General features: G+C 71.1%; 59 protein-coding genes (2 of these 59 running past the window's edge). 27 read left to right on the top strand and 32 right to left on the bottom strand.

Annotated features, from left to right (window positions below; translation table 11 throughout):
• The 4 genes from DX116_RS06635 to metX form a co-directional block, all read left to right on the top strand.
• Positions 1-500, top strand: partial view of a PaaI family thioesterase gene (locus tag DX116_RS06635; RefSeq protein WP_119703348.1) — the 3' portion only. It extends 1 nt beyond the left edge of the window; the window shows 500 of its 501 coding nt (coding positions 2-501); its start codon straddles the left edge of the window (only 2 of its three bases are visible, at positions 1-2); its stop codon occupies positions 498-500.
• 50 nt (positions 501-550) lie between these two features.
• Positions 551-1,870 carry an ATP-dependent 6-phosphofructokinase gene (locus tag DX116_RS06630; RefSeq protein WP_119703347.1) on the top strand — a complete coding sequence of 440 codons (1,320 nt, stop codon included), beginning with the start codon at positions 551-553 and terminating at the stop codon, positions 1,868-1,870.
• A 399-nt stretch (positions 1,871-2,269) separates the two neighbouring features.
• A complete protein-coding gene (locus tag DX116_RS06625) occupies positions 2,270-3,559 on the top strand; it encodes a bifunctional o-acetylhomoserine/o-acetylserine sulfhydrylase (RefSeq protein ID WP_119703346.1) in 1,290 nt (429 codons plus the stop codon).
• A 24-nt stretch (positions 3,560-3,583) separates the two neighbouring features.
• Positions 3,584-4,741, top strand: coding sequence for a homoserine O-acetyltransferase MetX (gene metX, locus DX116_RS06620; RefSeq protein WP_233556586.1), 1,158 nt, complete (start codon positions 3,584-3,586; stop codon positions 4,739-4,741).
• On the opposite strand, the gene DX116_RS06615 is transcribed toward metX, so the two are convergent.
• From DX116_RS06615 to DX116_RS06605, 3 genes are read right to left on the bottom strand one after another with little or no spacing between them, the layout of a single operon-like run.
• Positions 4,705-5,313, bottom strand: coding sequence for a proline-rich domain-containing protein (locus DX116_RS06615; RefSeq protein ID WP_119703345.1), 609 nt, complete (start codon positions 5,311-5,313; stop codon positions 4,705-4,707). The genes metX and DX116_RS06615 overlap by 37 nt on opposite strands.
• Before the next feature lie 56 nt (positions 5,314-5,369).
• Positions 5,370-6,128 (bottom strand): SDR family oxidoreductase, encoded by a 759-nt coding sequence (locus DX116_RS06610; RefSeq protein ID WP_119703344.1) that lies wholly within the window; start codon positions 6,126-6,128, stop codon positions 5,370-5,372.
• A gap of 3 nt (positions 6,129-6,131) precedes the next feature.
• Positions 6,132-6,932, bottom strand: coding sequence for an SDR family NAD(P)-dependent oxidoreductase (locus DX116_RS06605; protein ID WP_119703343.1), 801 nt, complete (start codon positions 6,930-6,932; stop codon positions 6,132-6,134).
• 119 nt (positions 6,933-7,051) lie between these two features.
• Here DX116_RS06605 and DX116_RS06600 point away from each other — a divergent pair, with 119 nt between their 5' ends.
• Entirely contained in the window at positions 7,052-7,885 is an 834-nt protein-coding gene (locus tag DX116_RS06600) for a variant leucine-rich repeat-containing protein (RefSeq protein WP_119703342.1), read from the top strand.
• A gap of 42 nt (positions 7,886-7,927) precedes the next feature.
• Here DX116_RS06600 and DX116_RS06595 read toward each other — a convergent pair whose 3' ends face one another.
• The 3 genes from DX116_RS06595 to DX116_RS06585 form a co-directional block, all read right to left on the bottom strand.
• Positions 7,928-8,569: a histidine phosphatase family protein gene (locus DX116_RS06595; RefSeq protein ID WP_119703341.1), complete on the bottom strand. Its 642-nt coding sequence runs from the start codon at positions 8,567-8,569 to the stop codon at positions 7,928-7,930.
• A 119-nt stretch (positions 8,570-8,688) separates the two neighbouring features.
• Complete coding sequence (locus DX116_RS06590; protein WP_119703340.1) at positions 8,689-9,357, bottom strand: fasciclin domain-containing protein; 669 nt, start codon at positions 9,355-9,357, stop codon at positions 8,689-8,691.
• 52 nt (positions 9,358-9,409) lie between these two features.
• Positions 9,410-10,969, bottom strand: coding sequence for a molybdopterin-dependent oxidoreductase (locus DX116_RS06585; RefSeq protein ID WP_119703339.1), 1,560 nt, complete (start codon positions 10,967-10,969; stop codon positions 9,410-9,412).
• 101 nt (positions 10,970-11,070) lie between these two features.
• Here DX116_RS06585 and DX116_RS06580 point away from each other — a divergent pair, with 101 nt between their 5' ends.
• The gene (locus DX116_RS06580) at positions 11,071-12,489 is read left to right on the top strand and encodes a hypothetical protein (RefSeq protein ID WP_119703338.1); all 1,419 of its coding nucleotides are present in this window, start codon (positions 11,071-11,073) and stop codon (positions 12,487-12,489) included.
• A gap of 105 nt (positions 12,490-12,594) precedes the next feature.
• On the opposite strand, the gene DX116_RS06575 is transcribed toward DX116_RS06580, so the two are convergent.
• Both DX116_RS06575 and DX116_RS06570 read right to left on the bottom strand, forming a co-directional pair.
• The gene (locus tag DX116_RS06575; protein WP_233556585.1) at positions 12,595-13,305 is read right to left on the bottom strand and encodes a nitroreductase; all 711 of its coding nucleotides are present in this window, start codon (positions 13,303-13,305) and stop codon (positions 12,595-12,597) included.
• Positions 13,306-13,307: 2 nt separating this feature from the next.
• Positions 13,308-14,063, bottom strand: a complete 756-nt coding sequence (locus tag DX116_RS06570; RefSeq protein ID WP_119703337.1) for an enoyl-CoA hydratase — start codon at positions 14,061-14,063, stop codon at positions 13,308-13,310.
• Positions 14,064-14,121: 58 nt separating this feature from the next.
• Between DX116_RS06570 and DX116_RS06565 the strand changes: the two genes are divergently transcribed.
• The 3 genes from DX116_RS06565 to DX116_RS06555 all read left to right on the top strand — a co-directional run bounded on the left by DX116_RS06565 (position 14,122) and on the right by DX116_RS06555 (position 15,925).
• Complete coding sequence (locus DX116_RS06565) at positions 14,122-14,979, top strand: SDR family oxidoreductase (RefSeq protein WP_119704164.1); 858 nt, start codon at positions 14,122-14,124, stop codon at positions 14,977-14,979.
• A gap of 54 nt (positions 14,980-15,033) precedes the next feature.
• Entirely contained in the window at positions 15,034-15,507 is a 474-nt protein-coding gene (locus DX116_RS06560; protein WP_119703336.1) for a VOC family protein, read from the top strand.
• A 97-nt stretch (positions 15,508-15,604) separates the two neighbouring features.
• Positions 15,605-15,925 carry a hypothetical protein gene (locus tag DX116_RS06555; RefSeq protein ID WP_119703335.1) on the top strand — a complete coding sequence of 107 codons (321 nt, stop codon included), beginning with the start codon at positions 15,605-15,607 and terminating at the stop codon, positions 15,923-15,925.
• A 9-nt stretch (positions 15,926-15,934) separates the two neighbouring features.
• Here DX116_RS06555 and DX116_RS06550 read toward each other — a convergent pair whose 3' ends face one another.
• Both DX116_RS06550 and DX116_RS06545 read right to left on the bottom strand, forming a co-directional pair.
• Positions 15,935-16,363: an OsmC family protein gene (locus tag DX116_RS06550; RefSeq protein WP_119703334.1), complete on the bottom strand. Its 429-nt coding sequence runs from the start codon at positions 16,361-16,363 to the stop codon at positions 15,935-15,937.
• Positions 16,363-16,662, bottom strand: coding sequence for a DUF2470 domain-containing protein (locus tag DX116_RS06545; protein WP_119703333.1), 300 nt, complete (start codon positions 16,660-16,662; stop codon positions 16,363-16,365). Before DX116_RS06545 ends, DX116_RS06550 begins: the two co-directional genes overlap by 1 nt.
• Before the next feature lie 116 nt (positions 16,663-16,778).
• Between DX116_RS06545 and DX116_RS06540 the strand changes: the two genes are divergently transcribed.
• The 3 genes from DX116_RS06540 (at position 16,779) to DX116_RS06530 (ending at position 20,674) form a co-directional block, all read left to right on the top strand.
• The gene (locus DX116_RS06540) at positions 16,779-18,266 is read left to right on the top strand and encodes an SDR family oxidoreductase (RefSeq protein ID WP_119703332.1); all 1,488 of its coding nucleotides are present in this window, start codon (positions 16,779-16,781) and stop codon (positions 18,264-18,266) included.
• Positions 18,263-19,075 carry a DUF1206 domain-containing protein gene (locus tag DX116_RS06535; RefSeq protein ID WP_119703331.1) on the top strand — a complete coding sequence of 271 codons (813 nt, stop codon included), beginning with the start codon at positions 18,263-18,265 and terminating at the stop codon, positions 19,073-19,075. The genes DX116_RS06540 and DX116_RS06535 overlap by 4 nt, the downstream gene beginning before the upstream one ends.
• Positions 19,076-19,180: 105 nt before the next feature.
• Positions 19,181-20,674 (top strand): amino acid permease, encoded by a 1,494-nt coding sequence (locus tag DX116_RS06530; protein ID WP_119703330.1) that lies wholly within the window; start codon positions 19,181-19,183, stop codon positions 20,672-20,674.
• Here the strand turns inward: DX116_RS06530 and DX116_RS06525 are convergent.
• Positions 20,652-21,269 (bottom strand): TetR/AcrR family transcriptional regulator, encoded by a 618-nt coding sequence (locus DX116_RS06525; protein WP_119704163.1) that lies wholly within the window; start codon positions 21,267-21,269, stop codon positions 20,652-20,654. The genes DX116_RS06530 and DX116_RS06525 overlap by 23 nt on opposite strands.
• 45 nt (positions 21,270-21,314) lie before the next feature.
• Between DX116_RS06525 and DX116_RS06520 the strand changes: the two genes are divergently transcribed.
• Both DX116_RS06520 and DX116_RS06515 read left to right on the top strand, forming a co-directional pair.
• Positions 21,315-22,637: a cytochrome P450 gene (locus DX116_RS06520; protein WP_233556584.1), complete on the top strand. Its 1,323-nt coding sequence runs from the start codon at positions 21,315-21,317 to the stop codon at positions 22,635-22,637.
• A 57-nt stretch (positions 22,638-22,694) separates the two neighbouring features.
• Complete coding sequence (locus tag DX116_RS06515; RefSeq protein WP_119703328.1) at positions 22,695-23,516, top strand: SDR family oxidoreductase; 822 nt, start codon at positions 22,695-22,697, stop codon at positions 23,514-23,516.
• Here the strand turns inward: DX116_RS06515 and DX116_RS06510 are convergent.
• Positions 23,513-23,977 (bottom strand): Lrp/AsnC family transcriptional regulator, encoded by a 465-nt coding sequence (locus DX116_RS06510; protein WP_119703327.1) that lies wholly within the window; start codon positions 23,975-23,977, stop codon positions 23,513-23,515. The two genes, DX116_RS06515 and DX116_RS06510, sit on opposite strands and share 4 nt — an antisense overlap.
• Before the next feature lie 140 nt (positions 23,978-24,117).
• On the opposite strand from DX116_RS06510, the gene DX116_RS06505 reads away from it, so the two are divergent.
• Entirely contained in the window at positions 24,118-27,021 is a 2,904-nt protein-coding gene (locus tag DX116_RS06505; protein WP_119703326.1) for an aminotransferase, read from the top strand.
• 12 nt (positions 27,022-27,033) lie between these two features.
• Here DX116_RS06505 and DX116_RS06500 read toward each other — a convergent pair whose 3' ends face one another.
• The 9 genes from DX116_RS06500 to DX116_RS06460 form a co-directional block, all read right to left on the bottom strand.
• Entirely contained in the window at positions 27,034-28,113 is a 1,080-nt protein-coding gene (locus DX116_RS06500) for a hypothetical protein (protein WP_147393605.1), read from the bottom strand.
• A 31-nt stretch (positions 28,114-28,144) separates the two neighbouring features.
• The gene (locus tag DX116_RS06495) at positions 28,145-29,035 is read right to left on the bottom strand and encodes an aldose 1-epimerase family protein (RefSeq protein ID WP_119703324.1); all 891 of its coding nucleotides are present in this window, start codon (positions 29,033-29,035) and stop codon (positions 28,145-28,147) included.
• 1 nt (position 29,036) lies between these two features.
• Complete coding sequence (locus DX116_RS06490) at positions 29,037-29,651, bottom strand: LON peptidase substrate-binding domain-containing protein (RefSeq protein WP_199715944.1); 615 nt, start codon at positions 29,649-29,651, stop codon at positions 29,037-29,039.
• Between the two features lie 63 nt (positions 29,652-29,714).
• Positions 29,715-30,536, bottom strand: a complete 822-nt coding sequence (locus tag DX116_RS06485; RefSeq protein WP_119703323.1) for an ABC transporter ATP-binding protein — start codon at positions 30,534-30,536, stop codon at positions 29,715-29,717.
• Positions 30,533-31,570: a FecCD family ABC transporter permease gene (locus DX116_RS06480; RefSeq protein WP_119703322.1), complete on the bottom strand. Its 1,038-nt coding sequence runs from the start codon at positions 31,568-31,570 to the stop codon at positions 30,533-30,535. Before DX116_RS06480 ends, DX116_RS06485 begins: the two co-directional genes overlap by 4 nt.
• A gap of 5 nt (positions 31,571-31,575) precedes the next feature.
• Positions 31,576-32,628, bottom strand: a complete 1,053-nt coding sequence (locus tag DX116_RS06475; RefSeq protein ID WP_119703321.1) for a FecCD family ABC transporter permease — start codon at positions 32,626-32,628, stop codon at positions 31,576-31,578.
• 213 nt (positions 32,629-32,841) lie between these two features.
• Positions 32,842-35,028 carry a 3-hydroxyacyl-CoA dehydrogenase NAD-binding domain-containing protein gene (locus tag DX116_RS06470; RefSeq protein ID WP_119703320.1) on the bottom strand — a complete coding sequence of 729 codons (2,187 nt, stop codon included), beginning with the start codon at positions 35,026-35,028 and terminating at the stop codon, positions 32,842-32,844.
• Between the two features lie 40 nt (positions 35,029-35,068).
• Complete coding sequence (locus DX116_RS06465) at positions 35,069-36,286, bottom strand: acetyl-CoA C-acetyltransferase (RefSeq protein WP_119703319.1); 1,218 nt, start codon at positions 36,284-36,286, stop codon at positions 35,069-35,071.
• Positions 36,287-36,409: 123 nt separating this feature from the next.
• Positions 36,410-38,389, bottom strand: coding sequence for an MSCRAMM family protein (locus DX116_RS06460; RefSeq protein WP_158591919.1), 1,980 nt, complete (start codon positions 38,387-38,389; stop codon positions 36,410-36,412).
• Between the two features lie 70 nt (positions 38,390-38,459).
• Here DX116_RS06460 and DX116_RS06455 point away from each other — a divergent pair, with 70 nt between their 5' ends.
• Entirely contained in the window at positions 38,460-39,176 is a 717-nt protein-coding gene (locus DX116_RS06455) for a MerR family transcriptional regulator (RefSeq protein ID WP_119703317.1), read from the top strand.
• Between the two features lie 12 nt (positions 39,177-39,188).
• On the opposite strand, the gene DX116_RS06450 is transcribed toward DX116_RS06455, so the two are convergent.
• The 4 genes from DX116_RS06450 to DX116_RS19870 all read right to left on the bottom strand — a co-directional run bounded on the left by DX116_RS06450 (position 39,189) and on the right by DX116_RS19870 (position 42,314).
• Entirely contained in the window at positions 39,189-39,500 is a 312-nt protein-coding gene (locus DX116_RS06450; RefSeq protein ID WP_119703316.1) for a hypothetical protein, read from the bottom strand.
• A gap of 65 nt (positions 39,501-39,565) precedes the next feature.
• Positions 39,566-40,708, bottom strand: a complete 1,143-nt coding sequence (locus tag DX116_RS06445) for an acyl-CoA dehydrogenase family protein (protein ID WP_119703315.1) — start codon at positions 40,706-40,708, stop codon at positions 39,566-39,568.
• Positions 40,705-41,880, bottom strand: a complete 1,176-nt coding sequence (locus tag DX116_RS06440; RefSeq protein WP_199715943.1) for a CaiB/BaiF CoA transferase family protein — start codon at positions 41,878-41,880, stop codon at positions 40,705-40,707. Before DX116_RS06440 ends, DX116_RS06445 begins: the two co-directional genes overlap by 4 nt.
• 281 nt (positions 41,881-42,161) lie before the next feature.
• Positions 42,162-42,314, bottom strand: coding sequence for a hypothetical protein (locus DX116_RS19870; protein WP_158591918.1), 153 nt, complete (start codon positions 42,312-42,314; stop codon positions 42,162-42,164).
• Between the two features lie 72 nt (positions 42,315-42,386).
• Here DX116_RS19870 and DX116_RS06430 point away from each other — a divergent pair, with 72 nt between their 5' ends.
• Genes DX116_RS06430 through DX116_RS06420 form a run of 3 tightly spaced genes read left to right on the top strand, consistent with a single transcriptional unit; the run spans position 42,387 to position 45,177 of the window.
• Entirely contained in the window at positions 42,387-43,190 is an 804-nt protein-coding gene (locus tag DX116_RS06430) for an alpha/beta fold hydrolase (RefSeq protein WP_119703313.1), read from the top strand.
• Between the two features lie 9 nt (positions 43,191-43,199).
• Entirely contained in the window at positions 43,200-44,084 is an 885-nt protein-coding gene (locus DX116_RS06425) for a hypothetical protein (RefSeq protein WP_119703312.1), read from the top strand.
• 28 nt (positions 44,085-44,112) lie between these two features.
• A complete protein-coding gene (locus tag DX116_RS06420) occupies positions 44,113-45,177 on the top strand; it encodes an FAD-dependent oxidoreductase (protein ID WP_119703311.1) in 1,065 nt (354 codons plus the stop codon).
• On the opposite strand, the gene DX116_RS06415 is transcribed toward DX116_RS06420, so the two are convergent.
• The 5 genes from DX116_RS06415 to DX116_RS06395 are packed head-to-tail and all read right to left on the bottom strand — an operon-like array spanning position 45,161 to position 49,744.
• On the bottom strand, positions 45,161-46,195 hold the full coding sequence (locus tag DX116_RS06415) for an alpha-hydroxy acid oxidase (RefSeq protein WP_119703310.1): 1,035 nt from the start codon (positions 46,193-46,195) through the stop codon (positions 45,161-45,163). The two genes, DX116_RS06420 and DX116_RS06415, sit on opposite strands and share 17 nt — an antisense overlap.
• Positions 46,192-46,938, bottom strand: a complete 747-nt coding sequence (locus DX116_RS06410; protein WP_119703309.1) for an amino acid ABC transporter ATP-binding protein — start codon at positions 46,936-46,938, stop codon at positions 46,192-46,194. The genes DX116_RS06415 and DX116_RS06410 overlap by 4 nt, the downstream gene beginning before the upstream one ends.
• On the bottom strand, positions 46,938-47,789 hold the full coding sequence (locus tag DX116_RS06405; protein ID WP_119703308.1) for an amino acid ABC transporter permease: 852 nt from the start codon (positions 47,787-47,789) through the stop codon (positions 46,938-46,940). Before DX116_RS06405 ends, DX116_RS06410 begins: the two co-directional genes overlap by 1 nt.
• Positions 47,786-48,679 (bottom strand): ABC transporter substrate-binding protein, encoded by an 894-nt coding sequence (locus DX116_RS06400; protein WP_119703307.1) that lies wholly within the window; start codon positions 48,677-48,679, stop codon positions 47,786-47,788. The genes DX116_RS06405 and DX116_RS06400 overlap by 4 nt, the downstream gene beginning before the upstream one ends.
• Before the next feature lie 54 nt (positions 48,680-48,733).
• A complete protein-coding gene (locus DX116_RS06395) occupies positions 48,734-49,744 on the bottom strand; it encodes an adenylate/guanylate cyclase domain-containing protein (RefSeq protein ID WP_119703306.1) in 1,011 nt (336 codons plus the stop codon).
• A gap of 39 nt (positions 49,745-49,783) precedes the next feature.
• Between DX116_RS06395 and DX116_RS06390 the strand changes: the two genes are divergently transcribed.
• The gene (locus DX116_RS06390; RefSeq protein WP_119703305.1) at positions 49,784-50,302 is read left to right on the top strand and encodes a hypothetical protein; all 519 of its coding nucleotides are present in this window, start codon (positions 49,784-49,786) and stop codon (positions 50,300-50,302) included.
• A 9-nt stretch (positions 50,303-50,311) separates the two neighbouring features.
• Here the strand turns inward: DX116_RS06390 and DX116_RS06385 are convergent, their stop codons facing one another.
• The gene (locus tag DX116_RS06385) at positions 50,312-50,701 is read right to left on the bottom strand and encodes a hypothetical protein (protein WP_119703304.1); all 390 of its coding nucleotides are present in this window, start codon (positions 50,699-50,701) and stop codon (positions 50,312-50,314) included.
• Between the two features lie 88 nt (positions 50,702-50,789).
• Here DX116_RS06385 and DX116_RS06380 point away from each other — a divergent pair, with 88 nt between their 5' ends.
• Positions 50,790-51,344: a PadR family transcriptional regulator gene (locus DX116_RS06380; RefSeq protein ID WP_119704160.1), complete on the top strand. Its 555-nt coding sequence runs from the start codon at positions 50,790-50,792 to the stop codon at positions 51,342-51,344.
• On the opposite strand, the gene DX116_RS06375 is transcribed toward DX116_RS06380, so the two are convergent.
• Positions 51,305-51,559 (bottom strand): SCO4848 family membrane protein, encoded by a 255-nt coding sequence (locus tag DX116_RS06375; protein ID WP_119703303.1) that lies wholly within the window; start codon positions 51,557-51,559, stop codon positions 51,305-51,307. The two genes, DX116_RS06380 and DX116_RS06375, sit on opposite strands and share 40 nt — an antisense overlap.
• 75 nt (positions 51,560-51,634) lie before the next feature.
• Between DX116_RS06375 and DX116_RS06370 the strand changes: the two genes are divergently transcribed.
• The 6 genes in view from DX116_RS06370 to DX116_RS06345 are tightly spaced (at most 47 nt apart) and all read left to right on the top strand, a layout consistent with a single transcriptional unit that may run on beyond the window.
• Entirely contained in the window at positions 51,635-52,018 is a 384-nt protein-coding gene (locus tag DX116_RS06370) for a hypothetical protein (RefSeq protein ID WP_119703302.1), read from the top strand.
• Between the two features lie 40 nt (positions 52,019-52,058).
• Complete coding sequence (locus DX116_RS06365) at positions 52,059-52,400, top strand: hypothetical protein (RefSeq protein WP_119703301.1); 342 nt, start codon at positions 52,059-52,061, stop codon at positions 52,398-52,400.
• 47 nt (positions 52,401-52,447) lie between these two features.
• Complete coding sequence (locus DX116_RS06360) at positions 52,448-52,789, top strand: hypothetical protein (protein ID WP_147393603.1); 342 nt, start codon at positions 52,448-52,450, stop codon at positions 52,787-52,789.
• Positions 52,790-52,805: 16 nt separating this feature from the next.
• Entirely contained in the window at positions 52,806-53,333 is a 528-nt protein-coding gene (locus DX116_RS06355) for a DUF1697 domain-containing protein (RefSeq protein WP_119703299.1), read from the top strand.
• A 20-nt stretch (positions 53,334-53,353) separates the two neighbouring features.
• Positions 53,354-54,166: an NAD-dependent protein deacetylase gene (locus DX116_RS06350; protein WP_199715942.1), complete on the top strand. Its 813-nt coding sequence runs from the start codon at positions 53,354-53,356 to the stop codon at positions 54,164-54,166.
• Positions 54,167-54,197: 31 nt separating this feature from the next.
• Positions 54,198-54,656, top strand: partial view of a DUF4389 domain-containing protein gene (locus DX116_RS06345; protein ID WP_119703298.1) — the 5' portion only. 297 nt of this gene lie beyond the right edge of the window; 459 of the gene's 756 nt are visible here — the first part of the coding sequence; the start codon lies at positions 54,198-54,200; the stop codon falls past the right edge of the window.

Here is a 54,656-nt window from a genome sequence, read left to right as displayed (position 1 = left end):
TGACCGAGCCGTCCGAGCACTCCAAGACCATCACCTGGGTCGATCCGCGCCCGCAGGCCGCCCTCGCGCTGACGATGTCGGGGCTGGACTACCTCCGGGCGATCCTCGCCGGCGAGATCCCCGGTGCCCCCATCGCGAGCCACATCAACATGGACTTCGTCAGCGTCGAGACCGGCGTGGTCGTGATGGGCGCGACCCCCGACGAGTCGCACTACAACCCGATCGGCGCGGTGCACGGGGGATTCTTCGCGACGCTGCTCGACTCGGTGTGCGGGTGCGCGGTGCAGACGACGCTGCCGGCCGGCACCGCGTACACCTCGCTCGACCTCAACGTCAGCTTCCTGCGGGGCATCACGGTCGACACCGGCCGCGTCGTCGCGACCGGCCGCGTCACCAAGCCGGGATCGCGGGCGGCGTTCGTCGAGGCGGACATCAAGGACGCGGACGGGCGGCTGCTCGCCACGGCGACGTCGACCTGCCTCGTGTTCCCCGCGGGGTGAACGCCTCGGATCCCGCAGAACATGAGGGTCTCCTCGGATAGGATCGATCCGTGGTCACCCTCGCCGATCTCCAGGTCCGCACGCTCGGTGCGTGCACGGTCAAGAGTCCCCTCGCGATGTACGTGGGTGACCGCGAGACCAACGAGTACTACGTCGGCGAGACCGACCGCATCCTCTACGACGACACCATCGAGCTGATCACGGCCCGAGGCGTCCCCCTCGACGAGCTGCCCACGTTCGAGGCCGGTGGACCGCGGCAGTCGATCTTCTTCGATCCCGCCACCACCAAGGTCGGCGTCGTCACGTGCGGCGGTCTGTGCCCCGGCCTCAACGACGTCATCCGGGCCATCGTGCTCGAGCTGCACACCCACTACGGCGTGCGCGACGTCGTGGGCTTCCAGCACGGGTACGCCGGCATCGTCGAGGCCAACGGGCACGACGTCGTCCAGCTGACCCCGTCGTACGTCGCCCGCATCAACGAGCGGGGCGGGACGATCCTCGGCTCGTCGCGGGGTGCACAAGACCCCAGCGCGATCGTCGACCGGCTCGTCGAGCTCGACATCGACATCCTGCTGGTGATCGGCGGCGACGGCTCGATGCGCGGCGCTCACAACATCGGTCGCGAGATCGCGTCGCGCGGCCTGTCGATCGGCATCGTCGGAGTCCCCAAGACGATCGACAACGACATCCCCCACATCGGCCAGAGCTTCGGCTTCTCGACCGCGTTCGCCAAGGCGGCCGAGTCGATCAAGGCCGCGCGGGTCGAGGTCGAGGCGGCGGTCGGCGGTGTCGGCATCGTCAAGGTCATGGGCCGGCACGCCGGCTTCATCGCCTGCTACGCCGCGCTGGCCAACCACGACGCCGACTTCGTGCTGATCCCCGAGGTCGAGTTCGCGCTCGACGGCGAGAACGGCCTGCTGAGCCTGCTCGCCCGGCGCGTGGCCGAGCGCGGCAGCGCCGTCATCGTGCTGGCCGAGGGTGCCGGCCAGGACCTCATCCCCGCCGACGACCGCACCGACGCCAGCGGCAACGCGGTGCTCGGCGACATCGCCGGCTTCCTGCGCGACGAGATCGGCAAGGACTTCGCCAACCGCTCTCAGCCCCTCACGATGCGCTACTTCAACCCGGGCTACGCGATCCGCTCGGTGCCCGCCGACGCGTCCGACTCGGTCTACTGCACCCGGCTGGCCCAGACCGCCGTGCACGCGGCCATGTCCGGCCGCACCGACATGGTCGTCGGACGACGGCGCCACCGCTTCGTCAACGTGCCGATCCCGTTCGTCACGGCCGGGTCGCACAGCGTCTCGGCCGACGGCGACCTGTGGCTCTCGGTGCTCGAGTCGACGGCCCAGCCCTTCAGCATGCGCTGAGACCGAGGGCGCCCCGCGCCCGAGCGTCGAAGCGGGCCAGCGCAGCGTGCGCGGCGAAGCCGCCCGACAGCGAGGCCTGGTGAGCGATCGGACCCACCCGAGTCCCCCTCGCTGCGCTCACGGTCGGCCGCAGACGGCCTCCCTGGGGAACGCACGCTCTCGTTCGCCAGGGAGCGCAGCTGGGGGTCCCTCCCGCGAGCGCAGCGAGTGGGGGCCCGTGAGGGCGAAGCCCGAGGCGAACCCACTGGTCAGGCTCATGCCAGTCCCCCTCGCTGCGCTCACGGTCGGCCGCAAACGGCCTCCCTGGGGAACGACTGATCACATGGTGAGACACCCTTGTCAACTGGCGAGACGGTGGCACTGTCGGTGGCACCGACCTTCCACTCCCCAGGAGACACCATGAGCGACAACTGGTCATTCGAGACGAAGCAGATCCACGCGGGCCAGGTGCCCGACCCCACCACGGGTGCCCGCGCGCTGCCGATCTACCAGACGACGTCGTTCCAGTTCCGCGACACCGACCACGCCGCGGCGCTGTTCAGCCTGGCCGAGCCCGGCAACATCTACACCCGCATCATCAACCCGACGCAGTCGGTCGTCGAGGAGCGACTGGCCGCGCTCGAGGGTGGCGTGGGGGCGCTGCTCTTCGCGTCGGGGCAGGCCGCCACGACCGCCGCGCTGACCAACGTCGCCGAGGCCGGCGACCACATCGTCGCCTCGGCCAGCCTCTACGGCGGCACCGACAGCCTGCTGCGCCACTCGTTCCCGAAGATCGGCATCACCGTGACGTTCGTCGAGGACAACAACAACCCCGACGCGTGGCGCGCCGCCGTCCAGGACAACACCAAGGTGTTCTTCGGCGAGACGGTCGGCAACCCCAAGGGCGACGTGCTCGACCTCGAGGCCATCTCCGCGGTCGCGAAGGAGGTCGGGGTCCCGTTCGTCGTCGACAACACCATCGCGACCCCCTACCTGCTCAACCCGCTGAAGCACGGCGTCGACACCGTCGTCCACTCCGCCACGAAGTACATCGGTGGCCACGGCACCGCGATCGCCGGCGTCGTCATCGACGGCGGCACGTTCGACTACGGCGCGCACGGCGACAAGTTCAAGGGATTCACCGAGGCCGATCCGAGCTACCACGGCCTCAAGTACGCCGAGGCCCTCGGACCGGCCGCCTACATCTCCAAGCTGCGCGTGCAGGTGCTGCGCAACACGGGCGCCGCGATCGCCCCCTTCAACGCCTTCCTCATCGCCCAGGGACTCGAGACCCTCAGCCTGCGCATCGAGCGCCACGTCGAGAACACCCGCAAGGTCGCCGAGTGGCTCGAGGCCCGCGACGACGTCTCGCGCGTCACGTGGGCCAGCCTGCCCAGCAGCCCCTACAAGCAGCTCGCCGACAAGTACGTGCCCCAGGGTGCGGGTGCCGTGCTGACGTTCGAGCTGCCCGGCGGCCTCGAGGCCGGCAAGGCGTTCATCGACGCGCTCGAGCTGTTCAGCCACGTCGCCAACATCGGCGACGTCCGCAGCCTCGCGATCCACCCTGCGAGCACGACCCACTCGCAGGGCTCGCCCGAGGAGCACGCCGCCACCGGCGTCACCCCCGGTCTGGTCCGCCTCGCGATCGGCCTGGAGGGCATCGACGACATCCTCGCCGACCTCGAGGCCGGCTTCCGCGCCGCGAAGTGAGGTCCGAACAGTGAGCATGCAGCAGTGAGCCTGGCTCCGGGCATCGATCCGTCTCTCGTCACGGGTGCGTGGCGCGAGGGGGATCCTCCGGGCGGACGTCTCTTCGCCGACCTCGGCGACCTGACGCTCGACTCGGGCGCGACCCTGCCCGACGTCCGGCTGGCGTACGAGACGTGGGGGACCTTCGACGGATCCAACGCCGTGCTGGTGCTGCACGCACTCACCGGTGACAGCCACGTCGTCGGCGAGGCCGGGCCGGGGCATCCCACCGATGGATGGTGGGGCAGCGTCGTGGGCCCCGGCCGTCCGATCGACACCGACCGCTGGTTCGTGGTCGCCGCCAACATCCTCGGCGGGTGTCAAGGCTCGACCGGGCCGGCGTCGCTCGACCCCGACGGGCTGCCGTGGGGCGGCTCGTTCCCGGCGCTGACCGTCCGCGACCAGGTCCGCGCCGAGGTCGCCCTGGCCGACCGAATGGGCATCGACCGGTGGCACGCCGTGATCGGCGGCTCGGCCGGCGGCATGCGAGCGGTCGAGTGGGCCGTCGAGCACCCCGACCGGGTCGAGCGCCTGATGCTGCTGGCCACCTCGGCAGCGGCCTCGGCCGAGCAGATCGCGCTGTCACGCACCCAGGTGGCGGCCATCCAGACCGATCCGGCCTGGTTCGACGGCGACTACTACGACGGACCGGTGGGCCCCCTCGCCGGTCTGGACCTCGCCCGTCGCATCGCGCACATCGCGTACCGCAGCGAGACCGAGCTGCAGCAGCGCTTCGGCCGCGCGACCGAGATGGACGGCACGTGGTCGGTCGACTCGTACCTGCAGCACCACGGCGCGAAGCTCGTGAGCCGCTTCGACGCCGGCTCGTACGTCGTGCTGACGTCCGCGATGGACACCCATGACGTCGGGCGCGACCGCGGCGGCATCGCGTCGGCGCTGTCGCGGGTGACGGCACGCACGGTGGTGGCGGGCATCGACTCCGACCGGCTCTACCCGCTGCACCAGCAGCAGGAGCTCGCCGACCTCATCCCGGGTGCGGGCCCGCTGGCGGTCGTGACGTCCGTGCACGGTCACGATGGCTTCTTGGTGGAGGCCGAGCAGGTCGGCGAGCTGGCTCGAGACCTGCTCGCCGACCCGGTCGAGCGTCAGTACATCCGGCGCGAGGCCTCGGCAGCCGAGTAGAAGTCGCTCGACTCCTTCTTCCACAGCAGCACCAGGATGACCACGGCCAGCACGACGCTGATGACCGACGAGATGACGGTGACGGTCTCGGAGTTGCTGCCCGCGGCGGTGAACAGCAGGCCGATGAGGTTGAAGGCGCCCAGCACGGTCGCCACGACGCGGGCCCAGCTGCGACCCTGGCCGTTCTTCCAGGCCATCCAGACCCACAGCAGCGCGCCGATGAGCCCGAAGACCACCGCGATCGTGATCGTGACGGCGTACGCCGCGTCGATCGTCGACTGGCTGACGGTGGTGTCGTTCTTCAGCAGCTCGGCGCGGATGTCGTCCTTGAGGCTGCCCAGCGTCGTGAAGCTGTAGATCAGCGACAGGACGCTCAGCACCGCACCGGCGTACATCAGCTTGACGGCGAGCGCGATCGACGAGGGCTGCGCGGGCGGCGCCTGACGCTGCGGAGGCTGCCCGCCGGGCGACGTCGGGTAGGCCCCGTAGGGGGCGGCGGGCTGCTGCTCGCCCGGGTAGGGCGGCTGGCCCGCGCCGAAGGGCTGGTCGGGCTCTGGCGGTGTGGTGGTCATGGTTCTCCCCCTGGATCGATGACGTCGGTGGCCCTGACCCTACCGAAAGAGGACCGTCACACCATCCGGCGGACGATGCCCAGGGGCGCGTACTTCATGACCTGCCCGAGCGGGGCCCACGGCCACGACGGCACCGCCGCGTCGACGACCTCGGCCTCGATCTTGGCCACGAGGGCGCGGCACCCCGTCTCGGTGTCGACCATCATGCGGGTCTCCTGCTGCACGCCCTCGTTCATCTCCGACGCGATGTAGCCCGGGAACAGGGTCGTGACCTTGATGTCGAGGCCCTTGCGGCCGATCAGGTCGGAGCGGATGCCCTCGGCGAGCATCGCGAGCCCGGCCTTGGTCGCCGCGTACGTCGTCATCGACGACGGCATGCCCCGCATGGCCGACATCGACGAGATGACGACCAGGTGCCCGGCCTTGCGCTCGTAGAAGTGCTCCATCGCGGCCTCGCACTGGGCCAGCGCGGCGACGAAGTTGGTCTCGGCGGTCTGGCGGTTGGCCTCGAACCGGCCGGTGCCGATGCGGCCGCCCTTGCCGAGCCCGGCGTTGACGATGACGCGGTCGAGACCACCCAGGTCGACGACGGCCTGCTTGAACACCGCGAAGACCTGCTCGTGGTCGGTGACGTCGAGCGCGTGCACCACGACCTCGATCCCGGGGTGCGCCGCGAGCAGCTCGTCGCGCAGTGCCTCGAGGCGGTCGACGCGTCGTGCCGTCAGGGCGAGGTGGTGACCCTTGGCAGCCAGGATGCGGGCCATGCCGGCGCCGAGCCCGGAGCTGGCGCCGGTGATGAGGACGTTGGTGCGCATCGGTCAGTCCTTCTTGGCCATCGCGAACGAGGCCTTCTTCATCATCCGGTCGTACAGCGGCCGGGCGAACCGCTTGGCCGCGTAGGCCAGCTTGCCGTCACGGTCGGTCAGGATGATGTGGCGGCCCTTCTCCACTCCCTTGAGCACCTCGGCGGCGATCTGGTCGGCGGTGACGCTGGACCGGTCGATGAGCTTGGCCGCCGACTTCTGGGCCGCCTCGTCCTTGCCGCGCAGCGACTCGGTCAGGTTGGTCTTGAAGAACGTCGGGCACACCACCGAGACCCGCACGCCGTAGGGCGCCAGCTCGTGCAGCAGGGTCTCGCTGAGGGCCACGACCCCGGCCTTGACCGCGTTGTACTCGCTCATGCGCGGCGGGTGGATCAGACCGGCGGCCGAAGCGGTGTTGACGATGTGGCCGCTGCCCTGCGCCTTCATCGTCGGCGCGAAGGCGCGGCACCCGCGGGCGACGCCGAGCAGGTTGATGTCGACGATCCACTGCCACTGGTCCATCTCGGTCAGCTCGATGCGTCCGCCGGCCGCGACCCCGGCGTTGTTGAACAGGTAGTCGAGACCGTCCCACTGCTCGACGGTCCAGTCGTGTGCCGTCGACCAGTCGACGTCCTGCGTGACGTCGAGGCGGCGGTAGTCGACACCCACCAAGTCGGCCAGCGTCGAGGGCGCCTCGTCGTGGACGTCGGTGGCGAGCACGCGGCATCCGCGGCCGACCATCTGGTGGACCAGCGCGAGGCCGAGTCCGGAGGCGGCGCCCGTGACCAGGACACGCGAGCCGGGAGAGATCGTCATGCCCAGATACTACCGGTATGTCAGCCGCCACGACGTCGACGTGCACCTCGAGTCGGCGAGCCACTACCCTGTCCGCAACGTGTCACAAGACAGGTTGTTCCGGGGGAGAGAAGACAGTCATGGCATCAGCCGACATGATCCGCGAGGCTCAGGACCCGTCGACCAGCGGCGCACGGCTCGCCGAGCTGGCCCAGCTCGACCGAGACCTCTGGACGGCGATCGCGGTCCACCCCGCGGCCTATCCCGCGCTGCTCGACTGGCTCGGGCAGCAGGGCGACCCGACGGTCGACGCCGTGCTGGCGATGCGCTCCGGGTCTCCGGCCGCTGCCCCCGCACCAGCGGGCCCACCGCCGCCGCCCGCCGAGACCCCCACCGCGTACCCGGCCCAGGGCGCCGTCCCCCCGGCCGGCAACCAGAGCTCACCGACACCTGGCTCACCCGGCGGCGACAGCAAGAACCTCTGGGTCGTCTGCGGCGTGGTCGTCGTCGTGCTGGCCCTGATCGGCGGCGCCGCCTTCGGCGCCACGAAGGTCTTCGGCGGCGACGACGACAAGGACGAGGCGTCGTCGTCACAGACCAAGGACGCGCCCGAGCCGTCCGACCCGCCCACCGTGACCAGGCCCACCCTCGACTCGCCCACGCTGGGCTCACCCACCCTGGGCACGCCTCCGTCCAGCTCGTCCCTCGAGCTGTTCTGCGAGGGATTCAAGTCCGCGGTGAGCATCATCAACGCCAATCCCGACGCCCAGCCGGGCTCTGGCCCCGTCAAATCGATCGTCAGCATCCTCGACAACGTCGAGCGCTTTGCGCCCGCCGAGGTCAAGAGCGATGTCGGCATCATGGCCACCTACTTCAGAACGGCGAGCGATCCCAGCGCATTCGACCAGGTGCCCGCCGAGCTCGACGCCGCACAGAAGAGGGCCGCGCAGTACTACACGGCCAACTGCTCGTAGCAGGCCGATCGAACGAGTCGTCGCTCGTGCCGACCGGGCTCGCTATCGGAACGTGACCATGTCGCGGGGCAGGTGGCCCGTCTCGTTGAACGCCAACAGCCGCGCGCCCGTGCCGCCCACGATGACGGTCGTGACGCTCGCGTTGACGACGACGTCGTTGATGCGCTGGAACAGCGAGTCGTCGCCGGCCAGCAGGTGCGAGGCGACCAGCGCGATGGGGCCGCCCGACGTGAACACGGCGATCTGCCGGCCCGAGCCGGCGTGCGACACGACGTCGTCGAACGAGGACATGACACGCGAGCAGAAGGTCGCGTAGGTCTCGCCCGGGCCCTCCTCGCCGGCCATCCAGCCGGTGATCGCGACGTTGAGCATGCGCTGGAACGCCTTGGAGTCGGCGCCCATCGCCGACGAGTCGTGCGCACGGGCGAGCGCGAGGTGGTCGTACTCGTCCCAGCCCGCGTCGACGTCGTAGCCGTCGCCCACCCCGCTGGCGTCGATCGCGGCGATCGCGGTCTGCGCGTGGCGCTTCATGCCGCCGGCGACGGCGGCGGTCGGGGCCCAGCCCGACGCCTCCCACGAGACCCCGAGAGAGGACGACTGCTCGAAGCCGAGCGCGGAGAGGTGGTCGTAGTCGGCGGCGCCGAACGACGCCTGCCCGTGCCGGATCAGGTGGATGGAGCCCATGGGCCGACCCTACCGACGCGTGGCGTGCCGCGAGGCCGGCACCTGGTGAAGTCAGGTGCCGGCCTCGCGGGTCGTGCGATCGTGCAGGTGCAGCAGGTGGAGCTGGTGCTCCGCGGCGATCAGCTCGCCGGCGGCATCAGCACCGTGTCGATCAGGTAGACCGTCGCGTTGGCGGTCTGGACGCCGCCACAGATGACGGCGGCCTGGTCGCCGACCTTGATGTCGTCGCCCGAGCCGGTGATCGTCAGGTCGGCGCCGTTGACGGTCTTGAAGGTGCCGTCGATGTCCGCAGGCGCGATGCGCTTGGGGATCACGTGGTAGGTCAGGATGCTCGACAGCGTCTTGCCACCGGCCTCCTTCGACAGCGTGTCGATCGTGTCGGCCGGGATCTTGGCGAAAGCGTCGTCGACGGGCGCGAACACGGTGAACTCGCCGCCGTTGAGCGTGTCGACCAGGTCGACGTCGGGGTTGACCTTGCCGCTGACGGCAGCGGTCAGCGTCTTCAGCAGCGGGTTGTTGCTGGCGGCCGTGGCGACCGGGTCCTGCGACATGCCGCTGACCGAGCCGGCACCGTCCGGCACGGCCTTGGCGTAGTCGGCGCAGCCCGGGCCCACGAGGTCGGCGGCCGGGTCGGCGGCCGACGAGTCGTCGGACGGGGCGGCCGAGCTGGCCGAGTCGTTGGCCGGAGCGGAAGCGTCGCCCTCGGAGTCGCTCGAACCGCAAGCAGCAGTGAACAGGGCCAGCGAAGCGACAGCCGCGACGGCGAAGCTCTTGGTCTGGGTACGCATGGTGTGTCTCCTTGATGGTTGGGTTGTCGTGATCTCGTGCGGGTGCTGCGTGTTACTCGACGCGGAACTGGACGCTCTGCCAGCCGGTCGTCCCGTTCGGGCGGATGGGCGCCCGATCGGAGGTCTGTGTCGTGCCGTCCTTCGTGGTGGCCCGCACCTGGACGGTGTGGATGCCGGTCGTGGCCTCGTCCCACTGGTACGACCACTGGCGCCAGGTCTCGACGTTGTCCTCGTCGGCCAGCTCGGCCTCGAACCAGTCGCCCTTGTCGATGCTGAGCTCGACCTTCGCGATGCCGACGGTCTGCGCCCAAGCGACGCCGCCCATCCGGACCGAGTCCTTCGGGAAGGCCTGGAACGACTTGGGGACGTCGATCCGCGAGGAGAACTTGATCGGCGCGAGAGCGGTGTAGCCGCGGGTGGTCCAGTAGCCCTTGAAGTCGGCGAAGCGGGTGACCTCGATGTCGGTCAGCCACTTGGTCGCCGAGACGAAGCCGTAGAGGCCGGGGACGACGAGGCGCGCCGGGAAGCCGTGGGCCAGCGGCAGCGGCTGGCCGTTCATGCCGATCGCGACCATCGACGTACGGTCGTCGGTGACCGCCTCGAGGGGCGTGCCGGCGGTCCAGCGGTCGGCGCTGGTCGACTTGATCGCGTCGGCGCCGTCCTGCACGCCGGCCATCTCGAGCAGCGTCGCGGTGCGCACGCCGAGCCACAGGGCGTTGCCGACGTACGGCCCGCCGACCTCGTTGGAGACGCACGTCAGCGTGACGCGGTGCTCCTCGAGCGGCATGTCCATCAGGTCGCGGAACGAGAGGTTGAGCTCCTTGTCGACCATGCCGTGGATGCGCAGGCTCCAGCCCTCGGCCGGCACGTCGGGGATGCTCAGCGCGGTGTCGACGCGGTAGAAGTCGCGGTTCGGCGTGACGTACGGGCTGACGCCCTCGACGTCGACCTGGGCACCGGCCGGCACCGCGGAGGCGGGCTTGGCCGCCCGCGGCAGACGGATGCCGGCGCGGGAGGCGGCCGCGGCGGCGTTGCCGAACACCTGGCCCACCGCGCCGCCGATCACGACGAGGGCCGTGACCCCGAGCGACGCCTTGAGGAACCCGCGGCGTCCGAGGCCCAGCGGGTGGTCGGCGGCGGCCTGCTCGCGGGCGCGGAGGTTGGCCAGCAGCACCAGCATCGAGCCGAGCGAGACCAGCAGGGTCACGACCGACGGCACCAGCGTGAGCGCGCGGCTGGCCGTGCTGGTGCGGTCGATCGCGGCGGCGACGATCGCGATGCCGCCGAGCACGGCCACCACGGCGAGCGCCACGCGCGGGCGGCGGCGTCCGACGATGCCGGCGACGATCGCGACGAGGGCGAGCGTCGCGATGACGCCGCCGATCAGCACCGGCTTGTCGGCGGTGCCGAACTGCTTGACCGCGAACTCCTTGAGGAACGGCGGCGCGTAGTCGATGGCGCGGTTGCCGACCGACTCGATCGGCGACGGCACGCCCTGCAGGGGAGCGGCGACCGCCGTGCCGACGGCCACGCCCGAGGCGGCGGCCAGGAAGCCGGCGATGGCTCCTGCCCACCAGGGGGCTGCGCTGCGGGTTGCCGTGGGCGTCGTCACACCCCCAGTTCGCCGCCCGCGCCCGCAGGGATTGGTGGGATGTCGAAAATGTTTCGCCGGGCACCTCGTGCCCAGCGGGTCGCGGCTCCTACGCTGGCCTGATGAGTGAACGCGAGGGAGTCGCCTTTCCGTCCGACAGCTCCACGTCGGCCGCCCGCACCGTGATGGCCGATGCGCTGCGCAAGGCCGATCCGGTCGGTGCGCGTGCCGTCGAGAACGAGACCAACTGGCGGCGCAACTACCTCGTGCACTTCCGACGTGCGGTCGAGGCCGGCGTGGGCGAGGCGACCGCTGCGCACGCGATCGCCGCCGACGGCCTGCGCAGCGCCCACGACCTGATGCGCTTCGGCGACCTGCCCCTCGACCAGGCCATCGACGGCAGCGCGCTGACCCAGGCCTTCCACACGCGGACGGTCGAGGGCGCCGGCGAGGCCGAGACCGAGCTGTCGATCCCCTACCGCGGGCAGCGACTCAGCGGCCGGGCGCTCGTCGACCAGCTCGACCGGTGGGTCGCCGACGGCGTCATCACCCGCTCGGCGTCCGAGGCCGTCCAGACCGTGCAGGACAACCCGCAGTGGTTGCGGCTCGACGGCGACACCGTCGTCGTGCTGGGCGCGGGTGCCGAGATGGGGCCCTACCGTGCACTGCTGCGCTGGGGCGCGCAGGTCGTCGCCCTCGACCTCCCGCGCGACGACGTGCAGGAGCGCATCCGCACCTTGGCCACCGAGTCGGCGGGGCGCACGTTCGTGCCGGCGCGCATCCTCACGCACGGCGACGACACGGGCGCCGACCTGCTGACCGAGCTGCCGGGCATCGCCCACTGGCTCGGCGGCCTGCCAGGACGGCTCGTGCTGGGCAACTACTGCTACGCCGACGGCGGCACGCACGTCCGGCTCTCGATGGCCGCCGACGCCCTCGCCCAGCACCTGGTCGACCAGCGCGACGACACCGCCCTGGCCTTCCTGGCCACCCCGACCGACACCTTCGCCGTCCCTGCCGAGGAGGTGCAGCGGGCCAACGAGCTGTACTCGTCGCGGTCGCGGCTCGTGCGCGCCCCGCTGCGCATGGTCAGCGGCGGACGCCTGCTGCAGCGGCACTACCCGCCGGGCGCCGACCCCGGCATCTGCGACGCGCTCGTGCCGCAGCAGGGCCCCAACTACGCGCTCGCCAAGAGGCTGCAGCGCTGGCGGGCCACCACGGCCCGCGCGTCCGGCACGACGGTGTCGCTCAACGTGGCCCCGGCCACCCGCACGCGCTCGGTCGTCAAGAACAAGGCGCTCGCCGCCGCCTACGCCGGCTCGCACCGCTTCGGCGTCGAGATCTTCGATCCCGCCACCAGCAACACGCTGATGGCCGCGCTGCTGGTGCACGACCTGCGCGCGGGCGCTGCGCCCCAGGCCGAGCCGTGGCAGGACGAGGCGGTCAACGCCGCCCACGGCGGACTGTGGACCGCTGCGTACGACCCTCGAAGCGCTCTCGGCCTCGCCGCCGTCCTCGGCATCGGCGCGCTACGGGGCTAGGGAGGGGCAGGCCCGGGCGAATCGCTCACCGGGCTTCGCAGACTGACGCCTTCGGCGTGAACCGCTCCCGCTTCGCGGCGCCGCCGCCGCAAGCGGCCTCAGCGCTCAGTCGACCCAGGTCACGACGTCGTCGAGGGGGGCCCGGGTGGAGGTGAACCGGGCGGTCGGGTGGTCGGGATCGGGACGACCGAACGAGATGCCGCAGACGACCCGGCGGTCGTCCGGCAGGTCGAGCACAGTGCGCACCGCGGGCGTCACCTGGGCGATCGCGGCCTGGGCGCACGTACCGAGCCCCAGCGACTGCGCCGCCAGCATGAACGAGTTGACGTACAGCCCGCAGTCGATCGCCCCGTAGACGCCGAGGTCGGCATCGGTCGTGATGATCGCGACGTGCGGGGCGCCGAAGAACTCGAAGTTGCGCAGCATCTGTGTGGCCGACCCGTCACGGTCGCCGCGCTGCACGCCGACCGCCTCGTACAGCTGCCAGCCGACCTCCTTGCGCCGCTCGTCGTAGACACCCGTGTAGGCCGCAGGGAACGGGAAGTCGGACGGTGCCGGCTGGCCGAACGTCGCGATGACGTTGTCGACCGCGGCCTTCGACAGTGCCTCCTTGGCCTCGCCCGACACGACGTGAACGTTCCACGGCTGCGTGTTGCACCACGACGCGGTGTGCTGCGCCGCGGCCAGCACCTGCTCGATCGTCTCGCGCGGCACCTCGTCCGGCAGGTAACCGCGGCAGCTGCGTCGTGCGGTGAGCAGACGATCGAGCGTCTCGTACTGGGTCATGGCGGGGTCCACGGCTACGTCCTGTGTCACGGTCACTGTCCTTGGAAGACGGGCGGGCGCTTGGCCATGAAGGCGGTCGTGCCCTCGGCGAAGTCGGCGGTGTCGAACAGCTGCACCTGCTGGTCGCGCTCGCGGTCGAGCGCCTCGTCGAGGTGCGGCAGCGTGGCGGCGGCGATCGCCTGCTTGGTCGAGCGGTAGGCCACGCTCGCCCCGCGGGCCAGCCGGTCGACGACGCGGTCGACCTCGGCGGCGAAGTCGTCATCGGGCACGGCCCGGTAGATCAGACCGGCAGATGCCGCCTCGGACGCCGGCAGCCGCTCGCCCATCAGGGCCATCGCCGACGCCCTCGCGCGGCCTACCGAGGCGGCGACGACCGCGGTCGTCCCGCCGTCCGGCATCAGTCCGATGCTGGTGAACGGCAGCAGGAAGTACGCCGACTCCTGGGCGACCGCGATGTCGGCCGCGAGGGCGACCGAGCAGCCGAATCCGGCGGCGGGTCCGTTGACGGCCGCCACGACCGGCAGGGGGCTCGCGACGATCGCGCGGATCAGCCGGTTGGCCCGGTCCATCGGCTCGGTGCCGCTGATCGGCCCGTCGAGCCGCGCACCCGTCGAGAAGCCCCGACCCGCGCCGGTGACGACGATGACGCGCGTCCCGGCGGGAGGCTGCTCGACCGCGTCGGACGCGATGTCGAGCATGACGCCGGTGAGGCCGTTGAGCCGGTCGGGGTCGTTCCACGTGATGGTGCGGACGCCCTCGGCGTCCGTGACCAGGACTGCATCGCTCATGGGCACAGGCTAGGTGATCCCTGGCCATCGTGACAGTAGTGGTGGCAAGATCATGGGCATGTCACTCGCAGGCAAGACCATCATCATGTCCGGCGGCAGTCGCGGTATCGGCGAGGCGATCGCGCTGCGCGCCGCCCGGGACGGCGCCAACGTCGCACTCCTGGCCAAGACGACCGAGCCCCACCCGTCCCTGCCCGGCACGATCCACACCGCGGCCGCGGCGATCGAGGAGGCCGGCGGGCATGCGCTGCCGCTGGTCGGGGACATCCGCGACGACGCCTTCGTGCTCGACGCCGTCGCCCGCACGGCCGAGGCCTTCGGCGGCATCGACATCGTCGTCAACAACGCCTCGGCGATCGACCTGTCGAGCACCCGCGACGTGACGATGAAGAAGTACGACCTGATGAACGACATCAACTCGCGCGGGTCGTTCCTGCTGGCCAAGTCGTGCATCGACCACCTCGCCGCCGCCGACAACGCGCACGTCCTGACGCTGTCGCCGCCCATCACCCTCGACCCCAAGTGGTTCTCGACCGCCACGGCGTACACGATCGCCAAGTTCGGGATGAGCCTGGTGACCCTCGGGCTCAGCGAGGAGCTGCGCGAGCTCGGCATCGCCGCCAACTCGCTGTGGCCCCGCACCGCGATCGACACCGCGGCCGTGCGCAACGTCGTCGGCCCCGGCCTCACGACGCACTCGCGCAAGCCGTCGATCATGGCCGACGCGGCCTACGAGATCCTCACGCGTCCGAGCCGCGAGTGCACCGGCAACTTCTTCATCGACGACGACGTGCTCGAGGAGGCCGGGGTCACCGACTTCTCGGTCTACCTCAACGGCGGCGAGGAGTCCGACCTCGCGCTCGACTTCTGGGTCGAGCCCAAGGGCCCGCACGACCCCAACCTCTCGCTGCACTGACCGGCTGCACCGAACCACCCCCACCGGACGGCGGGCGGTGATAGACCGGATCCCATGGTCAGTCACATCACCGTCACGCCGTTCCTGTGGTTCGACGCGAACGCCGAGGCCGCGATCGAGCGCTACCTCTCGATCTTCGACTCCGCCGAGCTGCTCGGCGAGCAGCGTCACCCCGACGGCACGCTGTTCATCGGCGAGATCAGCCTGCAGGGACAGCGGCTGACGCTCATGAACGGCGGACCGCACTTCCCGATGACCGAGGCGTTCTCGCTGGCGGTCAGCGTCGAGACGCAGCACGAGATCGACGCGATCTCCGACGCCTTGATCGCCGGCGGCGGACGCCAGAGCCGGTGCGGCTGGCTCGTCGACGCCTTCGGGCTGAGCTGGCAGATCGTCCCCACGACGCTGCACCGCCTGCTCGGAGATCCCGACCGCGAGGCCGCCGGGCGCGCCCAGGCGGCGATGATGGCGATGGACCGGCTCGACGTCCAGGCCCTCGAGGACGCGTTCGCGGCCCAGACGGACTAGTTCGTTCGAGCCAATTTCAGGTGTCGGACACCAAATTCCCCCGAATCGCGTCGTCGCCTCGTACCGTCGAGGGCGAGGGGAAGGATTGTCAGCAGCGATGAGCGTGTACTTGTTCGACATGGGGGGACGGCCGGTCGCCTTCCGCCGCACCTGGTCCGATCCGCACGTCTTCGACCTCGACGGACACCGCATCGCGTGCCTGCCGTGGGAGGACAACGAGGTCGTCGACCTCGACGGACACTACTTCGGCACGATCGTCGACGACCGCCTCGTCCGTCGCAACGACTGGTGCGAGCGTCCGTGCGTCGCCCTGCCGGACGATCCGGGGCCGGTCGAGCGCACCGGGCAGCCGTCCGCACCCCACTACTTCCCGAACCGCTTCGCGTACCAGGACGTCAGGGTCCACCACCACGCCTGAGGGGCGCTGCTAGACGTCGTTGATCTCGACGTCCGCCACGGCACCGATCGCCAGGGTGCGGGCCACGGTGCACAGCCGGTCCTCGGCCTTCGCGATCGCGTCGGGCAGCAGCGCCCGCGCCCGCTCACCGTCGTCGCCGTCGGGGAAGGCGACGTCGAAGCGCATCAGCAGGTCGACGAGGTGGTTGCCCAGCTCGTCGCGGATCTTGTCGGCGCGCGTGTGGACGTCGAACGTCTCGGGCTCGGCCCGCCGCGCCACCAGCGGGTCGACCGTCAGCGCCGTGCACCCGGCGAGCGCGACGAGCAGCAGCTCGACGGGGGTGAAGTCGTCGGTCGAGCCGTCGCCGATGTCGAGCGTCGTGCCGCGCACGTTGGTGGCCCGGTAGCGCGACGGTCCCGTGCGGGTGAGCTCGACGCTGCGCTCGGTGTCGCCCGACATCAGTGCGCCTCGCGGGCCGGCAGGCCGAGCTCGGCGACGGCCGCGTCGTGCAGCCGCACGACCTCGCGGCGGATGTCGGCGCGCTCGACCACCTGGCCGAGCCACGGCACGGTATGCGACCGCGTGCGTCCGTCGACCACGACGTCCCACGTGCCGCCCTCGGCGTCGACGCCGGTCATGGTCGCTGCCTCGGCGGCGGGATCGGCGAAGGCGCGGACGATCGTCAGGCTGTCGTCGGTGTGGTCGTCGTTCATGTGGTGGAGGATCGCGCCCACCACGTCCGGGGAGAAGCTCGTCATGCCTCGACGGTATCGCCCGCCACCGCACGGTTGCCGGTTTCCCGCGAGCCCGTGGGGTCCCGGCAGGGGTGGGTGAAGAAAGTGCGGCGAGCGTCCGCGTCGCCAACACTGGGGGGATGTCATCCCCCCGCAGTCTCGTCACCGGCGCCACGGGCTACGTCGGGGGCCGGCTCGTGCCGCAGCTGCTCGAGGCCGGCCACACCGTCCGCGTCATGGTGCGCGACGAGCGCAAGGCCCGGGCCCACGCGTGGTCGCACGACGTCGAGATCGCGGTCGGCGACGGCACGAGCGATGCCGACGTGCGCGCCGCGATGGAGGACGTCGACGTCCTCTACTACCTGCTGCACTCGATCGGCACGGGTGACGACTTCGGCAAGACCGAGCACGACATGGCGCAGCGCTTCGCCGACGCCGCGAAGGACGCCGGCGTCAGCCGCATCGTCTACCTGGGCGGGATGATCCCGGAGGACGAGGAGCTGTCCGAGCACCTCAGCTCGCGCGGCGAGGTGGGTGACGTCCTGCTCGCATCGGGCGTGCCGACGACCGTCCTGCAGGCCGGCGTCGTGATCGGCTCGGGCTCCGCGTCGTTCGAGATGCTGCGCTACCTCACCGAGCGGCTGCCCGTCATGGTGACGCCGAAGTGGGTCAACACCCGCATCCAGCCCATCGCGATCCGCGACGTGCTGCGCTACCTGGTCGGCTCGGCCGACATGCCGTCCGAGGTGAGCCGGCGCTTCGACATCGGCGGTCCGGAGGTGCTGACGTACCTCGACCTGATGCAGCGGTTCGCGCAGATCTCGGGCCTCCCGAAGCGTCGGGTGCTGAAGGTGCCGATGCTGTCGCCCGGCCTGTCGAGCCACTGGATCGGCCTCATCACGCCCGTCCCCGCGAGCCTGGCGCGCCCCCTCGTCGAGTCGCTGCGCAACACCGTCGTGGCCGGGGACACCGACATCACGCAGTACGTGCCCGACCCGCCCGAGGGCCTGATCGACTTCGACCGTTCGGTCGAGCTGGCCCTGACCAAGATCCAGGACCTCGACGTGCCCACCAGCTGGTCGTCCGCCGCGACGGCCGGCGCCCCGGCCGAGGGCCTGCCCACCGATCCCGACTGGGCCGGCGGCTCGCTCTACAAGGACGAGCGCACCCGTGAGGTCGACGCGAGCCCCGAGGCCCTGTGGACCGTCATCGAGGGCATCGGCGGCCGCAACGGCTGGTACTCGTGGTCGCTGGCCTGGTGGGTGCGCGGCGTGCTCGACCGGATCGTCGGCGGCCCGGGGCTGCGACGCGGCCGGCGCAACCCCCGCGACCTGGCCGTGGGCGACGTCGTCGACTTCTGGCGCGTCGAGGAGACCGACGACTCGACGTTCCTGCGCCTGCGGGCCGAGATGCGCCTGCCCGGTCTGGCCTGGCTGGAGATGCAGGTCGGCTCCACCGACGGTGGCACGACCACGTTCCACCACCGGGCGCTGTTCGCCCCCAAGGGCCTGCTCGGCCAGCTGTACTGGTGGTCGATCTACCCGTTCCACGGCATCGTGTTCGGCGGCATGCAGCGCAACATCGCGCGCGCGGCCGAGGCTCTCGAGGCCGGGAGGGACCGAGCATGACCGGCACGAGCGCCCAGCGGGCGCGGCACAGCGACCTGCTCAAGCACGGGGCCCGGGTGGGCCTGGTGGCCTACGGCGTCGTGCACCTGATCGTTGCGGGCATCGCCCTGCAGGTCGCGTGGTCCGGCGGCGGCGACGCCAGCAGCGGCGGGGCCCTGAAGACGCTCGCCGAGCAGCCGTTCGGACGCACGATGCTGTGGGTCACCACGATCGGCCTGGTCGCGCTGGCCCTGTGGCAGCTCGGCACCGCCATCTGGGGGTACGCCGGCGAGGACGGCGCCAAGCGGGTGCGCAAGCGTGTCGGTGCGGCCGGCCGGGTCGTCGTCTACGCCGCGCTCGCCCTCTCGGCGGCCAAGATCGCCGGCGGATCGGGCGGAGGGGGCGGAGGGGACTCGAAGGAGGAGGGTCTCACGGCCGACCTGCTCGGCGCGCCTGCAGGACGCACGCTGGTCGCCGTGCTCGCCGTCGCGATCATCGCCGTGGGGGTGCGGCAGGTGCACCGCGGCGTGACCGAGTCGTTCACCCACGACCTCGAGGGCCCCGCCACCAGCGGCGACTCCGGCTCGGCCGTGATCGTGCTGGGCCGGGTCGGCTACGTCGCGAAGGGCGTCGCGGTCGGTGTCGTCGGCATCCTGTTCGGCTGGGCGGCGCTGGCGTACGACCCCGAGAAGGCCGGTGGCCTCGACGACGCGCTGAAGACCGTCCGCGACCAGCCCTTCGGTCCGTACCTGCTGAGCGCCGTCGCCATCGGGCTCGCGGCCTTCGGGCTGTACTGCTTCGCCTGGGCCAAGAACCCCCGCACGCGCTGACCCCTTCGCGGAGTGTGACGCCCACGGCGTCATCGGTGTCCCGTCACGCCGTGGGCGTCACACATCGCGGTTGCGTGTTCATCCCGGACGCCACAGGATGTCCGGATGGATCTCTTCCGCATCAAGTCCGTCGAGCGCTCGATCGCGGAGACCGACGAGCCCGAGACCCGGCTCAAGAAGGAGCTCTCGGCCTGGGACCTGACGGTCTTCGGCGTCGGCGTCATGGTCGGCACCGGCATCTTCGTGCTCACGGGCGAGCAGGCCTACAGCAACGCGGGCCCGGCGATCGTCATCTCGTTCGTCATCGCCGGCATCGTGTGCGGCCTGGCAGCCCTCTGCTACGCCGAGTTCGCCTCGACCGTCCCGGTGGCGGGCAGCGCCTACACCTTCTCGTACGCGACGCTCGGCGAGCTGATCGCGTGGATCATCGGCTGGGACCTCGTGCTCGAGCTCGCGCTCGGTGCCGCCGTGGTGGCCCGCGGATGGTCGGCCTACCTGCAGTCGCTGTTCGACCTGCCCACGTGGCTCGCCGGTGACGAGGCCATCCCCGACTTCGGCGCGATCGCGATCGTCCTGGCGCTGACGGCGCTGGGCGTCCTCGGGACCAAGCTGTCCGGACGCTTCACGAGCGTCCTGGTCATCGTCAAGGTCGCCGTCGTGACGTTCGTGATCGTGGCCGGTCTGTTCTTCATCAAGATGTCGAACTACACCCCGTTCATCCCCGACTCCCAGCCCAGCAAGGGCGAGTCGGGCCTCGACTCGACGCTGCTGCAGTCGGTCTTCGGCGTCGATCCGACGGTGTTCGGGGTCTACGGCATCATCGCCGCCGCGTCGGTCGTGTTCTTCGCCTTCATCGGCTTCGACATCGTCGCCACGTCGGCCGAGGAGACCAAGAACCCCCAGCGCGACATGCCTCGCGGCATCCTCGGCTCGCTCGCGATCGTCACGGTGCTCTACGCCGCCGTGTCGTTCGTCGTCACGGGCATGCTCAAGTACAGCGACGAGCGGATGAACACGGCCGCCCCGCTCGCCGAGGCCTTCAAGGCCAACGACCTCGACTGGGCCAGCAAGCTGATCTCCGTGGGCGCCGTCGCCGGCCTCACGACGGTCGTGCTCGTGCTGATGCTGGGGCAGTCGCGCGTGCTGTTCGCGATGTCGCGCGACGGGCTGCTGCCGGTCGGCCTGGCCAAGGTGCACCCGCGGTTCGGCACCCCGTACCGCATCACGATCCTGACCGGCGTGTTCGTCGCGGTGCTGGCCGGCTTCGTCCCGCTCTCCGAGCTGTCCAAGCTCGTCAGCATCGGCACGCTGTTCGCCTTCGTCGTCGTGTCGGCGGGCGTCATCATCCTGCGCCGCACCCGCGCCGACCTCGACCGTCCGTTCCGCGTGCCGGGCGTGCCGCTCATCCCGATCCTGTCGATCGCTGCCTGCCTGTGGCTGATGGTCAACCTGTCGGTCGAGACGTGGGTCCGCTTCCTGATCTGGCTCGCGATCGGCTTCGTCGTCTACTTCGCGTACGGACACCGCTCGTCGCGGCTCGGCAAGGGGCTCAAGCAGGTCGACGCCGACGGCGACGTCAGCGGTGGGCCGTCGACGTGAAGTGATGCGTCGCCGCGTCGACGATCATCTCGGGATCGGCCTCGAGGACGCCCTCGATCCAGGCGGTGACCAGCTCAGCCACGCCACCGATGAACATCGTCGCGGCGAGATGACCCTCGACGTCGCTCCAGGCCTGCTCTCCGTAGAGACCGCGGGCCTCGTGCGCTGACAGGTCCGCGAAGCGCCGCAGCAGCTCGGCGCGGTGCGGACGCAACGAGTCGATCGACAACGACTCGACGATCGCGACGCGCCCCTTGCGGGGGTCGTCGGTGAGGATCTGCACGAACGCGCCGATGCCCGCCCGGACGCGCTCGGCGGGATCGCCCGTCGCGGCCGCCAGCGCGGCGACCGAACGGTCGGCGATCTGCGCCGCGATGTCGTCCATGACGGCCTTCAGCGCTGCGTCGAGGCCGTCGAAGCTCTCGTAGAAGTAGCGCTCGGTGAGGCCGGCCTCGGCGCAGATGCGGGTCATCGTGACCTTGGGCCCCCCATCGCGACCCCACACCTCGAGGGTCGCCTCGAGCAGCCGAGCACGTCGCTCGGCGATGCGCTCGTCGGCCGACCGGCCCTTGTACGTGCCTGCCTTCACCGCCATGACCACATCTTGACAGAGCGTCCTGTCTGAATGCAAGATGCGGATGTGATCCAGCCCACTGCCGTCCAACCCCGTCGTCGAGGACTGCCCTACGTCGGCAGCACGCTCGAGTACGTCCGCGACCCGCTGGCGATGATGCGAAAGCAGCACGACAGGTGGGGTCCGGTGTCCGACATCGACTTCATCGGCAAGCGCTGGACCGTGCTGCTCGGACCAGACGCGTGCGAGGCGGCGCTGCGCAACGCCGACAAGGCCTTCGCCAGCGGAGACGGCTGGGGCTACCTGGTCGGCCCCTTCTTCGACCGCGGCCTCATGCTGCTCGACTTCGACGAGCACCACCGGCACCGGCGCATCATGCAGTCGGCGTTCACCCGCGACCGGCTCGAGGGGTACACCGCCGCGCTGCAGCCGGCCGTCGCCGCCGGGCTCGCCCGCTGGGAGCCGTCCACCGAGTTCCGGGCCTACCCGGCGCTCAAGGAGCTGACCCTCGACCTGGCCGCCGAGGTGTTCATGGGCGGCGCCGACCTGGCCGCGCCCGACGAGCTCGACCAGGTCAACCGGGCGTTCATCGACTGCGTGCAGTCGGCGACGGCGCTGGTGCGCGCCAACGTCCCCGGCACGCGGTGGGGTCGGGCGCTGCGGGGGCGCGCGCTGCTCGAGGAGTTCTTCGGACGGCACCTCGCGACCAAGCGGGCCCAGCCGGGCGACGACCTGTTCTCGGTGCTGTGCCACCTCGAGACCGACGACGGGGAGCGGTTCAGCGACGAGGACGTCGTCAACCACATGATCTTCCTGCTCATGGCCGCTCACGACACCTCGACCATCACGGTGTCGACCGTCATGCAGCAGCTCGGGCAGCATCCCGAGTGGCAGCAGCGGTGCCGCGACGAGGCCCTCGCCCTGCCCGAGCACCCGACGATGGCCGACCTCGACGGGCTGGTCGCGATCGACCTGGTCATGAAGGAGTGCCTGCGTCTCGTGCCGCCCGTGCCGGTGCTGGCCCGCAAGACCGTCAAGGAGACCGAGGTGCTGGGGCACCGCATCCCGGCCGACCGGCTCGTCGCCGTCATGGTGCACCTCTCGCACCACATGCCCGAGCTGTGGGACGAGCCGCAGCGCTTCGACCCCGAGCGGTTCGCCGACGACCGCCGCGACGACAAGGTGCACCGCTATGCGTGGGAGCCCTTCGGCGGCGGCGTGCACAAGTGCCTCGGCATGTTCTTCGCCGGCGCGGAGGTGAAGACGATCATCGTGCACCTGCTGCGCCAGCTCGAGTGGACCGTCGACCCCGACTACGTCGCCCCCATGAGCTACGCCTCGCTTCCCTTCCCGAAGGACGGACAACCCGTCCGCCTCACCCGTCGCTGACCCCGCCCCACAGCCCCCAGCCCCCAGCCCCCAAAGACACCCGACCCCAGGAGCGCCATGTCCCGCACGTTGACCGACCAGGTCGTTGCCATCACCGGAGCGGGTCGTGGCATCGGCCTGGCCACCGCCCGCCGGTTCGCCGCCGAGGGAGCGATCGTGGTGATCGGCGACCTCGACGACGACGTGGCGGCCAAGGCGGCGCTGCAGGTCGGCGGCCGCGCCGTCGCGCACGTCGTGGACGTCACCGACCGCGGGTCCTTCGCCCGGTTCGTCGAGGCGGCACGCGCGCAGGGACCCATCGACGTCCTGGTCAACAACGCCGGCATCATGCCCTTGTCGCCGCTGGTCGACGAGACCGACGAGGCGACCGACCGCATCATCGACGTCAACCTGCGCGCCGTCATCACCGGCACCAAGCTCGTGGCGCCGGCCATGATCGAGCGCGGCAGCGGGCACATCATCAACATCGCGTCCGCGGTCGGCCGCATCGCCGTGGCCAATGGCGCGACGTACAGCGCCAGCAAGTACGCCGTCATGGGGTTCTCCGAGGCGATGCAGTCCGAGCTGGCACCCGCACGCGTCGACGTCTCGTGCATCCTGCCCACCGTCGTCGACACCGAGCTGTCCACCGGCGTCTCGGCCGCCAAGGGCATGCGCGCCGTCCGACCCGAGGAGGTCGCGGCCGCGATCGTGAAGGTGGCCCAGAGGCCGCGGTTCGAGACATGGGTGCCGGCCTGGAGCAAGGGACTGTTCTACTCGATGAACGCCCTGCCGCGCCGGGTGCGCAACGGTGCCGGTCACGCGATCGGGGCCGACGAGGCGCTGCGCGACGTCGATCTCGCGGCCCGCTCGGAGTACGAGCGCCGCGCTCGCAGCTAGCGGGTTCCCCAGGTGAACCGGTGCGTGTGGGTGCGGTAGTAGGTGAACGTCTGCAGCCCGCGCACGCCCGGCACCGACCTGATCTGGTCGTTGACCACGGCGTAGAGGGCGTCGTGGTCGGGGGCGATCACCTCGACGAGCAGGTCGGCGGGTCCGGCGGCGACGACGACGTAGATGACCGCGTCGATGGCGCCGATCGCGTCGGCGACCGGCTCGACGTCGCCCTCGACCTCGATCGTCAGCATCGCCATGCTGCGGTAGCCGAGCTGGAGGGGGTCGGTGACGCCGACGACGCGCAGGATGCCACGCTCCTGGAGGCGCAGCACCCGTGCCCGAGCCGCGCCGGACGACAGGCCCGTCGCGGACGCCAGGTCGGAGTACGGCAGGCGTCCGTCCTCCTGCAGCAGCGTCAGCAGCTGGCGATCGATCGGGTCGAGTCCGTCGTCGGCGCTTTGCGTCACGCCGCCATTCTAGCCCACTGACGATCGAATCGACAGTTGCGGAAGTCGATGACAGACGATTCGTTTGTCCAGGCGAGACTTGGCCCTATGATCGGGAGCACCTGCGGCGACCATCGCCGCTGCGCGCACCTGGAGCACCCATGGACCCCGTCACCACTGGCCTTCCTCGACCGGCCGTCACCGTCGACCAGGTCGTCGCGATGGCGCACGAGCACTTCGGCGTCGAGGGGACCGGCGTCGAGCTCGGCAGCCAGCAGGACCGCAACATCCTCCTGACGACGCCCGGCGGCACCCGCTACCTGGTCAAGGTGAGCAACCCGGTGTTCACCCGCTCCGAGATCGAGGCGCAGAACCTCGTCATGCGCCACCTCGCGGCCCGCGGCCACGCCACGCCGCAGCCCACGGCGTCGCGTGGCGGCGAGGACATCGTCACGGTCGACGTCGACGGCGTGCCGCACGCCGCGCGCCTGCTCACCTTCCTGCCCGGCGAGCCGCTGTCGGCGGCCGGAGCGCCGTGGCCTGCGACGCTGGCTGAGATCGGCCGCCTCGCGGGGCAGGTGACGGCCGCACTCGCCGACGTCACCCACCCGGGCATGGAGCGCGACCTGCAGTGGGACCTGCGCCGCGGCGAGTCCGTCGTCGCCGAGAGGCTCCACCTGGTCGCGGATGTCGCGCGGCGCGGGTCCGTCGAAGCGGCGCTGCACCGGGTGACCGCCGATCTCGACCCGGTGCGGGACGCGCTGCCGACCCAGCCGGTCCACGGCGACCTGACGACCGACAACCTGGTCGGCGACCGCGACCACCACGGCGCGCTCCGGCCCACGGGCATCATCGACTTCGGCGACGTGATGACCAGCTGGCGGGTGGCCGAGCTGGCCGTGGCCTGCAGCGCGGTGTTCCGGCACGAGCCGCACCGGCCGCTCGCGATCCTGCCGATGGTGGCAGCCTTCGACGCCGAGGTGGGTCTGACCGACGACGAGATCGCCGCGCTCTGGCCACTGATCGTCCTGCGGGGCGCGACCCTGGTGGTCAGCGGCGCCGAGCAGCTCGCCGTCGACCCCGGCAACGCGTACGCCGCCGCAGCGCTCGACGACGAGTGGGCGATGTTCGAGGTGCCCGCCGCCCAGGACGCCGCCGTCATGACGGCGGCCATCCGGCTGGGCCTCGGACGACCGGTCGCCCGGCCTGCCGCGCCCAGCAGCACGGCACCCATGGTGCGAGCCCTCGCCGGACGGCCTCCCGTCGTGGTGCCGCTCGGCCACGACAGCGACGTGCTCTGGGACGGCGCGTGGCTCGACGAGGGGCCGGCACAGGAGGCGCACGCGCTCGACGCCGCGGTCTCCACCGCGCTCGCGGCGACCACCCGCTTCGGCGAGGGACGCCTCACCCGGGTCGGGGCGAACAGTCGCGACGAGCCCGCGAACGTCGCGGTGGCCTGCGACCTGCGGACGGCGTCGCCCGTCACCGTCGAGGCGCCCTTCGACGGCGTCGTCAGCCACCGGGAGGGCGCCCTCGTGCTGGCGGGTCGCGACCACGCCGTCGTCGTCCGCAGCCCTGCGGCCGGCTCCCCCGCAGAGGACGGCATCGAGGTCACGGCCGGCGACGCGTTGATGACCACCGATCGCGCGACCGTGTGGCTCACGGTGCCCGCAGCCGTCGTCGACCGGCTCCCGCCGCGGTTCGTCCGCGCTTCGGAGCTGGCCGCCTGGCGCACGCGCGTGCTCGACCCGGCGTCGCTGCTCGGCCCCCCGCCGCAGGACGGTCCGGCGGACGATCTGCTCGAGCGCCGCACCGGCGCGTACGCCCCGCTGCAGGGGCACTACTACGTCGACCCGCCGCAGATCGAGCGAGGATGGCGCGAGCACCTGATCGACACGAGCGGTCGGCACTACGTCGACATGGTCAACAACGTGACGGTCCTCGGCCACGGCCATCCCGAGGTGGCCGCCGTCGCGGCCGACCAGTGGCGACGCCTCAACACCAACTCGCGCTTCCACTACGCCGCAGTCGCCGAGCTGAGCGAGCGCCTGCTCGCGACCGTCCCCGACGAGCTCGACACGGTGCTGCTCGTCAACAGCGGCTCCGAGGCCGTCGACCTGGCGCTGCGGCTGACACGCGCGTTCAGCGGGCGTGAGGACGTCCTGTGCGTGACCGAGTCGTACCACGGCTGGACCGTCGCGTCGGACGCCGTGTCGACCTCGACGTCCGACAACCCGCGCGCCGATCAGACGCGGCCGGGATGGGTGCACGCGGTCGAGCTGCCCAACGCGTACCGCGGCACCCACCGAGGACCAGGTGCTGGCGAGGCCTACGCCCGCGACGCGGTCGCCGAGATCGAGCGCCTGGCCGCGGCCGGCACCCCCGTCGGCACGTGGATCGTCGAGCCGCGCAACGGCAACGCCGGCGCGATCGGGCTGGCGGACGGCTTCCTCCCCCGGGTCTACGAGGCGGTCCGCGCGGGCGGCGGCGTCTGCATCTCCGACGAGGTGCAGGTCGGCTACGGCCGGCAGGGCGAGTGGTTCTGGGGCTACGAGGAGCACGGCGTCGTGCCGGACGTCATCACCGTGGCCAAGGCCATGGGCAACGGGCACCCGCTCGGCGCCGTCATCACCCGGTCAGACATCGCGCAGGCGCTGGCCGACCAGGGCACCTTCTTCTCGTCGGCGGGCGGCAGCACGCTCAGCAGCCGCATCGGCACCACGGTGCTCGACGTCCTCCAGCGCGACGGCCTGCAGGAGCACGCACGCATCGTCGGCGAGCACCTGCGGCGCGAGCTCGAGCGGCTGGCCGAGAGGCATCCGCTCATCGGCGCCGTGCACGGCCGCGGGCTGTACCTAGGTGTCGAGCTGGTGCGTGACCGCGAGACCCTCGAGCCGGCCGGCGAGGAGACCGCAGCACTCTGCGACCGCATGCTGCAGCTGGGAGTGGTCGTTCAGCCGACCGGCGACCGTCAGAACATCCTGAAGGTCAAGCCACCGATGTGCCTCTCCCGTGACAGCGCCGACTTCTTCGTGGCTCGGCTCGACGAGGCGCTGAGCGGCTGACCTCTCCGGCGGTCACCGACCGCCGACGTCGACCCTGGTCCATGTCGCACCCCCGTCGAGCGACTGCCACAGCTCGCCGGCGTCGTCGGGGCCCGCGACGGCGTACAGCGCTCCTCCTGAGGAGGTGATGCTCGAAGTCTTCTCGGGGACGTCCAGCGGTTCGAACGCGCTGTTGGCCTGGGTCGTCGCGACGAACCAGCCGGCCGAGCCGTGCGGGTCGTCCTCGCCGAGCACGAGCCGTCCGTCGGGCAGCACGACCGTCTTGGTGTGGTCGAGCGCTCGCAGGCGCAGACCGTCGGGAGCGAACGGACGCGGCTCGCCACCGTCGACGATCGTCGCCCCGACGATCCCGTCGCTCATGCCCGCGACGAGGCTCAGCAGCGTGACGCCGTGGCCGGTCACCAGGTCGCCCGGCGCGCCTGCCGTCGGAAGCGTGAGCGCGTCGGTCTCCCACGTCCGGCCGCCGTCGGCGGAGTGGACGAGACGGGCCGTGCGCTCGGCCCGGTCGGTGACTCCCCAGATCGTGCCGTCCTCGTCGATCGCGACCCGCTCGAAGGCGTCGGAGCGGCTGTGCCGCCCCGGTGGCGGCAGCTCGTGCACGGATCCGTCCGACGGGCGGTAGAACGTCAGCAGCCCGACGTCCGTGACGAGGATGTCACCGGGCCGCACCGGGGCGGGCGGCTGCGTGGGGCCACCGGACGTCGTGCTGCCGTCCAGGTCGATGCGGGTCGGCGGCACCTCGGCGTCGGGCGCGGCGACCACGAACCCGTCGTCGAACCCGTGGGGTGTGCTGAACGCCCTCGTCGCGCCCGACCGGACCACGTCTCCGTCAGGTGCCATCAGCCGCCACGCGCCCTTCTCCTCCTCACCGCCCTCCTGGTCGCGGATCGAGAAGGTCAGCAGCACCGAGCCGTCACCCGCGCGGGCGACGCCGGACGGCGAGCCGGCGACCGCGATGACGTCGTCGGCCGATGCACCGGTGTCGTGGAGGACGTCGTCGTAGGAGCTTCCGTGGAAGACGACGAACGCCCCGAGTGCGATGGCCAGCGCCCCCGAGAGGAGCACGACCACGATCGTCCGCGAGATCCTCATGCCGCCCATGGTGCCAGCGCCGGCCTGAGGCTCAGGAGCGCGCGGAGGGCCGTCCGGGGACGAGCGGGTCGATGCGGTAGCCGGCGGTCAAGGCCTCGCCCGGGGCCACCGTCCGGACGCCGGGCTTGTCGCGCAGCTCGCCGGCGAAGTCGACAGGTGCCGCCCCGCCCACGCACGGCTCGAGGCACAGCAGGTCGGCGCCGGTCGGCCGCGACCAGACCACGAAGACGTCGAAGACGTCGTCCCAGGTCATCCGGATGCCCCGGCCCGACGGTGCGAGGTAGCGCAGGCCGCCGCTCGCGACCTGGTCCATCACGACCGCGTCGATGGCGAACAGGGCGGGGTCGAGCCGCAGCGTCGAGCCGTCGAGCGGCGTCGGCTGCGGGTCGGGCAGCACCAGGGTGTGGTCGAGCCGGCGGATCGGCGCCGGCTCGTCGTGGTCGAAGACGACGACGTGGTCGGTCTTGGCCGCGCCGGGCTCGAGCGGCCAGGCGAAGGCCGGGTGCGAGCCGATCGACACCGGCATCGGCGTCTCGCCGGAGTTCAGCACCTCGTACGTCGTCGCGAGGCCCTCGTCGTCGATGGCGTAGCGAGCCGTCAGCTCGAAGGCGAACGGATACCGGGCACGCGTCTCGTCGCTGTCGCGCAGCCGCAGCGTCGCCGACGCGTCATCGACCTCGACGACGTCCCACTCGAGGTCGCGCGCGAAGCCGTGCTGCGTCATCGGGAACGTCGCGCCGTCGACCGTGATCGTGTCGCCCGGCACGCGGCCGACGATCGGGAACAGGATCGGCGCGTGCCTGCGCCACTGCGGGCCGGCCTGCCACAGCAGCTCGTGGCCCGTGCAGTCGCGCAGGGAGTGCGGCTCGGCCCCGAGGGTCGAGATCTCGGCCGTCCCGGCACCTCCGCGCAGGCGCAGCACGTCAGAGCCCTCGCGCGTCGTAGGTCTCGCCGGCGTCCTGGGTGGCGGCGAAGATCGCGTCGACCAGCTCGCGGGCGGTGCGGCACCGCAGCAGCCGCAGCTGGTCGAGGGCGCCCAGCGGGGCGATGGCCGCCAGCTGCCACAAGGCGTCGACGGGATCGTCGCTGAGCTGGACGCTCGGCGACCAGCTCAGGTCGTCGAACTCGCTCGCGCGCGCGAGCGTCCGGCGCACGAGTGCCTCGGTCTGGTCGAAGCGCTCCTGCAGGTCGTCGTCCCACTCCAGCGGCGGCAGGTCGCGCACCCGGGCCCGCGGATACGGGTCCTCGGACGTCCACTCGACGATCTCGATGCGCCGCGTGCCCTCGCCCAGGAGCGCCAGGTAGCCGTCCGCAACCTTCAGCTCGGCGACCTGGCAGACGGTACCGACGTCGAAGCGCTTCTCGCCGCCCCCGACCTCCTGCCCGCGCTCGATCAGCACGACACCGAACTCGGCGGGGCCGTCGGGCAGCAGGTCCTGGAGCATCTGCAGGTAGCGCGGCTCGAAGACCCGCAGCGGGAGCGGCATCGCCGGGAACAGCACCGAGCCCAGCGGGAACATCGCGACGTCGGCGTCCATGCCGACCATCCCATCACGGATGCCTCCGCGCAGCGCGCCGGCTGTGGTCGGACGAGCTGCCTCTCAGGCGAGGGTCTGGACGACCTCGGCCCGTGCGTGGTGCCGTCCGCGAGGGACGATCATCGGCGTGCCGCTGACCGGGTCGGGGACGACCTCGCAGTCGAGGCCGAAGACGTCCGTCACGACGGCGGCGTCGATCACCTCGCGCGGCGGCCCCTCGGCCACGATCGAGCCCTTCTTCATCGCGATGATGTGGTCGGCGTAGCGGCACGCCAGGTTGAGGTCGTGCAGCACCAGCACCACGGTCTTGCCCGACGCGCGGTTGAGGTCGGTGAGCAGGTCGAGCAGCTCGACCTGGTGGTTGATGTCGAGGTACGTCGTCGGCTCGTCGAGCAGCAGCAGGTCGGTGTCCTGCGCGAGCGCCATCGCGACCCAGACGCGCTGGCGCTGGCCGCCCGACAGCTCGGCGATGTTGCGGTGCTCCAGATCGCTCGTGCCGGTGGCCTCGAGCGCGGCCGCGACGGCCTCGTCGTCCTCGGTGCTCCAGCGGCGGAACCAGCCCTGGTGGGGGTAGCGGCCGCGACCGACGAGGTCGCCCACCGAGATGCCGTCCGGAGCCACGGGTGTCTGCGGCAGCAGTCCGAGCACCTTGGCGACGTCGATGCTCTTCATGCCCTGCACCGAGGTGCCGTCGAGGACGACCTGGCCCCCGCGCGGTGCCAGCAGGCGGGCGAGCCCGCGCAGCAGCGTCGACTTGCCGCACGCGTTGGCACCCACGATCACGGTGATGCGGCCGTCGGGGATCTGGACGTCGAGGTCCTTGACGATGTCGGCGTCGGCGTAGCCGAGCGTGAGGTTCTCGGCACGCAGGTCGTGTGAGGTCATCCGCCGCGTCCTTCCCGGTTGACGGTGGCGAGGAGCCAGATGAGGTACGGCGCGCCGACGATGCCCGTCACGACACCCGTCGGCAGCGAGGTCGGCAGCAGGTGCTGGGCGACGAGGTCGGCCGCCAGCACGATGACCGCGCCGACGAGCGCCGACGCGATGACGCTGCCGCTCGGGCCGGTGAGCCGCACCGCGATGGGGCCCGCGATCAGGGCTACGAACATGATCGGCCCGGCGACGGCGACCGAGAAGCCGATCAGCACGATCGACACGGCCAGGAGCGCGAGGCGGCTGAGCTCGACACGTGACCCGAGCGCCTTGGCGGTGTCGTCGCCGAGCTCGAGGGTGCGGAGCGGACGCTCCAGCACGAGCGCGAGCGGCAGCAGCACGACCAGGGCGACCAGCAGGGCGCGCAGCTCGCCGGCGCCGGCCTGCCCGACGGAGCCCGCCAGCCACGTCATGGCCTCACGGGCCTCGTACAGCTGGGCCCGTGAGACGACGTAGCCGACGATCGCGAGCATGAACTCCGAGACGCCGATGCCGATCAGGATGAACCGGTAGCCCGAGATGCCGTCGCGCCAGGCCAGCACGTAGATCAGCAGCGCCGTGAGCAGCGCGCCGAGCAGCGCCGATCCGGAGACCGCGGCGCTGCTGGCGTGGAAGATCACGATCGACGAGACCGCGAAGAGGCTGGCACCTGACGAGACGCCCACGAAGTCGGGGGATGCCAGCGGATTGCCCAGCAGCTTCTGGAAGACGACCCCCGACAGGCCGAGGGCGAGGCCGACGGCGAGCGCGGCGGTCGCCGTCGGCAGCCGCAGGTCGCGCACGATGAAGTCGTTGGTGGGGTCGTCGCGAAGCCCCAGCACGGACGTGACGACGTCGATCGGCGAGACGTAGAACGAGCCGACCATCATGGTGAGGACGAACAGGCACGTCGCGATGATCGCGAGGGCTGCGGTCACGATCGTCGCGCGGCGACGGCGATGGCGGCGTCCTGAGCGGACGACGGGGGCCTCGAGCGTGGTGGCCATGGCGATCAGAGCTCCGCGAGGTTGCGGTAGCGGACCAGCAGGATGAACGCGGGGGCGCCGAGCACGCCGATGACGACACCGACCTGCAGCTCGCCCGGCGAGATGATCAGCCGGCCGACGATGTCGGCCAGGAGCAGCACGATCGGGGTCAGCAGCAGCGAGTACGAGAGGATCCAGCGGTAGTCGGGGCCGCAGATCATCCGGGCCAGGTGCGGCACGACCAGACCGATGAAGACGATCGGGCCGCACGCCGCGGTGGCCGCGCCGCTCAGGATGGCGACCGTCACGAACATGATCGCGCGCGTCAGGCGCACCCGCTGCCCCAGCGCGAGGGCGAGGTCCTCGCCGAGGGCCAGGCCGTTGAGCGCGCGTCCGGTGCCGAGGGCCAGGACGATGCCGAGCGCCAGGAACGGCACGGTCTGCCAGAACACCGGGAAGTAGCGGCCCGCCAGCGCCCCGACCTGCCAGAACCGCAGCTCGTTGAGCGCCGAGACGTTGGTCATCACGATCGCCGAGGTGATCGACGACAGGATCGCCGTGACGGCGGCGCCGGCCAGCGCCAGCTTGACCGGGGTCGCGCCCTCGCGTCCGAACGAGGCGATGCCGTAGACCGTCACCGTCGCGACGCCCGCGCCCGCGAAGGCGAACCACACGTAGGTGCTGACCGACTGCGTGCCGAGCACCATGATGCCGAAGACGATGAAGGTCGCGGCGCCGGCGTTGATGCCCATGATGCCGGGATCGGCCAGCGGGTTGCGGGTGACGCCCTGCAGGATCGCGCCGCTCAGGCCCAGCGCCGCGCCGGCGAAGATGCCGATCAGCGTGCGCGGCACCCGCAGCTCGCGGATGACGGTCTCGGACGCGTTGCCGGGGTCGTAGTCGTCGAACGCCTTCCAGATCGTGGAGAGGCCGACGCCGCGGGCGCCCATCGTGATGCTGAAGAAGCACACCACCGCCAGCAGCCCGACGAGCACCACGAACCCGGTGGTCAGCGCCGCCCGCGAGCGCTGGGTAGGACGCAGCTCGGGTGCGGCCTCGGCGCGGGCAGTGACGGTCATGACGGTTCACCGTAACTTAGGTATGCCTAGCCAATCCAGCCGGACTACGTCACATCCCCGCGATCTGTGACGCCCACGGCGTCATCCGGCGTCGGTGACGCCGTGGGCGTCACCGATCGCGGACGAGGATGCAGACGCACGACGCCCCCGGGACCGGGCGGTCTCGGGGGCGTCGTGCGTGCGGGTCAGGCGTACTTTCTCAGACGTACTTTCTCAGGAGTACAGCTCGCCGTTCTTGGCCTTCTCGAGCAGCGAGGCCGGCGGGGTGAAGCGGTCGCCGTACTTCTGCGCCAGCTCCTGCGCGCGGGCCGTGAAGGCCTCGACGCCGATCGAGCCGTCGGCGGCCTCGTAGCCGTTGACGTACTGGATCGCGCCGCCGTGCAGGGCCGGGAAGCCGATGCCGAAGATCGAGCCGATGTTGGCGTCGGGCACCGACAACAGGCCCTCGTCGAGGCACTTGATCGACTCGATGCTCATGATGAACGTCAGCCGCTCCTTGAGGTCCTCGAACGCCGGCTGCTCGTCAGCGACCGGGAACTGCTCGGCCAGACCGCTCCAGAGTCCCTGGCGCTTGCCGTCGACGTACTCGTAGAAGCCCGCACCCTTGAGGCGGCTGGGGCGGCCGAGCTCGATCATGGTGTCGATGACCTTCTCGGACGCGCTCTCGGGCCAGGCCTGACCGGCCTCCTCGGCGGCGGCCTTCGACTCGTTGCGGATCTTGACCATCAGCTCGAGGTTGAGCTCGTCGCTGAGCTGCAGCACGGGAGCCGGGAAGCCGGCCTGCGTGGTGGCGCGCTCGATGCTGACCGGCGAGACGCCCTCGGCGAGCATGCCGACGCCCTCGTTCACGAACGTGCCGATGACGCGGCTGGTGTAGAAGCCGCGGCTGTCGCCGACGACGATCGGCGTCTTCTTGATCGCCTTGGTGTAGTCGATGACGCGGGCGATCGCCTCGTCGGAGGTGTCCTTGCCCGCGATGATCTCGACCAGGGGCATCTTGTCGACCGGCGAGAAGAAGTGGATGCCGATGAAGTCCTGGGGACGGTCGACGCCCTCGGCCAGGCTCGTGATGGGCAGCGTGGACGTGTTCGAGCCCAGCAGCGCATCGGCCTTGACGACCTTCTGCACCTCGCCGAAGACCTCGTGCTTGAGCTTGACCGACTCGAAGACGGCCTCGATCACGAAGTCGCAGCCCTCGAGGTCGGCGTAGTCGTCGGTCGGCGTGATGAGCGCCAGCAGCGCGTCGGCCTTCTCCTGCGTCAGGCGGCCGCGGGAGACCGCCTTGTCGACGATGCCCTGGCTGTACGCCTTGCCCTTCTCGGCCGCCTCGAGCGAGATGTCCTTGAGCACGACCTGCATGCCGGCCTTGGCCGAGACGTAGGCGATGCCCGCGCCCATCATGCCGGCGCCGAGGACGGCGACCTTCTCGGCCTTGGTGGGCGCGATGCCCTCGGGGCGCGACTTGCCGGCGTTGATCGCGCCGAGGTCGAAGAAGAAGGCCTGCGTCATGTTCTTGAACTGCTGGCCGACGATCAGCTCGACCAGGTAGCGCGACTCGATGCGGGTCGCGGTCTCGAAGTCGACCTGCGAGCCCTCCACCGCGGCGCTCATGATGTTGCGCGGCGCCTTGTAGAGCGCACCCTTGGTCTGCTTGCGCAGGTTGGCCGGGAACGCCGGCAGGAACGCCGCGAACTTGGGCGTGGACGGCGTGCCGCCCGGGATGCGGTAGCCCTTGCGGTCCCACGGCTGGGTCGCGGCCTCCTCGTTGCCGGCGTTGGCCTCGATCCAGGCCTTGGCCGCGGGGAGCAGCTCGTCCTGCGTCGCGACGACCTCGTCGACGAGGCCCTCGGCCACCGCCTTGGACGGCTTCATCTGCTGCCCCTGCAGCAGGAACTTCATGAGCGCGTCGGAGATGCCGAACATGCGCACGGTGCGCGTGACGCCACCGCCGCCGGGCAGCAGGCCGAGCGTCGCCTCGGGCAGGCCGATCGAGTAGCCGCCGTCGACCGCGATGCGATGGTGAGCGGCGAGCGCGATCTCGAGGCCGCCGCCGAGCGCGGCGCCGTTGATGGCGGCCACGACCGGCTTGCCGGAGGTCTCGAGCTTGCGCAGCGTGGCCTTGATGCCCTCGACGTTGGCGAACAGCGCCTCGGCGTCGGCCGGCGTGGCCTGCGTCATGAGCTTCAGGTCGCCACCGGCGAAGAAGGTCTTCTTGGCCGAGGAGATGATGACGCCCTTGACCGAGTCGGGGTCGTCGGCGATCTGCTGGACCAGCCGGTCGACGGCCGCGGCCATCGAGTCGGCGTAGTCCTGGTTCATCGTGTTGGCGCTCTGGTTGGGATCGTCGAGGACGAGGTTGACGATGCCGCCCTCGGCCTCGTAACGCACTGCTTCGGTCATGAATGTGTCTTTCTGGTCAGGAGAAGAGGGGAGGGGCGGGTCAGCGAAGACGCTCGACGACGGTGGCGATGCCCATGCCGCCGCCGACGCACAGCGTGGCGAGGCCGTAGCGCTGGTCGCGACGCTCGAGCTCGTCGACCAGCGTGCCGAGGATCATCGCGCCCGTGGCACCCAGCGGGTGGCCCATGGCGATCGAGCCGCCGTTGACGTTGGTCTGGTCGTGCGGGTAGCCGCCGAGGTCCTTCATGAGGCGCAGGGCGACGGCCGCGAAGGCTTCGTTGATCTCGAGCAGGTCGATGTCGCCGATGCCGAGGCCGGCGCGCTCGAGGGCCTTGAGGCTGGCCGGGCCGGGGCCCGTCAGCATGATGGTGGGCTCGGAGCCCGACACGGCGGCCGAGACGATGCGCGCGCGGGGCCTGAGCCCGTGGCGCTCACCGGCCTTCTCGTTGCCGATGAGGACGAGGGCGGCACCGTCGACGATGCCCGACGAGTTGCCGGCGTGGTGGACGTGGTCGATCTTCTCGACCCAGTGGTACTTCTCGAGGGCGACGGAGTCGAAGCCGCCCTGGTCGCCGATCTGCGCGAACGACGGGGGCAGCTTGCCGAGGCCCTCGGCGGTGGTGCCCTCGCGGACGAACTCGTCGTGGTCGAGGATCGTCAGGCCCGACGCGTCCTTGACCGGGATGACGGAGTTGGCGAAGTAGCCGTTGGCGATGGCCTTGGCGGCACGGGCCTGCGACTCGGCGGCGAAGGTGTCGACGTCGAGGCGGCTGTAGCCCTCGATCGTGGCGATCAGGTCGGCGCCGATGCCCTGGGGCACGAAGTCGGTGTCGAAGGACGTGCGGGGGTCCATGGCCCACGCGCCGCCGTCCGAGCCCATGGGCACACGGCTCATCGACTCGACGCCGCCGGCCAGGATCAGGTCCTCCCAGCCGGAGCGCACGCGGGCCGAGGCCTGGTTGACGGCCTCGAGGCCGGAGGCGCAGAAGCGGTTGAGCTGCACACCGGCGACGGTGTCGGGCAGGCCCGCTGCGAGCGCGGCGGTCTTGGCGATGTCGCCGCCCTGGTCGCCCACCGGCGAGACGCTGCCGAGGACGAGGTCCTCGATGCCGTCGGTGTCGAGCGTGGGGTTGCGCTTGCGCAGCTCGTCGACCAGACCGGTGACCAGCGAGATCGGCTTGACCTCGTGGAGCGATCCGGTCTTCTTGCCGCGACCGCGCGGCGTGCGGATGGCGTCGTAGACGAAGGCCTCGGTCATAACGGATTCCTTAGTGATGAGTCCCGCAGGTGCGGGTCGAGAACAAGTGCCGTCCCGGAGGTGGCTCTGTCGATTGTGACACCAACACTGTCAAAGTCCAAGGGTCAGGTCGTGTGCCGCCGGTCATCCTCGACGCGGGCGTGCGGCGACCACTGCGACCGCCCCTGCCGCCGTGAGGGCCAGCCCCAGCAGCGGGAAGACGGCTGAGGGGCCGCCGGAGTCGGGGAGCACCGCGTCGCCGTCCGGCGCGGTGTCGCCCCCCTCCGAGGGCTGGCTCGGCGGCGGCTCGGTCGGGTCGTCGGGCCCCGGGACGATCGGGGCGGGCGCCGCCGGCTCGGTGGCGAGCGCGAAGTCCAGCCCCGTGACGTCCTCGCCGGCGGCGGTGATCGTCGCGGTGCGCGGGGCCGCGCCGCCGGTGCCGACGGGTCCGGTGACAGTCACCCGGTAGGTGCCAGGCGTCAGGGCACCGAGCCCGAAGGTGCCCTCGACGTCGGTCGTCCTCGAGGAGCCGGCGCCACCTGCCGGGCCGACCGTGACGACGGCTCCGGCCAGCGGGCGTCCGTCGAGCGTCACGGTGCCGGCGACCGAGCCGGTCGCCGGCACCTGGGCGAGGACGATGTCCTGATTCGGCACGTCAACCGTCCCGACCGCGACCGAGGACGGCGCAGGCGTCAGGTAGCCGGCCGGGGCGCTCGGCACCGAGAGCACGTAGGCGCCGGCCGGGACGCGCGGCAGGGCGTACGTGCCGTCGGCGGCCGTGACCGCCCGGTACGTGGACCCACCGCCCGTCAGCTCGACCGTCACTCCCGCCAGCGGCCCGTCGGGTCCGTCGACGACGCCGCTGACCGTCGGCAGTGCCTGCAGGACGAAGTCCTGGTCGGTGACCGGTGCCGTCGCGCCCGCCGGGACCGTGGCCGTCCGGTCGGGGACCGGGAGGTAGCCGGGCGGCGGGGTGACCGCGATCGTGTAGTCGGCGTCGTCGGGGTTGTCCTCGAAGACGTAGCGTCCGGACACGTCGGTCGTGGTGGTGCGTGACGGGCCGCCGGACGCAGGCGTCAGTGTCACGGTCACGCCCTCGAGGGGGCCGGCCGCTGCGCGCACCTCTCCCGTGATCGGGACCGGGACGGCCTGCCGCACCGTGAAGTCGGCCACGGCGTCACCCGTCCGCAGGTCGATCGCGCGGCTGCTGGGACTCGTCACGAGACACGACGCGGGGACGCCCGACAGGGCGACCCGGTAGCCGTCGCTGGCCGCCACGCCGTCGAAGGCGTACCGCCCGGATGCGTCCACCGACCGCGTCGCCACGACAGCTCCCGCCGCGTCGACGAGCGAGACCGTCGCGGTCGCGAGGGAGCACGTGCCGGTCGCGACCGCGACGGTTCCGGACACGTCCTGCTTGGTGACGGCGAACCACGTCTGGAAGATTGGGAACCCCGCGCGACGGGTGAACGTGAAGGTCAGCGTGCGCAGGGACGCGGTGGGCTCGAACCAGCCGGTCGCGCCGTCGGAGTCGAGCGCGGCGGCGTTGCCGCGCAGGGTCGCCGTGGCCGGGTCCCACGTCGGGACGTCCTTGGGCCGCCCGGTGTCGGAGCAGACCGAGCTCGGGCGGGGCGTGGTGCTGCAGAGGTTGAAGCCGCCGCGGAAGCCCAGGTCGGCCGTGTCGGCCGGAGTGCCGTCAGCGCGGGTCGCCGAGACGCGGACCTGGTCGGCGTCGATGTCGCCCAGCACGAAGGTCCAGCCCTGCGGCGTCGGACGATCGAACGTGTAGGTGGTCGTCGAGGGCGACGACGCGTTGTCGGCCTTGGGTCGCAGGTTTAGGTACGCCTGGTCGCGACTCGAGCCGTACCGCTGGCCCGGCGGCGTGTTCTCGCCGAACCAGTTGGACGCACCGGACGGCAGCGCGACGTCCGACCGGGAGTCGGACGCGACCGTCGCCCCGGGGAAGCCGACGGCCGGCAGCTGCAGCGTCGTCGCGTAGTCGTTGGTCGAGCCCGTCAGCGCTCCCCACTGCCCGAAGCCCGTCGTGGTCGCGGCTGTGGACACGGCGACCGATGCCGTCAGCACTCCCGCCAGCGTCGCCACCGTCATGACCGATCTGCGCATGGTCTCTCCGTCCCCCGGATCCCGTGCTTCGACCCTAACGCCCTCCGGGCTGGTGGAATAGGGTCGAGCCATGACGACGACACCGGCCGAGACCATGAGCGTCGAGCAGCTCGCGTCCCGCGTCGGCATGACGGTGCGCACCGTGCGCTTCTACGCCGGTCGCGGCCTCATCCCGCCGCCGCGCCGCGAGGGCCGCAACGGCTTCTACGGTCCCGACCACATCGCACGACTCGAGCTCGTCCGCGAGCTGCAGGGCCACGGCTTCACGCTGTCGGCGATCGAGGGCTACCTCGAGAACATCCCGGCCGAGGCGACGCCCGAGCAGGTCGCCCTGCACCGCACGCTGCTGGCGCCCTGGATGGCCGACCGCCCCGAGGAGCTCGACCGTGCGTCCCTCGAGCTGCGGGCCGGACGCCCTCTCACCGACGACGACCTCGAGCGGCTCATCGCCCTGGGCGTGGTCGAGCCGACGCCCACCGAGGACGTCTTCCAGGTCGCGCCGGCGCACCTCGCGGTCGGCATCCAGTTCATCGAGACCGACATGCCGATCGAGGTCGCCCTCGCCGCGCGCAAGATCTTCGACGAGGCCGGTCGCTCGGTGGCTCGTCAGATCACCGAGGTCTTCAAGACCATGTGGTGGCCGTCGCTGCGATCGTCGGGCCGCCCCCCCGAGGACATCATCGCCCTCGTCGAGCGGTTCAAGCCCCTGACGGTGCAGGCGCTGGTGACCGCGTACGAGACCGGCGTCGACGAGGCGAAGCGCGAGACGGTGCGCCGCCGCACGTAGTCGGTGTGACGACTACGGCGTGTCGGGCCCGTCCATGAGGCGACGCGTGATGGCCGTGACGTCGCGATCGAGCGCCTCGACCCGGTCCTCGATGCGGTCGAGGCGTCGCTCGACCTGCTCGAATCGCTTGTCGACCTGCTCGAATCGCTTGTCGACCTGCTCGAACCGCTTGTCGACCTGCTCGAAACCGGCCGTCATGACGGCCGTGAGGGCACCGAAGCGGGCGTCGAGGTTCTGTCCGAACAGGCGCACGGCGATGGCCATGAACGCCAGCATGAACGTGAACATGCCGCCGATCGTGGTCCAGGTCTGTGCGTCGTTCACGTCGCCAGGATAGACGCGGCTCCCGACGTCCGGAAGGCGTCGGGAGCCGCGCTGTGGACAACAGCTCAGATGCCGAGGCCGCGCCCGACGATCTCCTTCATGATCTCGGTCGTGCCGCCGTAGATCGTCTGGATGCGGGTGTCGAGATACGCCTTCGAGATGGGGTACTCCGACATGTAGCCGTAGCCTCCGTGCAGCTGCAGGCACTGGTCGGCGACCTTCTTCTGCAGCTCGGTGGTCCACCACTTGCCCATCGCGGCGTCCTCGACCGTCAGCGTGCCGGCGTTCAGCTGCGTGATCGACTCGTCGACGAACACCTGCGCGATGCGCGCCTCGGTCTCGAGCTCGGCCAGCGTGAACCGCGAGTTCTGGAACGAGCCGATCGGCTTGCCGAACGCCTTGCGCTCCTTGACGTACTCGAGCGTCATGTCGATCATCCGGCGGCAGGCCGCTGCCGCGACGACCGAGATCGACAGCCGCTCCTGCGGCAGCTTCTCCATCAGATAGATGAAGCCGTGGCCGGCCTCGCCCAGCAGGTTGCTCTTGGGCACCCGCACGTCGTCGAAGAACAGCTCGGCGGTGTCCTGCGCCTTGAGGCCGATCTTGTCGAGGTTGCGGCCGCGCTCGAAGCCCTCGGCCCCGCGCTCGACGACGACCAGCGAGAAGCCCATCGCGCCGGCCGACGGATCGGTCTGGCACACGACGATGACCAGGTCGGCGTTGATGCCGTTGGTGATGAACGTCTTGGAGCCGTTGATGACGTACTCGTCACCGTCGAGGACGGCCGTGGTCTTGATGCCCTGCAGGTCGGACCCGGTGCCGGGCTCCGTCATGGCGATCGCGGTGATCATCTCGCCGCTGCAGAACTTCGGGAACCAGCGCTCCTTCTGCTCCTCGGTCGCGTGCGAGAGCAGGTAGCCCGACACGAGGTCGGTCTGGATGACGAACCCGATGCCGCTGGCACCGATGCGGGTGATCTCCTCGGTGAGGATCGCGTTGTAGCGGAAGTCGGTGACGCCGCCTCCGCCGTGCTCCTCGGGCATCATGAAGCCGAGCAGGCCCATGTCGCCGGCCTTGGTCCAGACGTCGCGCGGGACGATCGAGTCCTTCTCCCACTGGTCGTGGTGCGGGGCGATCTCCTTCTCGCAGAACGAGCGGACGGTGTCGCGGAACGCCTCGTGGTCGGCGTCGAAGATGGTGCGCTTCATGAGTGGTCCTTCGATGTGGTGGACGGCGCCTGGACGGCGACGCCGTCGGCGATGAGCTGGTCGACGTCGGCGATGCCCCAGGCGGCGAGCGCCTCGGCGGTGCTCGAGCCCGCGGCCTCGGGCGGGGACGTCAGGGTCGCGGGGGTCGCGGAGAAGCGGGGTGCCGGTGCCGGCTGGGTGAGCCCGTGGTGCTCGACGTAGGTGCCGCGGGCGACGTTGTGCGGGTGCTCGTAGGCCTCGGTGAGGCTCAGCACCGGGGCCACGCACGCATCGGTGCCGTCGAACACCTCGATCCACTCGGCGCGGGTGCGGCCGGCGAACGCCGTCGCGATCGCCGCGCGCAGCTCGTCCCAGCGGGCGATGTCGTACTGGCCGGGCAGCTCGACGCCGAGCCCCTGGGCAAAGGCGGCGAAGAACTGCGGCTCGAGCGGGCCGACCGACATCCATTGACCGTCGGACGTCTCGAAGACGTCGTAGAACGGGGTGCCCGTGTCGAGCATGTTGGTGCCGCGGCGGTCGCTCCAGCCGCCCGACTGCTGCATCGCGACGATCATCGACATCAGGTGGGCCGTGCCGTCGGTGATGGCGGCGTCGACGACCTGGCCCTCGCCCGTGGCCCGCGCGTGGGTGAGCGCGGCCAGCAGGCCGGTGACGAGGTAGAGGGAGCCGCCGGCGAAGTCGCCGACGAGGTTGAGCGGCACCTGGGGCGGGCCGCCCGCGCGGCCGATCGACCCCAGGGCGCCGGCGACCGCGATGTAGTTGATGTCGTGGCCGGCCGTCTGGGCCAGCGGGCCGTCCTGCCCCCAGCCCGTCATGCGCCCGTAGACGAGGGCCGGGTTGCGGGCGTGGCAGTCGGCGGGGCCGAGGCCGAGGCGCTCGGTGACGCCGGGGCGCAGGCCCTCGATCAGGATGTCGGCCGATGCCACGAGGTCGAGGACGGTCTCGACGCCGCGAGGGTTCTTGAGGTCGATCGCGACCGACGGGCGTCCGCGACCGAGGATGTCCTTGACGGCCGGGCCGAGCTGAAGGGCGTTGCCCCCCGGGCGATCGACGCGGATGACGTCGGCGCCGAGGTCGGCCAGCAGCATCGCGGCGAAGGGGCCGGGACCGATGCCGACCAGCTCGACGACACGCACGCCGTGCAGGGGGCCGGACTTGTCTGAGATCGTCACACCAGCATTGTGACAGTAGTGCTGTCACGATGGCAACCGCGAGTACCCGGGCCGGTACGCTCAGAAGCGGCCGGACGCGACCGACACCGGCAACCAGGAGGAGGGTGGCCCATGATCCGCACAGGTGGCTTCCTCTTCCTCCTCGCTCTGATTGCCGGGTCCGGCATCTTGGGCGGCCTGGGAGCGATCGAGTTCACCTGCGTCCTCGTTTTACTGGCCGCTGGCGCCATCCTCCTGGTCACCGGCTTGGTGACCCGTTCGCGCTCTGGAACAAGTAGTCCCTAGCCGCCCAGCAGGTCGACGGCCAGCACGACGAAGCCACCGCCGAACATGACCACCCCCAGCGCCCGTAGCCCGAGGGGCGCCCGATCCTGCCGGATCGCGAGCAGGAGGAGCGCGCCCGACACCAGCGCGACGACAGCGCAGACGTCCATGGCGGCAACCTCGCACGGCTCGGCGAGGTGGGCGCCGTGACACATCCGCATACCGTCGGTATCTTGATCGGCATGCTCTCCGAACTGGTCTACACGCGCAAGGGCTCCGGCGAGCCCCTCGTCCTCATCCACGGCATCGGTCACCGCCGTCAGGCGTGGGATCCGGTCTTCGAGACCCTGGCCCAGTCGTACGACGTCATCGCGGTCGACCTGGCCGGGTTCGGCGAGTCGCCGGCCTATCCGCTCAAGGCCGCGTACGACATGGACAACGCGTGCCACAACCTCAGCGACAACTTCGCCCACTGGGGCATCGAGCGCCCGCACGTCGTCGGCAACTCGCTCGGCGGCGCCATCGCCCTCGAGCTCGGTGCCCGCGGGCTCGCCCGCTCGGTCACGGCGCTCAGTCCCGCCGGCTTCTTCGGCACGCTCAACCGCGTGCAGACCCTGACGCTGCTCGTGCTGCTGCGCGTCACGAGCCGCCTGCCCGACCGCGTGCTGCGCCTCGTGTCGCGCAGCGCGATCGGACGCCGACTGGCCGGCAGCTCGCTGTACACGCACCCCGAGCGGTTCACCGCCGACGAGGTCTACGGCGACGCGCTGGCGCTCAAGCACTGCCGCGGCTTCGAGCGGACGATCGTCAAGGGCGTCACCTACTCGTTCACGCAGCACCTCGACGTGCCGACCACCATCGCGTGGGGCACGCGCGACCTGATCCTCCCCTACGGATCGTCGGCGATCGCCCAGGAGCGCCTGCCCGAGGCGCGCCACGTGGCCCTGCCGCACTGCGGTCACGTCCCGATGATCGACGACCCGGCCCTGGTCGCCCGCGTCATCGAGAACACGGCCGCAGAGGCGGGAGCTTCAGTCGCGGCCTAGGCTCCGGGCATGCGACTGACGACGTCAGGATCGATCCCCCGCTTCGACCACAGCCTGCTGGTCGAGGCCCTCGTGCCGCTGCGCGAGGAGTGGGCCGCCCTACGCTTCGACAGCGCCGGCCTGGTCGTCAACCCCGTGACGGGCACCTCGGTCGACACCCTCCGGCTCGTCGAGGGACGCCACCGCTCGCCCGGCGCGCGCTACGAGATCGTGACGCGCACCCCCGCCATCCATAGCGACCCGCAGCGCCCCGACGACATCGGCACGCCCACCGGCGAGGTCGTCGAGACCGTCAGCCAGCTCACGCTCCGCAGCGACGACGCGCGAGCCCTGGCCGTCACCCTGGCCGACCGCACCGGGCTGTGGACCATCGACGTCGACGTGGTGCACGGGCGCATCCCGCGTGTCGACCTGACGGCGCAGGCCGATGCGACCGCGATGCTCATCGAGGGCGGCGCGCCGCGCTGGCTCGCGCGCCGAGTGGGCGGCGACGCCACCGGAAACGCGACGATCGACCTCGCGACCTTCGAGCACCGCACCACGAGCACCTTCTTCGACGGCGAGGGCCGCCTGCGGCTCGTGCACGCCACCGGTTCGGCGACCGTCACGCCCACCCCCGCGGCCTGGGACGTCGTCGCATCGGCCGACCTCGGCGGCAAGGGCCTCGGACGGCTGGCCCTGCGCCTGTTCGGCACGCGCATCCAGCGCTCGTTCGACACGTCGGCCGCCGCGTACTGGCGAGGCCTGCCCGAGACAGTCGGGCCCACACAGACCTTGCTCAGCCAGCTGCGGACGGTGGTCGACGGTGAGGGCGGCGTCGCACCGCTGCTGCACCTCGCGCTCTGGGACCCGGCGCAGCTCGAGCCGCTGGAGGCGAAGTACGGGCTGGAATGACCGCCCGCTCACCCGCGTTGAGTGCCACGTGGGCATCCTCGACAGCGTCGTGATCGGCGCGGGCCAAGCCGGCCTCTCGACGTCGCACCACCTCGCGCGACGCGGCATCGAGCACGTCGTCCTCGACGGCAACGACCGTCCAGGCGGTGCCTGGCAGCATCGTTGGGACGCCCTCACGATGCACGACGTGCACCGCGTGGCTGACCTGCCCGGCGCCCGCATCCCCGCCGACACGGGTGCCGAGCGGGCCAACCAGTTCGTCCCGGCCTACTTCGCGGACTACGAGGCCCGCTTCGACCTGCCGGTCGAGCGTCCCGTGCGTGTGCGGCAGGTGCACGACCAGGACGGCCTGCTGGTGGTGGGGGCCGACGACGGGGCGTCGTGGACGACCCGCACGCTCGTGAACGCCACCGGCACCTGGACACGTCCCTTCGTCCCCCACGTGCCCGGCATCGAGACGTTCGGGGGCGAGCAGCTGCACACCTCCGGCTATCCCGGGCCCGAGCACTTCCGCGGCAAGCGCGTCGTGATCGTCGGCGGAGGTGCCTCGGCGGTGCAGTTCATCGGTGCGCTCGCGCCTATCGCCGACACCGTGTGGGTCACCCGACGCGAGCCGGTGTGGAACGACCGTGACTTCTCGCCCGAGCTGGGGCGCGAGGTCGTCGCCAAGGTCGAGGAGCGCGTGCGCCGAGGGCTTCCGCCGCGCAGCGTCGTCAGCGTCACCGGCCTGCAGCTGCGCGAGCAGGAGCGCGAGGCCGAGCGGCTCGGCGCCTACGCCGACCGGCGGCCGATGTTCACCTTGATCGAGCCCAGCGGGGTGCGGTGGGGCCCTTCGACAGGCTCAGGGGACGACGCCTTCGAGCCTGCCGACGTCATCCTGTGGGCGACGGGCTTCCGCCCGGCGATCGAGCACCTGGCGCCGCTGCACCTGCGCAGCCCGCTGGGCGGCATCCAGCTCGACGGCACCACCGCCGTGGCCGATCCGCGCGTACAGCTCGTCGGCTACGGACCCTCGGCCAGCACGATCGGCGCCAACCGCGCCGGACGTACGGCAGCCCGCGGCGTCGCGGAATGGCTCACGCGCGCCGCGTGACGTAGGAGCCGTCGAGGTCGCGGGCCCGCGGACACCCGAGAAGGCCCAACGTGCTGTCAAGCTCGTCGATCAGCTGCTCGAGCACCAGCTGGGCGCCGGCCTGGCCCTCGCACGCCAGGCCCCACAGCACCGGACGCCCCACCAGCACCGCGTCGGCACCGAGCGCCAGCGCCTTGGCCGCGTCCCAGCCGCGCCGGATGCCGCCGTCGACGAGCACGTCGATGCGTCCCTGCACCGCCTGCACCACCGGGCCCAGCGCGTCGGCGCCCGACAGCACGGTGTCGAGCTGACGTCCGCCGTGGTTGGAGACCACCACGCCTGCGACCCCGGCGTCGACGGCGCGCACGGCATCGTCGGGTCGCAGGATCCCCTTGAGGACGACCGGCAGCCCGCTGGCCTCGCCGAAGGCGGCGATGTCGTCCCACGTGAGCGTCGGGTCGTGCATCGCGTGACGCTCGGCCGGGGTCATGGGCCCCGTCGCGAGCTGGACGTACGTGGGGTGGTCGACGACCCAGCCCGACCGCAGGTCGCGCTCGCGGCGACCTCCGAACGGGAAGTCGACCGTGATGCAGAGCGCCTCGTACCCTCCCTCGCGGGCGGCCCGCACCAGGTCGTCCGTCAACCCGCGATCACGGAAGACGTACAGCTGCAGCCAGCGGGACGCATCGCCCATCGCGTCGGCGACGTCGCTCGGATCGGTCGTGCTCTGCGACGACAGCACCATCGTCGAGCCGGTGGCCGCGGCAGCCCGCGCCGTTCCGAGCTCGGCGTCGGCGTGAAGGGCGCGTTGGTACGCCATCGGCGCGACCAGGAACGGGTGGGGTCGCTCGCGACCCAGCAGCGTCACCGAGGTGTCGCGCTGCGAGACGTCGACCAGCACGCGCGGTGCCAGGGCGACCCGGTCCCAGGCCGCGACGTTGTCGCGCAGCGTCAGCTCGTCGCCGGCGCCGCCCGCGAAGTAGCCGTGGGCACCGGGGTCGAGGAGCTCGGCGGCCCGCTGCTCGAAGTCGTGGGTCACGGCAGGTGCCGGGCCAGGAACTCGGCCGTCCTCGGGCTGCGTGGCGCGGTGAAGATCTGCTCGGGCGGGCCCGACTCCTCGATGCGTCCGTCGGCCATGAAGACGATGCGGTCGGAGACCTCGCGGGCGAAGGTCATCTCGTGGGTCGCCATCACGATCGTCATGCCGTCGGCCCGCAGGTCGCGGATGACGTCGAGCACGTCGCCCACCAGCATGGGGTCGAGCGCCGACGTGATCTCGTCGAGCAGCAGCAGGCGCGGCTGCATCGCGATCGCGCGCACCAGGGCGACGCGCTGCTGCTGACCTCCCGACAGGGCGTCGGGATAGGCGCCGGCCCGGTCGCCCAGGCCGACCCGCTCGAGCAGCGTGTGGGCACGCGCGCGGGCGTCGGCGCGCGACTCGCCGCGCGACCTCACGGGCCCCAGCACGATGTTCTGCTCGACCGACAGGTGCGGGAAGAGGTTGTACGCCTGGAACACGATGCCGATGTCACGCCGGACGGCATCGGCGTCGACCCGCGGATCGGTGATCTCGCGGTCGTCGAACCAGATGTCGCCGTCGTCGACCTGCTCGAGCAGGTTGAGGCAGCGCAGCAACGTCGACTTGCCCGAGCCGGACGCGCCGATCAGGCACACGACCTCGCCCTCGGCGATGTCGAGCGAGACGCCCTTGAGCACCTCGTGGTCGCCGAACGACTTGCGCACGGCCTCGGCGCGGAGAAGGCCCGCGGCAGCCTCGGCCATCAGATTCCGTTCTCGCGGCGCAGCGAGCGCACCGTCAGGTAGTCGGTGAAGCGAGCCAGGGGGATCGTCGCAGCGATGAAGAAGAGCGCGGCCACGATGTACGAGGAGAAGTGGAACGTCCGGCCGGAGTCGACCTGGGCGACGCGCAGCGCCTCGACCAGGCCGATGATCGACAGCAGCGCGGTGTCCTTCTGCAGCGACACGAAGTCGTTGAGCAGCGGCGGCGCGACCCGGCGCACGGCCTGCGGCAGCACCACGAGGCGCAAGGTCTTGCCGTACGACAGCCCGAGAGCCCGGCCGCTGGCCCACTGGGTCGGGTGGATCGACAGGATGCCGGCCCGCAGGACCTCGGCGACGTACGCGCCGTAGCTCAGCGTGAGGGCGATGACGCCCAGCCAGAACAGGCTGGTGGGCAGACCGGCCAGGCCCAGTGCCGGCACGCCGAAGCCGACCAGGAACACCACGAGGATCGTGGGCGTCCCGCGGAAGACGTCGGTGTAGACGACCGCGAGCAGCTTGATGGGCGCGAGGGCCGGCGACGGCACCACCCGGATGATCGCGACGATGATCGCGACGATGAGGATGAACACCTCGGCGACGAGGAACAGGCGGATGTTGAGCACGAACGCCTTGGCGACCTCCGGGAAGACGCTGCGCGCCTCGCCGAGGTTGAAGTAGGTCTCACGGACACGGGGCCAGCCCGGCGAGAGCAGCACACCGGCGGTCAGGACGCCCAGCACGACGACGGTCGAGACGACCGCCACCGCCGCTCGGGTGCGAGCCCGGCGGCGGCGGTAGGCGTCGCGCTCGAGCTGACGTGCGCTGACGCCGGGCGTCCCGGCCTCGGTCACTTCAGCTCGGGCACGTCGGTGGCCTGGGTCAGCCACTCCTTCTCGAGGTCGGCGAGGCTGCCGTCCTCGGCCAGCGCGTCGACCGCGAGGCTGACGCACGGCGTGAGCTTGCTGTCCTTGGCCAGCAGCAGGCCGAACTTCTCGGACTCGCCTGTGGTGGGCTGGAACTGGCCGACGATCGTCGCGCCGTCGAGCTCGGCCGACGTCAGGTAGTACGCCGACGGAAGATCGGCGACGACCGCGTCGACCTGGCCGTTCTGCAGGGCCTGGGCAGCCTTGGTGGTGTCGTCGTAGACGAGCGGGTCGCTCGAAGGACCGATCTGCTTGATGGCCTCGAGCGACGTGGTGGCCACCTGGGCGCCCAGCTTGGCGTCCTTGAGCTCGGCGAGCGACGTGGCGCCGGCGAACTTCGACTTCTTCAGCGTGATGATGGCCTGGGCCGCCGAGTAGTACGGCGACGAGAAGTCGACCGCCTTGGCGCGGTCCTTGGTGATCGAGAACTGGTTGATGTCGACGTCGAACGACTTGGTGCCGGCCTGCACGGCCTGGTTGAAGCCGGCCTTGACCCACGTGACGTCGTCCTTGGCGAAGCCGAGCTTGTCGGCGACGGCGTAGGCCACGGCGCTCTCGAAGCCCTTGCCGTTGGCGGGATCGTTGTCGACGAACCACGGCTCGAAGGCGGGGTCGTCGGTCGCGACGGTGAAGGTGCCGGACTTCAGCAGCGGGAGGTCGGCGGGCTTGCACTCGGCCAGCGAGGTGGCGGCCTTGGCCGGCGCGGACGCCGTGTCGCCGTCCGAGCCGCCCTCGGAATCGGCGGGGGCGCAGGCCGCGGTGAGGGCGAGCGCCAGGGCCGCGATCCCGGTCAGGGCGCGGGAGGAGGAGATGAACATAAGGAGAATCGTAGTCTCCGGCCGCCCTCCCGGATCGCGCAGATCAGTGCGTGGTCAGTCACCCCGGGTGCGCGGACGCGTGAGGGCCCACGGCTCGAGATGCTCGTAGCCCTTGACGGAGGTGCGGCGGGTGCGGCGCACCCGGTAGTCGTCCGGTCGCTCCCGCAGCCGCTCGGCCAGCTCGGCGTCGACCAGCACGCGTCCCGGACGGGCGATCGACGTCAGCCGCGAGGCCAGGTTGACGGTCGGGCCGAAGACGTCGCCGAGGCGCGCGAGCACGGGCCCGTGGGCCGTGCCGACCCGCACGTCCGGGAACTTCTCGTCGGTCTCGGACCGCTCGACCAGCAGCAGCGCGAGATCGGCGGCCGCGTAGGGGTCGTCGACCGTGTAGAGCACCTCGTCGCCGATGGTCTTGACCACCTGGCCCTCGCGCTCGACCACGAGATCGGTCACGACCCGCTCGAACCACTCGACCATCTCGCCGAGCGCACGGGTGCTCATCTGGCGGCTGCGGGAGGTGTAGCCGACGATGTCGACGAAGCCGACGCACGTCGAGGCCGTGGCCCCGTTGGCGGCGCCGCGCAGCGCCATACGGCTCGCGGTGGCCAGCAGGTGGCGGCGCCAGATGTAGCCCTGCACCTCCTCGACCATCGGGATGACCTCGGTCAGCACCTCCAGCGGCGGGTCGTCGTCGCCGTCGCTGCCGGTCAGCGACGCCAGCAGCAGGCGGGTCTGCCAGTCGGCCAGGCGGGAGAACGACCGTCCCATCGAGCGGACGAACTGCGGCATGCGCTCGGGCTCGACGACGCCCAGCTCGGTCAGCCGGCGGGTGATGCGCAGGGCCTCGACGTCGGCGTGGGTGAAGGCCACGACCCCGGGACCCACCTCGGAGAACCCCAGATGACGCCACATCGCGACCGCCTCGTCGAGCTCGACCCCTGCGGCCTCGGCCACCTGCTCCTGCGTCAGCGACGGAGCCGCGTCGAACAGGTAGGACGACGCGACGTCGATCAGCAGGCCGGGGTCGAAGGCCGGCTGACCGTCGGGGGTCTCGTCTGCGTCCATCGGCCGATGGTAGCGCCCCGCGTAGGGCAGGATCGGGAGATGCGATCTCGTCTGTTCCTCGCCCCGTGGTGGGTGCAGGCCGTGGTGCTCGGGGCGCTGTTCGCCGCGTACATGGCGATCTTGTCAGCGGCGAAGGACGACGTGGGGTGGCGACCGACTGCCGTCCTGGCGATCGTCAGCGGCAGCCTCTTCGGCGCCTACACGGGCTGGTCGACCCACCGGGAGCAGCGGCGGTGGCGCAAGGCCGCCGGGCTCGACCTGGACGAGGACGAGCTGCTGATCGTGCACCGGGCCATGGCCAAGGGACCGGTGCCGTCCGAGCAGCGCCTCCGGACCGCCGCGGTCGACGGGGCGATCCACGAGGTGTCGCGCCAGGACGGCCCATGGGCCGCTGCGGCATTCCTGCTGGGCTTCCCGTGCCTGATCGTGCTCTACGGCGCCGCGTCGTGGTGGTCGCTCGTCCTGGTCCCGTTCTACCTCTACGCCGCCTACACGCTCTGGTCCCAGCCACGCAGGCTGCGCGCACGCATCGACCTGCTCTCGCGCGAACCGCGCTGACCCAGCCGATCAGCCGTGCACGTAGGCGACGTCGAAACCGGGGCCGAGCTCCTGCTGCACGCGGACGGCGAGGCTCTCGCCGGTTCGACGGATCGCCTCGTCCTCCGCCTTCACGGCTCGCTCCCGCGCAGGATGCAGGCGGCGGCCCAACGCGTACTTCGCACGGACGAGCAACTGCATGACGGGCACCCCATCCCAACGGTCGTCGTAGACCTCGGGTGGAATCGCGGCGTCCCACCGGTCGGCGAACGCCATCAGGTCGGTCCGCAGACCGGCGCTGAGGTCGAGGGCCTCGACGTCCGTGTCAACGTCGTCGGGCCACAGCGGAAGGCCTCCGCCGTACTCGTTCATCACGCGGATGCCGATCACGTCGCCCGGCAGGTTCGTGTCGTTGCCCATGACGTCAGTCTCTCCCACGGGGTGCACGACCAGCGCCCCGATATGCAACCGGTTGCAGCGGCTCGTCGAGAGGTACTACCGTCCCCGCATGGCACTGGAGCACGCGATCCTCGTCTCGCTGGCCGAGCGGTCGGCGTCCGGCTACGACCTCGCCCGCCGGTTCGACGCCTCGATCGGTCACTTCTGGAAGGCGAGCCACCAGCAGATCTACAAGGTGCTCGGACGCATGGAGACGGCCGGCTGGGTGACGCCCGACGTCGTGGCCCAGGACGGACGGCCTGACAAGAAGGTCTACGTGGTCACCGCTGCCGGGCGCGACGAGCTGGCCGCGTGGACGTCGAGGCCCAGCACCGTCGAGCCGACGCGCAGCGAGCTCGCGGTCAAGCTGCGGGCCCTGCCCTTCGGCGACACGGCCGCCATCACCGACGACGTCCGCGCCAGGCGCCGAGCCCACGAGCAGCAGCTGGCCTACTACCTCGAGAGCGCCGCGCGCTTCTACCCGCGGCCCGACGACGTGACCGCCGACGAGCTGGGCGGCTGGCTGGTGCTGCGTGGAGGCATCCTGGCCGAGCAGACGGGCATCGCGTGGTGCGACGAGATCCTTCAGCGGCTGGTGCCGGAGGCCGACGACGCCGATCGGTGAGCCCGTACGCCCACCACCAGCACGCCGAGACCGATCACGATCGCCGTCGTGATCAGCACCGCGTGCACCCAGAAGAAGGCTTGCGGGGTGCTGTGCCAGTGCTCGCCGGCCCACGCCCGGTCGTCGTCGACGATCGCCTTGGCGAAGCGCGGCCAGATCACGACGTTGAAGAGGCCTGCGACGACGAGGAACTTGGCTGCCGTCTTCGAGATCACGCGACCATCTGACCACACGGCGCCAACGAGACCTCACGGACGTCTGTCCCGCCCCGAAGCGCCTAGTGTGGCCGGATGAGCGGCGATCGAGCGCGGACGCAGCGGCAGTCGGCCGCCCGGGGTGCCGATCACGTCGTGGCGGTCCTGCTGATCGGTGGCCAGGCCCTCGCCTCGATGGCGATCGGCTCGGTGTCGCTGCTCTTCATGATGATCAGCGACGGCTGCCACGACGAGCCGGACGATCCGTTCATCTGCTCCGACGCGGGAGGCACGGTGTTCCTCGGCGGCATCCTTCTCGAGTGGGCGCTGCTCGTCGTCGGGCTCGTCGTGTCGATCAGGCTGGTCGCCCGTGCCTCGTCCCGCGGCGAGACCTGCTGGACGAAGCCGTTCGTCGGCGCTGCGATCGGGCTGCTCGGCATCCTCGTGCTGGCCGTCAACGTCGCGGTGGCGTCTGCCTGAAACCCTCCGAGACAAGCCGTCCACCCGCTACCGTCGCGCGGTGACCGATACCCGCACCGCCCGTTCCGGCACCGCTGCAGCATGGATCCTCTACGTCCTGCAGCTGCTCGGCTCAGCCGTCCTGGCCCTGCTCGCGATCACCTCGGTCTTCATGACCGACTCGTGCGGCAGCGTGCAGGACGAGCCCGCGGTGTGCGACACGACGTACTTCGGGTCGGTGCTGTTCGGCTACTGGATCGCCCTGGCCGTCCTGCTCGTGATCGTGCCCATCGCGATCGTCAGGGCGTCGCGCCGCGGTCGAGCGGCCTGGCTGCGCGCGCTGGCCGGCATCGTCGTCGCGGGCGCGCTGACGGTCGCGTTCGTCGTGCTGATGGTGCGTTGAGCCGGTACCGGACCCGCACCGGTCCCCGGGCCCGGTAGGTTCGCCCGATGACCGACCCTCGGTTGACCCGTTCTCCCACGACCCTCGCCTGGACGGTCTACTGCGTCCAGATGCTGCTCTCGGCCGGGATGGCGGTGGTCGGGCTCATCCCGATCGTCTTCTCCGACTCGTGCGGCAGCGTGGCCGACGAGCCGGCCGTGTGTGACGCGACCTACGCCGGAACGGTGCTGATCGCCTACTGGATCCTGCTGGCCGTGCTGCTCGTGCTGGTGCCCTTCGCCATCGTGCACGCGTCCCGGCGCGGCCAGTCGGCCGCGCGGCGCGCGTTCCTCGGCCTCGGGCTGGCCGCGATCGTCTACTTCGTGTTCCTGGCGCTCCTGACCCGCTGATCGGCACACTGGACCCATGGCCACCCGCATCGTCCTGCTCCGCGCGGTCAACGTCGGTGGGGCGACGCTGCCGATGGCCGAGCTACGCGCCCTCGCGACCGAGCTCGGGGCGACCGATGTCGCGACGTACATCGCATCGGGCAATCTCGTCGCCGACGTGCCCGGCGACCCGGCCGCCTTCGACCGCGCGCTCGAGAAGGCGGTCGAGGAGCGTTTCGGCTTCGCGCGCGACGTCATCTCCCGCACGCGTCAGCAGGTTCAGGCCGCCCTCGAGGCCCACCCGTTCGACGTCGTCGAGCCGAAGTTCTCGTACGTCAGCTTCCTGACCGGCGAGCCCACGGCCGACGCCCTCGCCACGGCCGAGACCTACGAGACGATCGACGACCGCTGGCAGGTCATCGGCACCGAGATGCACATCCGCTACGCCGACGGCCCCGGACGTCCGCAGATGAAGGGCGACTCCATCGGACGCGCGCTCGGCGTCGCCGGCACCGCCCGCAACCTCAACACCGTCAAGAAGCTGATCGACCTCGCGGATCGCTGAGGTCTGCGTAGGCTCGACATGTGAGCGCTCGACAGCCGGACCCCGCACTGGGCGAGCTGCTGGGTGAGCGGCGATGGCTCGTGCTGACGGGTGCCGGCGTGTCGACCGACTCCGGCATCCCCGACTACCGCGGCCCCGACTCGCCGCCGCGGACGCCGATGACGTACCAGGAGTTCGTGCGGACGCCCGAGGGTCGGCAGCGCTACTGGGCCCGATCGCACGTGGGATGGGCCCGGATGTGGACCGCCGAGCCCAACGCGACCCACCGCATGCTGGTCGCGATGCAGGACGCCGGACGCCTCACGGGACTGATCACCCAGAACGTCGACGGCCTGCACGAGCGCGCCGGTCATCGTGACGTCATCGACCTGCACGGGCGCATCGACCGGGTGATCTGCCTGGCCTGTCGCGACGTGACGACCCGCGCCTCCCTGCACGAGCGGCTGGCGGCGCTCAACCCCGGCTTCGAGTCGCGTGTCGGCGAGGTGGCCCCCGACGGCGACGTGGTGCTGAGCGACACGGGCGACTTCCGCGTCGCCGCGTGCACGATCTGCGGCGGAGACCTCAAGCCAGACGTCGTGTTCTTCGGCGAGAACGTGCCGAAGGAGCGGGTCGAGCGGTCGTACGGGCTGGTCGCCGAGGCCGAGGCGCTGGTCGTGCTCGGCTCGTCGCTGCACGTCATGTCGGGGCTGCGATTCGTCAAGGCCGCCCACCGCCGCGGCATCCCGGTCGTCATCGTCAACCGGGGCACGACCCGCGGCGACGACCTCGCCACCCTGAAGATCGACGAAGGCGTCGCAGAAACCCTGTCGACTTCGCTACCGTTCGTCTGACCGCACCTCACGCCTCGGACGAAGGACTCCCATGAGCGACTCCACCCCGCCTCCCCCTCCGGGCTACCAGCCCCCGCCGCCTCCGGGCTACCAGCCCCCGCCGCCTCCGGGCTACCAGCCCCCGCCGCCTCCGGGCTACCAGCCCCCGCCGCCTCCGGGCTACCAGCCCCCGCCCTACGGTGCCGCGCCGATCAACCCCGCCGGTGGCTACCCCGTCTCGTTCCAGTTCGCCTCGCCCGGCAAGATCGACCGCTGGCGCCCGCTGGTGCACTGGCTGCTGGCCATCCCGCACTTCATCGTGCTCTACATCCTCAGCATCGTCGCCAGCGTGCTCGTGTTCGTCGCGTGGTTCGTCGGTGTCTTCGCCGGCAAGGTGCCCGAGGGGCTGCAGGGTCTGGTCATCGCTAGCCTGCGCTACTCGGCACGCGTGCAGACCTACATGTTCTTCATGCGCGAGGAGTACCCGCCGTTCGCCTGGGACACGGGCTTC

This window comes from Aeromicrobium endophyticum (assembly GCF_003586285.1).
Classification (GTDB): Bacteria; Actinomycetota; Actinomycetes; order Propionibacteriales; family Nocardioidaceae; genus Aeromicrobium; species Aeromicrobium endophyticum.
This window is presented reverse-complemented; position numbering and strand designations above follow the sequence as displayed.

What these genes read in the sequence shown, in the direction of transcription:
- DX116_RS06565 (WP_119704164.1), top strand. Translation starts at nt 14,122, where the DNA reads ATGTCACTCGCAGGCAAGACCATCATCATGTCCGGCGGCAGTCGCGGT.
- DX116_RS06595 (WP_119703341.1), bottom strand. Translation starts at nt 8,569, where the DNA reads ATGGGCTCCATCCACCTGATCCGGCACGGGCAGGCGTCGTTCGGCGCC.
- DX116_RS06355 (WP_119703299.1), top strand. Translation starts at nt 52,806, where the DNA reads ATGGCCACCCGCATCGTCCTGCTCCGCGCGGTCAACGTCGGTGGGGCG.
- DX116_RS06555 (WP_119703335.1), top strand. Translation starts at nt 15,605, where the DNA reads ATGAGCGTGTACTTGTTCGACATGGGGGGACGGCCGGTCGCCTTCCGC.
- DX116_RS06590 (WP_119703340.1), bottom strand. Translation starts at nt 9,357, where the DNA reads ATGCGTACCCAGACCAAGAGCTTCGCCGTCGCGGCTGTCGCTTCGCTG.
- DX116_RS06380 (WP_119704160.1), top strand. Translation starts at nt 50,790, where the DNA reads ATGGCACTGGAGCACGCGATCCTCGTCTCGCTGGCCGAGCGGTCGGCG.
- DX116_RS06515 (WP_119703328.1), top strand. Translation starts at nt 22,695, where the DNA reads ATGTCCCGCACGTTGACCGACCAGGTCGTTGCCATCACCGGAGCGGGT.
- DX116_RS06560 (WP_119703336.1), top strand. Translation starts at nt 15,034, where the DNA reads ATGGTCAGTCACATCACCGTCACGCCGTTCCTGTGGTTCGACGCGAAC.
- DX116_RS06475 (WP_119703321.1), bottom strand. Translation starts at nt 32,628, where the DNA reads ATGACCGTCACTGCCCGCGCCGAGGCCGCACCCGAGCTGCGTCCTACC.
- DX116_RS06385 (WP_119703304.1), bottom strand. Translation starts at nt 50,701, where the DNA reads ATGGGCAACGACACGAACCTGCCGGGCGACGTGATCGGCATCCGCGTG.
- DX116_RS06535 (WP_119703331.1), top strand. Translation starts at nt 18,263, where the DNA reads ATGACCGGCACGAGCGCCCAGCGGGCGCGGCACAGCGACCTGCTCAAG.
- DX116_RS06360 (WP_147393603.1), top strand. Translation starts at nt 52,448, where the DNA reads ATGACCGACCCTCGGTTGACCCGTTCTCCCACGACCCTCGCCTGGACG.
- DX116_RS06580 (WP_119703338.1), top strand. Translation starts at nt 11,071, where the DNA reads ATGAGTGAACGCGAGGGAGTCGCCTTTCCGTCCGACAGCTCCACGTCG.
- DX116_RS06505 (WP_119703326.1), top strand. Translation starts at nt 24,118, where the DNA reads ATGGACCCCGTCACCACTGGCCTTCCTCGACCGGCCGTCACCGTCGAC.
- DX116_RS06600 (WP_119703342.1), top strand. Translation starts at nt 7,052, where the DNA reads ATGGCATCAGCCGACATGATCCGCGAGGCTCAGGACCCGTCGACCAGC.
- DX116_RS06425 (WP_119703312.1), top strand. Translation starts at nt 43,200, where the DNA reads ATGCGACTGACGACGTCAGGATCGATCCCCCGCTTCGACCACAGCCTG.
- DX116_RS06490 (WP_199715944.1), bottom strand. Translation starts at nt 29,651, where the DNA reads ATGGACGCCGACGTCGCGATGTTCCCGCTGGGCTCGGTGCTGTTCCCG.
- DX116_RS06540 (WP_119703332.1), top strand. Translation starts at nt 16,779, where the DNA reads ATGTCATCCCCCCGCAGTCTCGTCACCGGCGCCACGGGCTACGTCGGG.
- DX116_RS06410 (WP_119703309.1), bottom strand. Translation starts at nt 46,938, where the DNA reads ATGGCCGAGGCTGCCGCGGGCCTTCTCCGCGCCGAGGCCGTGCGCAAG.
- DX116_RS06370 (WP_119703302.1), top strand. Translation starts at nt 51,635, where the DNA reads ATGAGCGGCGATCGAGCGCGGACGCAGCGGCAGTCGGCCGCCCGGGGT.
- DX116_RS06470 (WP_119703320.1), bottom strand. Translation starts at nt 35,028, where the DNA reads ATGACCGAAGCAGTGCGTTACGAGGCCGAGGGCGGCATCGTCAACCTC.
- DX116_RS06455 (WP_119703317.1), top strand. Translation starts at nt 38,460, where the DNA reads ATGACGACGACACCGGCCGAGACCATGAGCGTCGAGCAGCTCGCGTCC.
- DX116_RS06430 (WP_119703313.1), top strand. Translation starts at nt 42,387, where the DNA reads ATGCTCTCCGAACTGGTCTACACGCGCAAGGGCTCCGGCGAGCCCCTC.
- DX116_RS06465 (WP_119703319.1), bottom strand. Translation starts at nt 36,286, where the DNA reads ATGACCGAGGCCTTCGTCTACGACGCCATCCGCACGCCGCGCGGTCGC.
- DX116_RS06395 (WP_119703306.1), bottom strand. Translation starts at nt 49,744, where the DNA reads ATGGACGCAGACGAGACCCCCGACGGTCAGCCGGCCTTCGACCCCGGC.
- DX116_RS06605 (WP_119703343.1), bottom strand. Translation starts at nt 6,932, where the DNA reads ATGACGATCTCTCCCGGCTCGCGTGTCCTGGTCACGGGCGCCGCCTCC.
- DX116_RS06500 (WP_147393605.1), bottom strand. Translation starts at nt 28,113, where the DNA reads ATGAGGATCTCGCGGACGATCGTGGTCGTGCTCCTCTCGGGGGCGCTG.
- DX116_RS06610 (WP_119703344.1), bottom strand. Translation starts at nt 6,128, where the DNA reads ATGCGCACCAACGTCCTCATCACCGGCGCCAGCTCCGGGCTCGGCGCC.
- DX116_RS06480 (WP_119703322.1), bottom strand. Translation starts at nt 31,570, where the DNA reads ATGGCCACCACGCTCGAGGCCCCCGTCGTCCGCTCAGGACGCCGCCAT.
- DX116_RS06615 (WP_119703345.1), bottom strand. Translation starts at nt 5,313, where the DNA reads ATGACCACCACACCGCCAGAGCCCGACCAGCCCTTCGGCGCGGGCCAG.
- DX116_RS06445 (WP_119703315.1), bottom strand. Translation starts at nt 40,708, where the DNA reads ATGAAGCGCACCATCTTCGACGCCGACCACGAGGCGTTCCGCGACACC.
- DX116_RS06390 (WP_119703305.1), top strand. Translation starts at nt 49,784, where the DNA reads ATGCGATCTCGTCTGTTCCTCGCCCCGTGGTGGGTGCAGGCCGTGGTG.
- DX116_RS06530 (WP_119703330.1), top strand. Translation starts at nt 19,181, where the DNA reads ATGGATCTCTTCCGCATCAAGTCCGTCGAGCGCTCGATCGCGGAGACC.
- DX116_RS06400 (WP_119703307.1), bottom strand. Translation starts at nt 48,679, where the DNA reads ATGTTCATCTCCTCCTCCCGCGCCCTGACCGGGATCGCGGCCCTGGCG.
- DX116_RS06485 (WP_119703323.1), bottom strand. Translation starts at nt 30,536, where the DNA reads ATGACCTCACACGACCTGCGTGCCGAGAACCTCACGCTCGGCTACGCC.
- DX116_RS06460 (WP_158591919.1), bottom strand. Translation starts at nt 38,389, where the DNA reads ATGCGCAGATCGGTCATGACGGTGGCGACGCTGGCGGGAGTGCTGACG.
- DX116_RS06525 (WP_119704163.1), bottom strand. Translation starts at nt 21,269, where the DNA reads ATGGCGGTGAAGGCAGGCACGTACAAGGGCCGGTCGGCCGACGAGCGC.
- DX116_RS06625 (WP_119703346.1), top strand. Translation starts at nt 2,270, where the DNA reads ATGAGCGACAACTGGTCATTCGAGACGAAGCAGATCCACGCGGGCCAG.
- DX116_RS06550 (WP_119703334.1), bottom strand. Translation starts at nt 16,363, where the DNA reads ATGTCGGGCGACACCGAGCGCAGCGTCGAGCTCACCCGCACGGGACCG.
- DX116_RS19870 (WP_158591918.1), bottom strand. Translation starts at nt 42,314, where the DNA reads ATGGACGTCTGCGCTGTCGTCGCGCTGGTGTCGGGCGCGCTCCTCCTG.
- DX116_RS06545 (WP_119703333.1), bottom strand. Translation starts at nt 16,662, where the DNA reads ATGACGAGCTTCTCCCCGGACGTGGTGGGCGCGATCCTCCACCACATG.
- DX116_RS06570 (WP_119703337.1), bottom strand. Translation starts at nt 14,063, where the DNA reads ATGAGCGATGCAGTCCTGGTCACGGACGCCGAGGGCGTCCGCACCATC.